The organism is Xanthomonas sp. fls2-241-TYG-148, from assembly GCF_030208815.1.
Taxonomy (GTDB): domain Bacteria; phylum Pseudomonadota; class Gammaproteobacteria; order Xanthomonadales; family Xanthomonadaceae; genus Xanthomonas; species Xanthomonas campestris.
This window is the reverse complement of sequence record NZ_JARVTE010000023.1, coordinates 55,485-113,155: the sequence shown is the minus strand read 5'-3', so window position 1 is coordinate 113,155 and position 57,671 is coordinate 55,485. Positions and strand designations below refer to the sequence as shown.

The following is a 57,671-nucleotide window of genomic DNA, read 5'->3' as shown; positions in this document are numbered from 1 at the left end:
AACTCGGCGCCGCTGTGGGCGCTTCGCGCGCCGCAGTGGATGCCGGCTATGTGCCGAACGAGCTGCAGGTTGGTCAGACCGGCAAGATCATCGCCCCCGAGCTGTACGTGGCGATCGGCATCAGCGGGGCGATCCAGCATCTGACCGGCATCAAGGACGCAGGCACCATCGTGGCCATCAACAAGGATCCGGAGTCGCCGATCTTCGAGATTGCCGATATTGGGTTGGTGGGGGATTTGTTCACCTTGCTGCCGGAGCTGGAAGCGGCTCTTTGAGCAGCGATTGTGCGTCGGAGAAGTACCGATCACTCGGCTTTAAAAACTGATCATGGCCTGTGCCCGATCCATGCGGGCACTCGGCGAAATTCTAGGGGGAATGTTTGCCTGCTTACTTTGAATCACGACCGCCTGCCACACCTTTGTCCTCAGCAACGAGGCCAGAGGTTTCCGTCGTGTCGCCCATTTATGGCTGTAAGGATTGCCTCGAGCATCTTGTAGAGCGTGTCGAGCAGGCGCTTGCTCCGATAGCTTCAAGTTACGAAATCATCTTGGTGGATGATGCAAGTCCCGATGGCGCTTGGTCGCGTATCACTGAGATCGCTCAGCATCGGGAATCAGTCATCGGGGTCCGCCTGAGCAGAAACTTTGGGCAGCACGCCGCGATCACTGCGGGACTTGCCATCTCCAAAGGCTTGAAGGTCGTCGTCATGGACTGCGACCTGCAGGATCGCCCGGAAGAAATACCCAATCTGCTTGCCGCATTGCGCGGCGATACCGAGATTGCTCTGGCTCAACGTGTGCAGCGTCAAGACAAGGCCTTCAAACGCGCAGGTTCATTCGCCTTCTACAAATTTCTGGGATGGTTGACGGGCGCAACATACGACCACACCACGGCGAACTTTGGTGCTTACAGCAGAAAGACTGTCGACGTCATCATTGCAATGCCGGAGCAGGAACGGTTTCTGCCGATGCTGGTTCGCTGGACAGGCTTGAAGACTGCGCAAGTACCGGTCACTCATGAGGCCAGGGATGCAGGCAATAGCGGGTACACATTGCGTCGCCTCCTGAGGCTCGCAGCCAGCATCGCACTCTCTTACTCGGATAAGCCACTTCGCCTGGTGGTTGGGGCGGCCTTGATCTTCGCGCTGCTATCGATCGGAGTCGTGGCTTTCAGCATTTCTCGCTACTGGGTCGGCGACACGCAGGTAGCTGGATTCACAAGCATCATAGCCTCGGTCTGGCTCATTGGAAGTGCAATTCTGGCGAGCGTAGGCGTGTTGGGACTTTACGTAGGACGCATCTTCAGCAGCGCCAAACAGCGTCCTCACTACGTGATTTCTACGATCACGGATCACCAGCCGTGAACGAGCCAGTTGTTTTTTCGGGCATAGAGACGGATCGTTTCGGATTAAGGATCGGGCGTACTCGATTGGAGTCTGATATCGGGATGTCCGATCGCATCGCCCAATCGATCGGCGAACAGATGCTGGATATCACCGTACTACGCGTGCCTGCCGGCGCACACACGACGGTTTCCGCATTGGCAGACAGCGGATTTCAAGTACTCCACGCGGACACGCTCGTGTACTACCGCCTGCCCCTGCCCGTCGACAGCTCGCCCACGCTGGTCGGTATAGGAGCCGAGGTCGTGTTTCGGCTTGCGGATGCCTCCGATGTAGCAGAGCTGCAGCACATTGCACGCGACGGCTTCGGTGGCTACCGCAGCCACTACAACGCCAATCGCAGGCTACCGCCGGATCAGATCCTTGAGGGATACATCCAGTGGGCCTGTGCCTACCTGGCTGCTGGCCAGACAGACCGCTTTACCTGCCTGGCGGTATCCGGAACAGACGCAGCCGGCTTTCTCACGTGTTCAATCGACAGCAAGATCCAGCAGTGCGAGGTTGTCCTCAATGCAGTCCACCCTGCGCATGCGGGCAAGGGAATCTATACCAAAGGGCTGACCTGGATCGCCGCATACGCGTACGAAAGAGGCTGTAAAGAGCTGATAATCAGCACTCAGGTGTGGAACTACCGAGTGCAACAAGTGTGGGCGCGCCTGGGCTTTTCCCTATTCAATGCTTACGACACCTATCACGTGATGCCATCGAAGTCGGCATCAGCGCTATCCCTTACAACACACGGCCTCTCCTGATCTTATGAGCTACGTATTCATTGCCTTGACAATCCTGCTCACGATCTACGGCCAGCTCACTTTAAAATGGCAAGTCGGCTTAAACCCGGACTCTACCATTGCCGGCAGCAACTGGCGTGGCATCATCATGCTATTGCTCAACCCCTGGGTGATCAGCGCTTTTGCAGCAGCATTCGGGGCGTCGCTGTGCTGGATGGCGGCCATCGGACGGATGCCGCTCAGCAAGGCCTACCCCTTCACGTCCCTGAGCTTTCCGATCGTTGCAATTCTCTCCACGTGGGCGTTTCGGGAAACCATGGACTGGCATAAGATCGCCGGGACGATTCTGATCATTGCAGGAGTCATCGTAGTCTCACGATCAGCTGGAGCGTAAAATGGCTCAAAAAACGGATGGTTTGCACGCTATTCTCTCTGCACCGAGTATGTACAACCTACTTCAAACCGCCTTGGGAGCGGAGAAGGCCCGGAAGCACTTTTCCAACGATCACATTCGTGCCAAGCCTGGTGATGTAGTGCTGGATATCGGCTGCGGAACCGGGGAACTGCTCTCTCATCTGCCCCAAGGCATCGACTACCACGGTTTCGACTTGTCGATGTCCTACGTGGAATCGGCGAGGCGAAACCATCCGAATCGGGGCACCTTCGAGTGCATGGATATTGCAGACTATCGTCCGCCAAGCGACGAACCGTCTGCAGACCTCGTACTGGCAATGGGGGTGCTACATCATCTGGATGATGAAGTTGCGTCCAAACTTATTCAAACAGCTTACGAACGCCTCAAACCAGGCGGAAGATTCATATCGATGGATGGGACGTTGATACCTCATCAATCTCCCATCGCACGAAAGCTGGTCTTGAAAGATCGCGGGCAGAACATTCGTACGCCCGACAACTATGCAGGCATAGCGCGCCAGCATTTTTCTCGGATCGAATATCGGATACGCACAGATCTGCTCTATGTTCCTTACACTCACTGCATCCTAGAGTGCGTCCGCTAGGATTACCCGGAGATTTTTTTGATCCCGTTCAACAAACCATTCATGACCGGCGGCGAGCTTGAGAACATTGCAGCCGCTCATCGTGCGGGCCATCTTTCCGGCGATGGTCCGTTTACCAAAAAATGCCATCAGCAGCTGCAGGAAATCTGCGCAGTCCCCAAAGCACTGCTGACACATTCGTGCACTGCTGCACTCGAAATGGCTGCAATCCTGCTGGACCTGAAACCCGGCGATGAGGTGATCCTTCCATCGTTCACGTTTGTATCCACGGTTAACGCGTTCGCGCTACGCGGCGCCGTGCCAGTCTTCGTAGATATCAGACCAGACACCCTCAATCTGGATGAGGCTCAGATCGAATCTGCAATCACTGCGCGGACAAAGGCGATATGCGTGGTCCACTACGCAGGCATGGCATGCGAGATGGATACCATCATGGAGATCGCAGCACGACATGGCCTGCCGGTAGTCGAGGATGCGGCACAGGCCATCTACTCGACCTATCGGGGCCGTCCCTTGGGCGGCATTGGTGACTACGGCTGCCTCAGTTTTCATGAAACCAAGAACGTGATCTCTGGTGAGGGCGGCGCGTTACTTGTCCGTGATCCAGCCAATGCGGAACGTGCCGAGATCATTCGCGAGAAGGGCACTAACCGTAGCCGCTTTCTACGTGGCCAAGTCGACAAGTACACCTGGGTCGACCTCGGATCTTCTTATCTCCCGAGCGAACTGATAGCCGCTTTTCTCGCTGCACAATTGGATAGTGGCCAGGAAATTACCCAGCGCAGGCTTGGAATTTGGGACAGATATCATGCTTGGGCACATAAGCATGAGCAAGCAGGCGTGCTACGCCGTCCAGTTGTCCCGGATAACTGCGATCACAATGCCCACATGTACTACATCCTATTGCCGAATTTGAGCGCCCGCACAAACTTTATTGAAAAGTTGCGAAATCTAGGTGTTGCCTCTGTATTTCATTACGTGCCGCTGCATTCATCACCAAAAGGAAAGGAAATTTCCCGCAGTCATGGTGACCTTGCGGTCACGGAAGACATCAGCAGTAGACTCGTCCGCCTACCGCTCTGGGTTGGCCTTGAGGCCCACATTCAAGAGGTAATGCAGGCGGCGGACGCCGCTTTAGCTTCCATATGATTACAACAATTTAATCTGCGCCAGCACATCGAGCAGGCGGGCAACCAAGTGCCCACCTGCCCTACGTCAGCAGGCTGGATCTGATTTAGCTCTCATCAGCAGACGATAAGGGAGTCAACGTAACCCCTTTATATTCCAAGCTCCCAACTCCATTGGCGTATGTCCGAATTTCCACAATTTCGGCAGAATGCTCTAATGTGAAATCAAGGACGCGACTCTGATCAGCGCTTGCCCTGATCGGCATAATTGCAAGACGCGAAGTTGCGCTATTACTCACAACGTCAACGACGCCCACTTCTACTCCATTAGCGGCATCCACCGTCCTCAAATGAAACTCGGCGCGGTAATGACCTTTGGGCAAGTGAATGTAAGGTCCATACGCGATGAAGCCGGCTTCACCCCTCATACTTATTACCGCCTTTTTCCCTTCATCCCAATGACCCTGGTTATACATTGCTCCGGGGGTGGCACGATAGGTGACCGGGCTCTTAAAATTACGACTCCAGTTTGGCAGCACTGCTGCGACATTCTTTGAATATACGAATGCAGTTAAATTTCCAACTGGAATTTTCCTCTCTTTCTCGCCCATCAATGTACGCATAACATCCCAATTCACCTTTTCCGACTCTGCCTTATCCAGCAGGAGAAAACTGGGCCCCTTCCATGTTTCGGCTTCGTACCATCGATTTGACCCTAGATGACGCATGGGAATTGGCAGACCGTCGATAATGAGAATCTGACGAACTTTCGAATCACCCTCGCTAAGTACCGTATAGACTCCAGAGTTCCAATAGCTGGCGTAACCATACTTCAGCTGATTACTTCTCAGGCCCGCGACGATGTCTGCATGATCATTGGAACGAGCACGGATCGGCATAGCTTCCTTGTTTGGCCGAACCACACCATTGGAAATCAAAACAAGCATTGTCGAAACTATGAATAAACCCTGTAACGGCCTCCCAATCCGCAACGGTGCCGTATATAAAATTACTACACCCAAAATCACAGACGGCGCGAGATATCTAGCCGAAGTAACCGGGTCATTCATGTCTGGAATGGTGGTCGCCACATAAAGAAAAAGGCATCCAAATGCCTGGACGACCGTAAAAAGCACGATGAACCTGACAGAAGCCGAATCATCCCGCACCCTGTGATAGATCACTACGGGCACCAATATGATCAACGCAACACTACATAACAGCCTCAGGGCTTGGTATACGCCAGCCACTGAAACCACCTCTGCCCCAGTATCTGGGATACCGCCAAACATCCCCATCAGGCCCTGGAAAGACTCAACCAAGTTATGAAATCCGCCGTCATAACTAAGCCACCGTGCTGAAGCCACCCCATTATTGTTCTGGACATTCAAGATGACCCACCAGCTAAGTAGCGCACCACATGCCGTACCGAGAATAATCGCAAGGTACACAACAGCTGTTGCACGCATTCGCTGGCGAAAGAGCGCCCCCCCCCAGGAGGATAATAAATGGCACGCGACGGAAAACGCTAGGGGCAGGGTATATGAAATAACGGCTCGTTGGGGATTATTCCAGGTTGCAAGCGTTACCAAACCCAGAAGAAGCAATCCATTCAAGGTCAGCGCATGACCTTCACTGCAAAGCGTTCGCCAAGTCAACAATATCAGCAGTCCGGCCAATAATAGCACCGCGCCATAGGCGACCTGCCCGAAAATATTCTCGGAGAAAGAAAGTGAAACACCGCCGACTATGACGGCGATCGTAGCAATGCGCTGCCACTTGACCGTTGAAAGGAGCGCGGTCAGCTTCCACAAGGCAATCAATATTGTAAGCGAGAAGCACAGACCGGAAACAGCGTGAAGTACAAAGCCGTTCTTGAAAAAAAGAAGTAGCGGCAGTATCAGGACCTGACCAAAAACAATCATCAGGTCTCTATTGGCATAGTTCCACTCAGGAGGAAAAAAGCGGCCAGTTTCAAGCATTTCCTGCGCCAGAAGATTCTTGGTCGACGCGTCAGTGTGGAAAGTGTTTTGATAACCGAAGAACAGGTAACCTATCAAAACTAATAAATTGAAGACCAAAAAGGCCGATGCAGCCCCAGTCAGCAGCCTTTGAGACTTCGGCCTCTGCACGTATGCAGACATGCTCCTACAAAATTTCTCAATTTCCATACTACCCCTCCCTCATATCCTGATCTCCATTGGGCGCTTCGAGCATCCATCGCAGAGTTTCCTTCAGGGGTCTTGCTGCTATCGCGCCAATCACTTTCTTCAGCTTGCCGCCATCACCCACCAAACGGCGGACATCGTTTGGACGAATAAAGCTCGGATTCACCCGAACATCTAAAGAGTGTCCGGATAGACTCTCCAACGTCAGAACCACGTCATTCAAGGATGTCTCGACCCCCGAGCAAACGTTGAGCACGTCGCCATTTCCAACCATTGGCAACAATGCAACATACGTGTCAACCACGTTCCTTACGTCGTTGAAATCACGTATGACGTCCAGATTTCCAAGCTCAATGAAATCTGATCTCCGTTGAAAATGCGAAACAATCTTTGGCAGCAGGTACTTTTCGTCCTGCCCCCTGCCTGTGTAATTGAATGGGCGCACGATGGTCATCGCTAGTTGCCCGCCCCATAACTTAGCCATGTATTCCATCGATAACTTACTGACAGCGTAGTCATTCTGAGGATTGACAGCAAAGCTCTCGTCGACATTACCCTCGACGTTTCCATACACATTGGCACTGCTTGCCAAGACGGTGTGCTTCGGACGATGAGCGAGAGTAGCAAGGGCGCTCAGAAGGTTTCGCGTACCCAATACGTTGATGTTGTAAATTTCATCAACGTCATCGTGCGCAACAAACGCCTTAGCTGCTAGATGCAGAACGTAATGCGGCTGCGCCATAAGCGCAGCCTCGAGTACTTGTTGCTTTTGGGTAAGATCAACGTCGGCATCCAGTCCTTTTCCCCAGCCGACTACCCGATAACCGGCATCCTCAAGTGCGGCACACGCATATCGTCCGGTAAACCCCGATGCACCGGTCACTAAGACCCTGAGTGGAGAACTAGAAAGAAAAGCCACGCTCATTCCTTCGCAAATCCGCTTCGACCATCATCTGACACAGTTCTTCCAACGTCGTCTTGGGAGTCCAACCCAGCACCGCCCGAGCTTTGCTTGCGTCGCCGACCAACAGATCGACTTCCGCCGGGCGATGGAAGCGAGGGTTAATTCGCATCACGACTTTGCCACTGGATTGATCGATGGCAACTTCATGCTCGTCTTCGCCCTCAAACTCGACTTGCATTTCAGCGCCCTTGAAGGCCATTCGAACAAAGTCACGTACGGTCTCAGTGCGGTTAGTAGCAAGCACGAATGTGTCCGGCTGATCCGCTTGCAACATACGCCACATTCCCTCGACGTACTCCTTGGCGAAGCCCCAGTCTCGCTTGGCGTCTAGGTTGCCCAACTCCATATATTCCAGTTTTCCAAGCTTAATCTTGGCGACCGAATCAGTAATCTTACGAGTTACGAACTCGCGGCCGCGCAATGGACTTTCATGATTAAACAAGATGCCACTTGAACCAAATATATTGTAGCTTTCTCTATAATTCACAGTTAGCCAATGTGCGTACAACTTGGCGACGCCGTAAGGGCTACGCGGATAGAAAGGAGTGTCTTCAACCTGCGGAATAGCCTGAACTTTACCAAACATCTCCGACGTGGAGGCCTGATAAAAACGAATCGAAGGATCAATCAGCCGAATAGCTTCCAACAGATGCAATGCACCAACGCCAGTGATCTGCGCTGTAGTTGCAGGCTGATCGAAGCTGACGCCAACAAAACTTTGTGCCGCCAAATTATAGATCTCATTCGGGCGCACTCTACTAACCAGTGCAAACGTGGCGCCTTGATCGGTCAAGTCGTATTCCACTAGATGCAGATTGGCATGAGACGCAACCCCGAGCTCCTCCATGCGCCAAAAATTTACCGAGCTTGTTCTACGAAAGGTGCCATAGACCTCATAACCCTTTTCCAACAGCAACTGCGCCAAGTAGGCACCGTCTTGGCCACTTATACCGGTAACAATCGCTCTTTTCATACAAATAATCCTTAGAGTAAATTTTCTTTGCGTCAGTGGCTCAGACCCACTACACCGCGGAGGAACCGTCAACTCTCCGCGCATTCAAGCCACGAAGTATATTTGAAAGTCGCCGACCAAGCCTCGAATAGCGATGTGCTTCCCGCCATTTGTTAGCTGTCCGAACACTATCGTCGAGCAGGTGGCGATCGTCGATGATCGCGGCAAGACCAGACGCAAGCTCTACTGGAGTGATTCCCGGCAAGCGTACGACCGTGTCGCCGACGTCATCGAAGATGGCGATCGGCGTAACCGCAACCGGCCGCGTCGTCGCCAGACCATAGCGCACCGCCGCGCTTGAGGATTCGCCGGTGCCCTGGTAGGGGAACACGATCAAATCAGCGTCCTGCAACAGCTCGAAAGACTGTGCCTCTGGCAGATAGTCCATGTGAAACTCGACGCGCTCCGTCAGCCCCAGCCGGTCAACCAGCCCGCGCAGCTCCTTCGCCAGCGCCCTCGACTCGCCGACAGGATACTCCGCGTTGACCATCCGCAAGCCAACATCGTGTCCTTGGGACACCAGCAGCGCAATCGCCTCGACCAACTGGGGCAGGCCCTTGTGCGGAAGGCAGAAGCCGTAGGATCCGACATGAAAGCGCTGTGCTCCTCCTTTCTTCGCCAACGTCGGCGGCGCCTCCAGATCGACGATGCCGTGCGGAAAAATAGCGACGTTGTCGACCAGCCCAAGCGCCTTGAGGCGGTTCAGATCGCCTACGGAGTGCACCAGAATGCGATCACAGGCACGCAGAGCAGTGGCCAGCATGGCTAGCTTGCGCTCGGGGACGTGCGCCGGATCCTGCGTTGCATGCATCATTACCACCACCGTACGGCCAGCCTGCTTCTGCGCCAGGAGCAGCCGTGCGAGCGGCTCGAACTCGAAAAAGCCGTATTGGAACTGGAAGACCACGACCTGTGCATTGGTCGCGTTGAGTGAAACTTCAAGCCCAACCAGGCTGTCCGGCGCTGCGGAATCCCAACAACGCCGCACATTGGCCGCGTCGGGCTCAAGGCGGTCAGCAGCATAGGGCGCAAGAATGTGCACGCCGTGCCCAAGGCTTCCAACAAGATGCTCCGAATAACTGGCAATCCCGCACTTGGTCTTCCAAGAACTGACCCATGCCACTACTGGCGCCGTAGGCCGAGGAGGACACGCGGCGACCTTGCGAACCAAGTCTTCGGTACGCGCTGCCACATCACGCCATTGGAACCGCTCCGCAAGCAGCGCTTGCCCCCTTGCGACCTTGGCCATCCGCGACTCCACCGGCAGCTGGTGCAATTCCCGCAGCCGTCCTGCCAAATGGCGACGGCTGGGCTCGGCCCACACAGAATTGAACAGTCCAAAGTGGCTCTGCGCTTTTTGAAACTCGTAGTCCACCAGCCAAGCAGTGTCGTCATTGCAGAAATCTAATTGCCCGCCCCATCCGGTCGTGATGACAGCCAGGCCCGACATCATCGCCTCTGCCATCGGCAAGCCGAATCCCTCCGCCCGGCTTGGGGCGACCAAGACATGCGAAGTTTCGTACAGCCGCTTGAGCCGTGCTTCCGAGAGGTCTTCCTCGATTACGCGCACATCCGGAAAATCGTCCCGCGCACCACGCGCGTCTTCAAGCCAGCGTCGAATTTCGTTATGCGGGTTGGGAAAAGTCTTGATCACCAGGGTGACATCGTCGCGACTGCTGAACGCATCTCCGAACGCCGCCAACAAGACGTCAGCCCCCTTGCGCGGGAAGCACGACGAAACATGCAGAAAGCGAAAAGCCTTGCCCTCACAAGCGTATGACTCGTCGCTCTCCACACGCGTCCAATGGTCCACGCCCGCCTCGCCCACCACGATCGGCACGCTTACCCCGCTATCGACGAGGATCTTATCCACGTGGTCCGACAGCACGCTTATCCCCTGGAGCGCGTCGTTGAACGCGTCAGCCCACTCCCAAGGGAACTCGGATTCTTCCCAAGCGTAGTCGTGGAGCAGATTGAACCGCGAGCGCATGTCCGCCACGCGGGGCGGATACAACAATCTGCTGCTGACATCAGCCTCTGCAGGCGGCAAAGCAGGCTCCCGCGCGTGCATTTGCGCGACATCCGGTCTGGAAGCCAAAAAACGGGCATCCGCTGCGAAGTCGCCAGGCCCCTCAGTCGAATGTAGAGCGACATCGTTACCGCGTTCTCGTAGCGCCAATGCCAATTCACGATTGACCAAAGCCAAGCTGTAACTACTGTCGAACGGTCCCTCGACGCGCCACCGCAATCGGGCGGGAAGATCGCCGTAATAACGATGCGTTTGCAGCGCAGTGACCTGATTCTCCGCAATCGTTGCAGCGACATCGATTAAATCCTGCTGCGGCGGCACCGCTGCACTGCTGCCAAGCGCAGCGATCTCCTTAACCAGCTCCGCCTCACCACGCTCCACCGTCTGTAACGCGACCGGCCACAGCGGTGCATGAACCGACGCTTCGTACCTGGACTCGAACGCCTCCAACGCACGATGCGCACTGACATCCCAAGAAAACTTGCCGGCTTGCACCGCTGCATGCTCTCGGAGGCTCTGCGCAAAACCCCCGTCGGACAAGACGCGTAGCATGCTACTCCTGATCGCTTGCACATCGCATGGGTCGAACAACGCATCGCTGCGACCGATTACCTCGGGCACACTGGTCAAAGACGAACCGATGGTGGCGGTGCCGCAGGCCATAGCCTCAAGCGCCGGCAACCCGAATCCTTCATAAAGTGAGGGAAACACGTACAGCTCGGCTGCTGCATACAGGAGCACCAACTCCTGGTCAGAAACGTAACCTGCAAAAACGATGCGGTCTTCCGAAAGTCCGCAACGCCGCGCAAGCAGCTGTAGCCGCTCCTGTTCAAGCGGAGGAAGCTTACCGGCTATCACTAGTTGGCAAGCCTGCAACTCTTCAGCAGGAAATCCGGCAAACGCCTCAATGAGCCGACCAGCGTTCTTACGGCTATCCATCGCGCCGCTATACATCACATAGCGACTCTTGATCCCGTGACGCGATAAGAGCGCCGCCCGTTCGTCAGCAGACAACACATGAGGACGAAATATTTCGGAGGCAGCTGACGAAATATTGACCACACGCTGCGCATCCAATTCCAGCGACGTGATTGCCTCAGCACGTGCGTGCTCGGAGATCGCAAGCAAAAGATCGGCCTGCTTCAATGAGGCGATCTTGGAGCTGTACCAGTCTCTGACCCATTCGGCGGCAAGGTACTCGGGGTTGTGCAAAGGGATCAGATCGTAGAGCGTCGCAGCTGTCCTGACCCCAGACTGATGACCGATCGACGTCACCACCTGATCCTGAGCCCCTTCAATCATGCTCGATACATGCACCATATCCGGCAGCAGGTCGCGCAAGAATGCTTCACGCACACGTTCCGCAGCCTCGCGTCGCCAAGTGTTGCCACTCTCCTGCCACTGGGTAGGCGCCGGAGTCGTGAAGGAAACTATCCGCGACTGCGGAAGGAGCCCATCGAACACTTGGCGCAACTCGTCAATCCCAGGCATGTGCCCATTCACGGCAAGCCAGAATTCGTGATTATTCCCGTTGCGCACCATCGCCTGAGCCAATGCGGCAGAGTACCGCCCAATCCCCCTAAAGCGACTCTCGCTCTGCACTCCTTGCATGTCGATGACGATACGCATCAGTGCTTCCTCTCCACCATCGCCTGCTCAAGTTGAAGAAGAATCCGGTTGGCACGCGGCGAGAGCTGCGCTCGCTTCAGGGCATTCGCGGGCAGACCGTCGACAGATACAGCTGAAGGCCCCATCTCAACTGCAAGACCTGCACGAACAGCAAAACGCTTCAATCGCAACATTAGTGTGGGTTGCTTTCGCAGAATGGCCGCTAACGGCTTTTTGATCGCAGGGCGGATCAGGGCGAATCGTATCGCGCGCACAAGCAAGCCTCGCGTCCTACGCTTAGATGCATTGACCAGAACCTGGGCGCTTTCGCGCAACCCGACACGCAAAGGCGCGGTCCACCTCCAGCTACGGCTCGATTTAATCAGGGAAATTTCAGATCGCATCTCTTCCGCCGTATGCCACCAGTAGTGCGCCACTCGCTCGCTTTCGCGCAACGCGTCTCGCGCCTCAGCCAGGGCGATGCCCGATGAAGCCACTTCACGCTGCGCGAAGGCCAACTGATCGTTGACGCTGGCGATTTCGTCACCGAGCTCGGTGATCCGGTCACGTGCGGCATCGAGTTCCAACGCGAGCTTCCTGGCTTGCTCACCGCGCTCCCAATCGGCGTACCTGACAAATCCATCGAAGCAATTAGGCGGCACCGCAAAACGGTCGGCAAGATCGGTATGCTCCCGCGCAAGATAGAACCGGTTCAACCCATCGAAATAGACTTCGTCATATTCTGCATCGAGCACCAAGTGGGACCACTCGTGCGACACGTCGGTTTGGGTATTTGGCATCGTTGATTCAATGACAACTACCCATGGCCTGAACTTTGAAAAATCCATTCCACGCAGCACCTCGCCTTCGGCACCCTCCACATCGATCTTCAAAAAATGGATGGTGTTCAGCCCAGCCTGCTCGATGACATCGGTCAAGGTCCTCATCGGCACTGCGGTTTCGGACACCCGCACTCCTTGGGCTGCATACTGTCGCGCCATGGCAGCGTCCATCGTCGACAAGCCGGTGTCGAGCACGCGATAGAATGTCACTTCGCCTGCGCTTGCACCCACTACGACCGGGAGGTTGATGTCTTCAGGACGATCCACGGCTAACAGCGCATGCCACTCTTCCACGGGCTCGATGTTGACTCCGCGCCATCCCCGCTCATAGAACGCTCGTGTGACGGAGTCGTGGATTGGGTGCTGGGCTCCTACGTCGACATAGACTCCGTTCTCCACCTGGGAAAAAGCACGGCGGAGGATAACGTCTTCAAAGTTCTGCGCGTAGCTGATAAACGTGGACATCAGCGCAGCACCTCGATTACAGGAGGAATCCAAGCAACCCCGACAAAGTTGGGGCTGTTTGCATTGATTACCGAAAACGTCAACGCTAGCTCCCGCCATTCGTAGTTGTTGACCAAGTGGGTCTCGGTACTGACCAAGGCAGTGGCGACGGAATAACTGCCAGGACCCAACGCAGCCTTGAAACGCACCTCATACTCGATGAGCTCTCCTGCACGCAGCTGCCCAAGCGGCTGTTCCGTATAGTGCGTATTCGTACCGAAGACTGCTTGGCCAAGGCGATCCTTGATCATGTACCCAAGCACGAGACGCTCAATGTCTGCGTGGACTCTGACGCCTACACGCAGTGATACCTTTTGCCCAACCTCGACGACTTCTATAGGCATTCCGGCATCGTTGAAAAGCGCGATCGAATCGACCGTCGCCTCGCGTGAGCCTGACACCACCTGCTCGCGCCCGGACGCATGCTTATTCACCACCAACGAGGCGTTCTCACGTTCGGCAATCAGAGCGTTGTAATAGTCCATGACGTCTTCCGGGGCTGCATCCAACAGCACCTTTCCCGAATCGAGCAGAATGGCACGGTCACAAATCGCCTGAATCGCGGAGCTGTCATGGGAAACCAGCAGCAACGTGGTGCCGAGGTCGCGGAACTCGCGAATCCGCTTGAACGACTTGTGCTGGAAGTAAGAATCGCCCACCGAAAGCGCTTCGTCCACGATAAGTATGTCCGGACGGAACGCTGTTGCGACGCTGAAAGACACCCGCATTTGCATACCACTCGAGTAAGTGCGCATCGGCTGATCGAAATATTCGCCGATCTCGGCGAATTCTTCGATCGCAGGCATCGCGGCTTCGATTTCAGCATGACCATAGCCCATCAATCCTGCGGAGTGATAAGCATTTTCCCGACCTGTCAGGTCAGCATTGAACCCCATCCCCAGTTCCAGAATTGCCGCAATCTTGCCGGTACAGACAACTGAGCCTTCTGTTGGACGGGTTGTTCCGGTAATCAACTTGAGCAGCGTACTCTTTCCTGCACCGTTATGACCAACGATGCCAACGGTCTCGCCGGATGCAATCGAAAAACTCACACCGCGTAATACCCAGTGCTCCTCCGCTGGCCGCGTCGGCGCACCTAACCACGAAGCGACACGCGCCCACTCACTCCCCCACCGTCGATATGCCTTTCCAATACCATCTACGACCAACATGCCACTCATAAGACGTCCACCATTTCAGGACTTGCCTTTCTAAACATGAGTAAAGCAAAGCTCATCAAGAGCAGAGCAGCAATCACCAACCACCCTAACGCCACCCACTCTGGTGGCTTGCCAAAAACCAGAACATTCTGGTAACTAGTGATCAGCGGATAAAGCGGGTTCAGCTTGAAGAAATGCTGCACTGAAGGCGGCAGGATGTTTACGTTGTAGACCACAGGAGTGAGCCAGAAAAGCGCCTGCAATACGACCGGAACAACTTGCCCTACATCACGCATGAAAACGTTCAGTATCCCCAACACCATGCCAATACCCAGACCCAAGCAAAGGGTTATCAGCATTAACACAGGCAGCCATAGAGCCTGAATATCAGGCACGTGCCCCAGCACGGCGAATACGCCAAATATCGCAACGCCCAGAAGCGCATTATTAACAAGCACGCTCCCTCCCGCAATAAAGGGGAGACAAATTCTGGGAAATGCCATTTTCTTCATCAGGTTACCGCTTTCAATGAAGAGGTTAAGGCATTTTCCGAGTATCTCGGCAAACAACGTCCACCCAAGCGTGCCCGCCATCAGATAAAGAGCGTAGGCATATTTGTTGTCGATGCCTGGCAGCTTTGCCGCCAGTACTTCGGAAAGGATCAGCGCGAAGATCAATACCTGTGCCAGCGGATGGATAATCATCCACAGCCCGCCGAGCTTGCTGCGGATAAATCGCAACCGCAGCTCGTTGCCGATCGAGGAGAATACAAAAAAGCGATAGCGCCAGAGCGCCAGGAGCATGTTTTTCACTTAAGGTGTCCGTTCGTTACAGATGAGCCAGGCAATATCTGCGCGCGGTCAAAAGCTTAAAGCCCGCTCTAAATCCCCCCGCAAATCCCCCAAATCCTCAACCCCCACGCTCAACCGCACCAGCGCATCGCTGATGCCAAGCTGTTCGCGGCGGGCCACGGGAATTGAGGCATGGGTCATGACGGCGGGATGATTGACCAAACTTTCCACGCCGCCCAGCGATTCGGCCAGGGTGAACAGTTCGGTCTTTTCGCAGAAACGCTTGGCTGCGTCGAAGCCGCCCTTGAGGACGATCGAGACGATGCCGCCGAAGCCGGACATCTGCTGCTTGGCGAGTGCGTGCTGCGGGTGCGAGGTCAGGCCGGGATAGATCACTTTTTCGATCGCCGGGTGGGTCTCCAGCCACTGCGCCAGCGCCAGGGCGTTTTCGCAGTGCGCGCGCATGCGCAGCGGCAGGGTCTTGAGCCCGCGCAGGGCCAGGAAGCTGTCGAACGGGCCTTGCACGCCGCCGATCGAGTTCTGCAGGAAGGCCATCTGTTCGGCGAGTTCGGCGTTGTCGCCGACCACGGCGATGCCGCCCACCATGTCCGAGTGGCCATTGAGGTACTTAGTGGCCGAATGCACCACCAGGTCGGCGCCCAGCTCCAGCGGGCGCTGCAGCATCGGCGAGGCGAACGTGTTGTCCACCACCACCAGCAGGCCATGCTTGCGCGCGATCGCCGCAATGGCGGCGATGTCGACCAGCTTGAGCATCGGGTTGGTCGGGGTTTCGATCCAGACCATCTTGGTGGTCGGGCGGATCGCGGCCTCGAACGCGGCCGGGTCGGTCAGGTCGACGAAACTGAAGTCCAGGCCGGCGGTGCGGCGACGCACACGCTCGAACAGGCGGAACGAGCCGCCGTACAGGTCATCGGTCGCCACCACGTGGCTGCCGGCGTCCAGCAATTCCATCACCGTGGAGGTCGCGGCCATGCCGGAAGCGAAGGCAAACCCGCGGGTGCCGCCTTCCAGCACGGCAACACAGCGTTCGTAGGCAAAACGCGTGGGGTTGTGGGTCCGCGAGTACTCAAAGCCCTGATGCTCGCCCGGGCTGGACTGCGCATAGGTGGACGTCGCGTAGATCGGCGGCATCACCGCCCCGGTGCTGGGGTCCGGCGACTGTCCACCATGGATCGCCAGCGTTGCGAGCGACAGCGCGCGCTCGCCATCGTGGCTGTTTGCGGTGCGGTTGGACATGGAGGTTCCCGGAAAAAGTGGCGGATTGTAGCAAGCAGGCCTGAATGGCCGGTGCCGTGCGTCTCATGCGAGCACGCACGGCGGCGGCACGCATTACTGCACGCGGCGGCGCAGGTAGTTGAGCAGGTCGATACGGGTGATCAGGCCCAGGAACTGGTTGCCGTCCATGACGATGGCGACCTGGCCGCGATCGAACACCGGCAGCAGCGCTTCGATCGGCGAGGCCACGTCCAGACGGTCGAGCTTGCTGACCATCGCGGTGGAGATCGGGTCGCGGAACCGTGCTTCGTCGCCATACACATGCAGCAGCACATCGCTCTCGTCGACGATGCCGACCAGCTCGCCATCGTCGATCACGGGCAACTGCGAGACGTCGTACAGCTTCATGCGCTGGTAGGCGGTAGTCAGCAGATCTTTCGGCCCGACCACCACGGTATCGCGCTTGTTGTACGGGCGCAGGATCAGGTCACGCAGGTCGCCGTGCTGCTCGCGCTCCAGGAAGCCGTTGTCCAGCATCCAGTAGTCGTTGTACATCTTCGACAGGTACTTGTTGCCGGTATCGCAGACGAACACCAGCACGCGCTTGGGCGTGGTCTGCTCGCGGCAGTACTTCAGCGCTGCGGCCAGCAACGTACCAGTGGACGAGCCGCCGAGGATGCCCTCCTTGGCCAGCAGCTCGCGCGCGGTGTGGAAGCTTTCCGCATCGCTGATCGAATAGGCCTTCTTGACCCGCGAGAAATCGGAGATATCGGGCAGGAAGTCCTCGCCGATGCCTTCGACCAGCCAGCTGCCGGACTTCTCGCTCACCGTACCCTCTTCGATGTACTGGGTCAGGATCGAGCCCACCGGGTCAGCCAGCACCAGCTCGGTCTGCGGCGAAGCGGTGGCGAAGGCGCGCGACAGACCGGTCATGGTGCCGGAGCTGCCGCAGCCGAACACGATCGCGTCCAGCTGGCCATCCATCTGCGCCAGGATTTCCGGCCCGGTACCGAACTCATGCGCAGCCGGGTTGTCCGGGTTGCCGAACTGGTTGATGAAGTAGGCGCCCGGGGTCTCCGAGGCGATCTTGGCGGCCAAGTCCTGGTAATACTCCGGGTGCCCCTTGGCCACGTCCGAGCGGGTCAGCAACACATCGACGCCCATCGCCTTGAGATTGAAGATCTTCTCGCGGCTCATCTTGTCGGGCACCACCAGGATCAGGCGGTAGCCCTTCTGCTGCGCGACCAGCGCCAGGCCCAGGCCAGTGTTGCCGGCCGTGCCTTCCACCAGGGTGGCGCCCGGCTTCAGGTCGCCGCGCTGCTCGGCCGCTTCGATCATCGACAAGCCGATACGGTCCTTGATCGAGCCGCCCGGATTGGATGCCTCCAGCTTGAGGAACAGTTCGCAGACACCGGTGTCCAGGCGCTGGGCCTTGACGATCGGCGTATTGCCAATCAGTTCGAGTACGGAGGAATGGATCGCCATCGGGATATCGTCGCTGCGCCGCGCGGGCTAGACCGGTCATTATCCGACGAACCGCCGGGGAATGCTCATTCAGACAGGAAGCGATTGAGCGCGCCGATGAACGCGGGTGTAAATCAGGCGCCCTGCCCTGCAATGACCGGCTGCCAGAAAAGGCGACGCGGACGGTGGCAAGCCGACGAGGAGGCCGCCACCGCCCGCGACGGTGAACTTGTTCTTAGCAGTGGGAGAGGATCAGTGCGTGAGTTGGTCGTACATCCGGGTAAGTTTCTCTTTGGCCTGCAATTTCTCGCGTTTCATCTGGCCTAAGGTCACGTCGTCGATCGGGAGCACCCCGAGTTCGGCATCCATGCATTTCTTGTTCAAGAGCTTGTGCCGTTGGTAGAGCTGCTTGAACTCGGGATCGGACTTCATCAATGCGTCGATTTCGGTCTGCGGTTGCCCTTCGAACATGGCGTTACCTCCTTCACTTAAAACAAGAACGCCCCGGCCGGCGAAGGCACGGGGCGCAGCTTGGGGATGGAAGACCAACGCGTTGCAAAGGCCGACACATGGGCGGAACCACCACCAACCATTCCACCGTATTGCGTCGCTGCGTGCCTCTGCGTCACTGGCCCGGCCCTCCGTACTTTTCCAGGCGGCGGAGTTGCTGCCTGGAGGTACGACCCTACGCCGGTCGCGGGGGGCGTTCAAGGCCGAAACGGTTGCTTTTGCCGTTCCCCGCGTCAATCAGTGACCGCGGTTCAACCGGGCGTCATGCGCCGGTTAAAAGACCTTAACTTCAACCACTTGGCCTACGGCAGCACAACGACCTCAGCCGCACGCGACTTGCTGGCGGTGCCCTTCGTGCCACTGACCTGCAAGCGCGCGGCGGCAACGCCACCGGCGACCAGGGCATCGCGAAGCGCTTCGGCACGCTTCTTGGCCGTTGCCGCGTCGCTGTCGTAGCCGACGATGGTGACCCGGCCCTTCTTGCCAATCTGCAGGTACTCGGCCAGGGCTTTGGCCTGCCCGGACCCGGCACCGGCCAGAGCCGTCTTGCCGCCAAAGGCGTCGCTGCCAAGCGAGAACACTTCGCCGCGGCCATCGACCTTGGACGACGGCAGCTTGGCCCCGGCCACCAGTTCGGCCTCTTCGTGGGCGAGTTGCAGGGCCTTTTGCTGGGCCGCGTTGAGCTTGGCGGTCTGCTTGCCGGCCACGCTGGTCAGGGCCAGCTCGGCATCCTGGCGCGCCAGGGTTTCCTGCTCGGCCGCCTGGCGCATGCGCTCGGCTTCCTCGGCCTGGATCTGCGCCTGCACCCGCAGGCGTTCGGCCTCCTGCCGGGCGCGGGAGGCATCGCGACGGCTGGCTTCGATCAGCAAGTCGTTGCGGGTGCCTTCCAGACGGTCCAGCTCGCGCCGGGCCAGTGCGGTGCGGGCAGTGAGCTCGGCAATCTCGACCCGGCGGTCGGCCAGGAACACCAGCTCATCGCGGTCACGGCGCTTGGCTTCGGCCAGGGCCGCCACGGTCTGTTGCGCCTGCAGGCGCTCGTAGCGGGCCAGGTCACTGGTCTGCGGATCGTTCAGCAACACAGCCAGCCGGCGATTGAGCGCATCGGCCTGCGGGTCGTTCTTGGCCGCCATCGCCAGCGACGGCAGCGTGGCCAGGCTCAGCACACCGATATAGAGGAAGGGGCGCAGTTTCATCGGCCGCCCTCCCCGGTGTTGAGGCTGTTCTGCAGTTGCGCCACTTCTTTGCGGCGTTGCTCCAGCTGGGCGCTGACCACCGCCTCTTCGCTGCGCGCCTTGGCCAAGTCGGCATCGGCGGCGGCGCGCAGGGCGAGCTGTGGCACCTGCTTGCGCTGGCGCTTGTCCAGTTGCGCCTGCTGGGCCTGCATCAGTTCCTGGCGGGCCAGATTGACCAGATCAGGGGCGTATTGGTCGGCATCGGCCTGGGTGGCGCGTTGCACGGCCTGTTCGGCGGCAGTGAGCTCCGGCGCCACCTGGGCGGCGGCGGGAGCGGAGAGAACCATGAAACAGGCGATGCCATACAGGGATCGCCGCAAGTATGCGAAGCTAGCCGTCATTAGGGGAGCCGTAGCGAGAAGTCTCGAGCACGGCCATTGTCGGAAGCCTGCGGCGGACTTGCAACGAGACGCTGCTGTTTGTTGGGGAACCATTGCGCATGGATATCGGCTACTTCCTGAAGCTGATGACCGAAAAGAATGCCTCGGACATGTTCTTGACCACCGGCGCGCCGGTATACATCAAGATCGAAGGCAAGCTTTACCCGCTCGGCAATACGGGGTTGCCGCCGGGGATGGTCAAGAAAATCGCTTACTCATTGATGGACGAAGGCCAGGTGCCGCAGTTCGAGCGCGAGCTGGAACTCAACATGGCCATCGCCCTGCCCGACGCCGGGCGCTTCCGTGTGAACGTGTTCAAGCAGCGCGGCGAAGTGGGCATGGTGATCCGTGCCATCCGCAGCCGGATCCCGAGCATCGAGGAGCTCAACCTGCCGCAGGTGCTCAAGGACGTCATCATGACCCCGCGCGGGCTGGTGCTGGTGGTCGGTTCGACCGGCTCCGGCAAGTCGACCTCGCTGGCGTCGATGATCGACCACCGCAACAGCACCACGACCGGGCACATCCTCACCATCGAGGACCCGATCGAGTACCTGCACAAGCACAAGATGTCGATCGTGAACCAGCGCGAGGTGGGCCTGGACACGCACGCCTTCCAGAGCGCACTGAAGAACGCGATGCGCGAAGCGCCGGACGTGATCCTGATCGGCGAAATCCTGGATGCCGAGACCATGGAGGCGGCGATCGCCTTCGCCGAAACCGGCCACCTGTGCCTGGCGACGCTGCATTCCAACAACGCCGACCAGACCATCGAGCGCATTCTAAATTTCTTCCCGGAAAGCGCGCACAAGAACGTGCTGATGAATCTGGCGCTGAATTTGCGTGCGGTGGTCTCCCAGCGCCTGGTCAAGGGCCAGGACGGACGCCGCCGCCCGGCCACCGAGGTGCTGCTCAACACGCCGATGATCCGCGACCTGCTGCGTCGCGGGCAGGTGCACGAGGTCAAGCAGGCGATGGAGGAGTCGCTGGAAGAAGGCATGCAGACCTTCGACCAGTGCCTGTTCCGGATGGTCAAGACCGGCGAGATCGAGCAGGAGGAAGCGCTGCGCGCGGCCGACTCGCGCGACGGCCTAGCGCTGAAATTCCGTCTTTCCGAAGGCGGCTCCGGCGAACACGATCCGTATGCCGATTACGAGTCTGCCTCGGCGCCGAAGATCAGCCATGGGTTTATTTAGAACGACCAACAAAATATAGCGTGCGCCCGCCTGGCGGTGAGCGCAGTGGTTTTGTTGGTCGCATCTTGCTGGGTGCAGCCAGAAGTCCAGAGCAAAAAGCCTGGTCGGTCGAGGGCGCGGTGCCCTCACCGCTCGCGGGACACGCCGTGAATCCTTCCGTGGAGGCTCAGTGGCGGCATCCATGCCGCCACATGGTCCCGCGATCGACGAGGACACCGCACCAGAAAGTCTGCTGGTTGCTTTGGGAATAGTTACGCGCAACGACCATCTTGACTGGTCCTTGCCCGCCCACCGTCGCGGGACCTGACGCGGCATGGATGCCGCGTAAGCGCTTACAAGGACGTACTTGCGGCGTGTCCCGCGATGGTGGGTGGGCAAGGGCCCTGCAGCCAAGCCACAGATCAGCACCCTGCAGTAGACCGGCGTGAGCATCAGCGGCCGCACGCGCGTCGATCGCTCTGCGCGCCCCCGCATTACGGGAGGCTGTCCGAAGGGCAGATGCGGCCGGCAACTCCCCGCGTCTACACTGCCGCGTCAGGCTGCGTTTCCGGCCGTGCCGCATCGAACGCCGGCAGTGCCAGGCAGGCCTGTTCGATCCGCTGCAGCGTCGGATACGGCGCCAACTCCACGGCGAACCGGCGCGCGTTGTAGAGCTGCGGCACCAGCACGCAATCGGCCAGGCCCGGCGTGTCGCCGTGGCAGAACTGTCCAGCCTGTGCGTCCCCAGCCAGGTGGGTTTCCAGCGCTGCCAACCCCTGCTGCATCCAGTGCGCGGTCCAGTGATGGCGCTGCGCTGGCGAGACGTCCCAGGTGTGCTCCAGGAACTGGGTGACACGCAGGTTGTTGAGCGGATGCATATCGCAAGCGATCACCTGCGCCAGCGCCCGCACCCGCGCACGCGCGGCGGGGCTGGCCGGCAACAGCGGCGCGCTGTCCGCAAACGCCTCGTCCAGGTATTCGAGGATGGCCAGGGACTGCGGGATCACCACCTGCCCGTGCCGCAGCGTCGGCACCAGCTCCTGCGGGTTGAGTTGCGCGTAGGCGGCGGCGTGTTGCTCGCCGCCATCGCGCACCAGATGCACAGGATGCGTGACATAGGCCAGCGCCTTCAGCTGCAGCCCGATGCGTACGCGGTAGGCGGCGCTTGAGCGCCAGTACGAAAACAGCTCCAGGGGCGCGCTCATGCCTGCCCCTGCCCTGCCGCGTGCGTGAGCATCGGCATCTGGTTCATGGCAGCGGCTGGCGCTCGACGCGCTGCTCGATCGCCCCGAAGATGCTGTGGCCCTGCGCGTCCATCATCTCGATGCGCACTACATCGCCGAACGCCATAAACGGCGTGCTCGGCTTGCCATCACGCAAGGTCTCCACCACGCGCTGCTCGGCAAAGCAGGAGGCGCCCAGGGATGTGTCCTGGTTGGCGATGGTGCCGGAGCCGACAATGGTGCCGGCCGACAGCGGCCGGGTCTTGGCGGCATGGGCAATCAGCTGGGCAAAGTCGAACTGCATGTCGTGGCCGGCCTCGGGCGCGCCAAACCAGGCGCCGTTGACGTGGGTCACCAGCGGCAAATGCACCTTGTTGTCGCGCCACGCCTCGCCCAGCTCGTCGGGGGTGACGAACACCGGCGACAGCGCCGAGCGCGGCTTGGACTGCACGAAACCGAAGCCCTTGCCGAGCTCGGCCGGGATCAGGTTGCGCAGAGAAACATCGTTGACCAGGCCGATCAGCTGGATATGCGCAGCCGCCTGCTCAGGCGAGGCGCCCATCGGCACATCGTCGGTGATGACCACCAATTCGGCTTCCAGATCGATGCCATGGTCTTCGCTGATCACCTTGATGGCGTCGCGCGGGCCGTAGAACCCGGCACTGGTGGCCTGGTACATCAGCGGGTCGGTGTAGAAGCTCTCGGGCACTTCAGCATTGCGCGCGCGGCGCACCCGCTCCACATGTGGGAGGTAGGCGCTGCCATCGACGAACTCGTAGGCGCGCGGCAGCGGCGCAGCCAGTGCCTGCATGTCCAGCGCAAACACGCCATCGGCGCTGCCATCGTCGAGGGAGTCCGCCAGGGCGTTCAACCGCGGCGCCACGTTGCTCCAGTCCTCCAGCGCGCGCTGCAGCGTCGGCGCGATGCCGGTAGCGCGCACCGCGCTGGTCAGGTCACGCGAGACCACGATCAAGCAGCCGTCGCGGCCGCCTTCCTTCAGGGAACCTAGCTTCATGACCGTCCTGCGGCTGTGGCTGAAGTGCCGATTGTACGACCTGCCGCGCCAGGTGGTTGCAGCTGAAACAACTGACCCGTTCCCCAACCGCGATCACACAGTTTTGTGCAGCGCGCCAATCGGGCGTACACTTGCCGGGTCTGCATGCGGCCGTCCGTTTCCCTTAGGGACCGCCGGCGAGGCCAGGATCGATCGATCCGCTCGCCCGCCCCACCCGACGCCTTTCGTGGTGCCGACAAACCCATCGCTCTTTGATTGGGTTGTTCCACCATCTCGCAGCGCGGTTCACGGGAACGCTCCGAGCCTCACTTTTTTGCATCTGCAATGCGTCTGCGCTCCGGGCTCTGCCTGGTGGCGACGCTTTACTTGGAGCTTCCTGATGTCTTTTGAATCCTTGGGCCTGGCGCCCTTCCTGCTGCGCGCATTGGCCGAGCAGGGCTATGAAACCCCCACCGCCATCCAGCAGCAGGCGATCCCGCTCGTGCTGGCCGGCCATGACCTGCTGGCTGGCGCACAGACCGGTACCGGCAAGACCGCCGCGTTCGGCCTGCCGCTGCTGCAGCACCTGGGCACCACCCCGCAGCCGGTCAACGGCCCGCGCAAGCCGCGCGCGCTGATCCTGACCCCCACCCGCGAACTGGCCACCCAGGTGCATGACAGCCTGCGCGGCTACAGCAAGTACCTGCGCATTCCGAGCGCGGTGATCTACGGCGGCGTGGGCATGGGCAACCAGCTCGATGCGCTGCGTCGTGGCGTGGACCTGCTGATCGCCTGCCCGGGCCGTCTGATCGACCATATCGAGCGCCGCAGCGTGGACCTGTCCGGCATCGAAGTACTGATCCTGGACGAAGCCGACCGCATGCTCGACATGGGCTTCTTGCCGTCGATCAAGCGCATCCTGACCAAGCTGCCGCGCCAGGACCGTCAGACCCTGCTGTTCTCGGCCACGTTCGAAGAGAACATCAAGCAGCTGGCGCTGGAGTTCATGCGCAACCCGATGCAGATCCAGGTCACCCCGAGCAACACCGTGGCCGAGAGCATCACCCACCGCGTGCACCCGGTCGATGGCGCGCGCAAGCGCGACCTGCTGCTGCACCTGCTGGCGCAGGACAGCCGCGAGCAGACCCTGGTCTTCGCACGCACCAAGCACGGCAGCGACAAGCTGGCGCTGTTCCTGGAGAAGTCCGGCATCAAGACCGCGGCGATCCACGGCAACAAGAGCCAGGGCCAGCGCATGCGTGCCCTGAGCGACTTCAAGGCCGGCCGCGTAACCGTGCTGGTAGCCACCGACATCGCCGCGCGCGGTATCGATATCGACCAGCTGCCGAAGGTCATCAACTATGACCTGCCGATGGTGGCCGAGGACTACGTGCACCGCATCGGCCGCACCGGCCGTAACGGTTCGACCGGCGAGGCGATCTCGTTGGTGGCACAGGACGAAGCCAAGCTGCTGCGTCAGATCGTGCGCATGCTGGGCCGCGACGTGGAAATCCGCGACGTGCCGGGCTACGAGCCGCAGACCCCGATCCGCTGGGGCAACAGCGCCCCGGGCCGTGCCGAGCAGCCGGGTGGCGATCGCGCCCCGCGCAAGAGCCACGCCCGTCGCCCGCATGGCGATGCACCGCGTCAGGCGCACGCCCATGCTGGCCCGAAGAAGCCGGGTGGCCAGCGCAGCAGCGGGCCGCGTCAGGCCACTGCCGGCGCCGGTGCCGGCCGTCGCGACGGTGGTCGTGGTGGCAGTGGCCGGCCGGCCAGCCGCGGCGCCTAACGCCCGCGACTGACGGTAACGACAAGGGCCGCCATGCGGCCCTTGTCCTGTCAGCCACACGACGCCGGCGATGTCCGGCCCACCTTCCTCTGCACGCGCTTGCCGATCAACGCCATGGATATCTTCAAAGTATTTACGCTCGAGGCCGCCCACCGGCTGCCCAACGTTCCGCCGGGCCATAAGTGCGCACGGCTGCATGGGCATTCGTTCCGGGTCGAGCTGCATGTCAGCGGCGAACCGGGTGCCGAGACCGGCTGGATCATGGACTTCGGCGACATCAAGGCTGCCTTCCAGCCGATCTACGACCGGCTCGATCACCACTACCTCAACGACATCGAGGGGCTTGAAAACCCCACCAGCGAACGCCTGGCCATCTGGATCTGGCAGCAGCTCAAGCCGGCCTTGCCGCAGTTGAGCGAAATCGTGGTGCACGAGACCTGCACTTCCGGCTGCCGCTATCGCGGTTGATTGGCGCAAATGGTGACCGAAGGCCGCCCTCCGAGGCGGCCTTTCTCGTTTTGAGCGCAACGCAAGCGGCTGATTGGAAACCACTTTTTAGGCCGGTTGGAAAATTTTCAGGAAACATGTTGCATCGCAACAACATCCGCGTATGCTGCAACGCAACAAACGGTCACAGCATTCCCCAAGGGGTTCGCGATGTCGGCGCAGTTCGAAAACAGCTTCACCAGTCAGTTTGCTTCTGCCGCAGCACGTGCCAACCAGTTGGCATTGGACACGCTGGAACAGAACGTCAACGCGACCACCAGCTTCTTCGGTGAGTTTGCGCAGGCGCGCGATGTGGGCGCCTACCAGACGCTCTGGCCGAAAGGGCTGCAACTGGCTCGCGACAACCTGGAACGTCTGGCGTCGGTCAATCAGGAAGTGGTTGGCATGGGGCTGAAGATGTCCAGCGAACTTGGGCAGTTTGCCAAGCAGCAGTTCGAGACCGGCAGCGATCAGACCTGGGCAACAGGCAAGGCCCGGCGCAAGTAACGGCCACCAAAATTCAGCGTCTTTGCATGGGTCCCTCCCCCCATGCAATCCGGCCCGACAGATCCCTCCCTCTGTCGGGCTTTTTTATTGTCTGGTGACCGGCGCAGGCGTCGGCCGGCCCTTTCGATGCGGCCGCGCACAAGGCCGCTGCGCTCACTCCGGCAGGCGGATGTGCTGCGCCAGGCCCTCGGCCTGGGCGTTGGGGCGCCACGGAATGCGCCCCCAGCACGGCATCGCCAGGCGCTGGCCGAGCATGCGGATGTTGTCCTCGATGCGCACCATCTGCGGGTCGATCTCGTTGGCGATCCAGCCGATGCAGCGCAGGCCATCGGCGGCGATGGCCGCGGCGGTCAGGCGCGCATGGTTGATGCAGCCCAGCCGCACGCCCACCACCAGCACCACCGGCAGCTGCAATGCGCGCACCAGATCGGCCTGATCCAGCTGCGCACTCAGCGGCGCCGCCCAACCGCCGACCCCTTCCACCACCACCACCTCGGCCTGCGCGCGCAGCTGCGCAAAGGACTGCTGAAGCGGCACCAGCGATAGGGTCACGCCGACATCGGCGGCAGCCAGTTCCGGAGCCAGCGCCGCAGGCAACGCATATGGATTGAGGGTGGCGTAGTCCGGCTGCGGCTGGCTGGCGGCTTGCAGCGCCAGCGCGTCTTCGTTGTGCCAACCCTGCGGGGTGGCGACGCAGCCACTGGCCACCGGCTTCATGCCCACTGCGGTGTGGCCGCGTGCGCGCACCGCATGCAACAAGGCCGTGCTGGCAACGGTCTTGCCGATGCCGGTATCGGTGCCAGTGACGTAGAAGGCGGGAAACTGCATGCACCTGTTCCTGCGGCCGCGCCGCCATTGCCGGTGAGGCCGCGCAGCATACCGTGCGGGCGTTGGCTGCACGCGCTTGCGTAGCATCTGCCATGCCTTCTGAAACGAACCAATGCATCGCGGGCCGCTTGGCTGGGCGGCACATGCGGCACGCAGCCCGGGATGGTGGTGTGCGCGGCGCGCCCCTTGGAGTCCTGCCGGCCCTGCAGCCCGCACACCTGCTCCGTGGCGTCGCAACGACGCTGCGGATGGCCGCTGCTAGACTTTGCGCATGTTCGCCACCTCTTCGCTGACCGGCAGCAAGCCGGAACAATATGCCCAGCTCACCGCCCAGGCCCAGGCTCTGGTGCACGGCGAGCCGGACCGGATCGCCAATGCCGCCAACCTGGCCGCGCTGATCTTCAATTCATTGCCGTCGCTCAACTGGGCGGGATTCTATTTCTACGACGGCCGCGAGCTGGTGGTCGGGCCCTTCCAGGGGCTGCCCGCCTGCGTGCGCATCCCGTTGGACAAGGGTGTGTGCGGTGCCGCCGCCAGTACCCGGCAGACCCAGCGCATCGCCGATGTGGACGCGTTTCCCGGGCATATCGCCTGTGATTCGGCGTCGCGCTCGGAGCTGGTGATTCCGCTGGTACAAGGCGATACGCTGATCGGCGTGCTCGACCTGGACAGCCCGGAACTGGACCGCTTCGACGCGGACGACCAGCGCGGACTGGAAGCCATCGCGCAGGTTTTCGTCGGCGCGTTGACGTGACCACCGAACGGCTGCGCAACATCGGCCCCAAGAGCGCGGCCTGGCTACGCCAGGTGGGCCTGCGCACCCAGCAGGACCTGCAGGCCGTGGGCGCGGTTGGCGCGTTTGTAAAAGTGCGTCGTGCCGGATTCAAGCCCAGCCTCAATCTGCTGTATTCGCTGGAAGGTGCGCTTGCCGATTGCCATTGGCAGGAAGTGCCGGAAGCGCGCCGGCATGCCTTGCTGGCCGAATACGAAGCCGCCAGCGCACTGCTGCCGGCCGCACGTGGCCGCCCGGTCGGTGGCCCGGTGGAAACCGTGCATTACGCGCGCGCCGACAGCGATGCGTTGGCAGACGATGCCACCGACGTGGCCGGCGACGACGCGCAACCCGCCACGCACGACGAGTAACGCGGCCGCACGCAGCGCATAAGCCTGTGTGACCGGCCACTAGCGCCCCGCTGCGGCCTACAAGGTCGGCGCGAGCGAGGCGCTTAACGTCTGCCCGTGGCTCAGTCCTCGAAGCGCCGCTATGAGGCTGGGACTGAGGGTGTTGCCGAAACCGTCGGCACTGGTCCAGCCGCACGCCGGGCGTGGGCCTCAACCCTCGCGCGCGGACACTCTCGCGATCCGCGCATCTACACATCTGCGATTCATTGCAAACTGCGTCAGTGCGCTGCATGGGTCATGCACCTCGGCAAAGGACGCATCCATTACCGCTGATTTGCCGCGTTACCCATCACTCACCAACGCGCGTGCTCAGTGCAGCATGAGCAGCGCGCGCATGTCGTCGATCACCGCAAGCGCGCCGGCGTGCTCCACATCGAAGCCACGCAGATAGCCATACCGCACCATCACCAACGGCATGCCGGCGGCCTGCGCAGCGGCGGCATCGGTGGCCGAGTCGCCCACCATCAGGCACTGCGCGGGCGCGTGCTGGAACTGCTGCGCCAGATGCAGCAAGGGCGCTGCACTAGGCTTGCGTTGCGGCAACGAATCGCCGCCGAGCACCGTCGCAAACTGCGCCGCAATGCCCAGGTGTTCGAGCAAGGGCTGGATGAAACGCGCCGGCTTGTTGGTGCATAACGCCAGCGCGGCGCCTGCGCTGCGCAACGCAGGCAAGGCCTCGGCAACGCCTGGATACAAGCGCGGATGATGCAGCAGGCTGGCTTCGTAGTGGCGCATCATCACCGGCATTTCGGTGTCCACATCGCGGTCGCTGCCTGCTTCGCGCAACGCGGTGGCCAGCAGTGTGTGCACGCCCTCGCCGATCCAGCTGCGCACGGTGGCTTCGGGAAACTGCTGCAGGCCGAGTTCCTGCAATGTGCCATTGAGGGCCTCGGCAATATCCGATGCGCTGTCCACCAGCGTGCCATCCAGGTCGAAGATCACGAGCGGATACGGAAACATCGCGTCGCCTTTGCGTGGGGGTGCGCGCAGTGTACGAAGCGGCTGATTCAGGACGTGTCAGTGCACTGCTGCAATCAACGCGATGCGTGCGGGTGCGTCCGCGGCATCGGTCGTTGCCGCAGGCCGCGTAAGCGCGTTACTGCTGCGGCACCTCGCCGAACAATTCGCCCTGCACCGCGGCCTGCAGCTCGGGGTCGGCAAAACCGCTCAGGCCCACGCCGACCAGGCGGTAACGTGTCTCCGGCGGCAACTCCACGCGCCGAGTCAGCCCCAGCGCGATATCGACCAGCCCCTGCAACGACGCCGGCGGCTGCTCAGGCGTATACGAGCGGGTGAGGATGCGAAAGTTGGAGGTCTTCAGCTTGAGCACCACCGTGCGGCCGATCCGCTCGGTGCGCCGCGTCGCATGCCAGGTTTTCTCGGCCAGGCGCTGGATGTGCGGGTCCAGCGCATCCAGTGCCAGATCTTCACTGAAGGTGTCCTCGGACGACACCGATTGCACTTCCTGGTCCGGCTCCACCGGCCGCTCATCGATGCCGCGCGCACGCCGGTACAGGCTTTGCCCGAAACTGCCGAAATGCGCCTGCAGTTCTTCCAGTGGCCGCAAGCGCAAATCACTCACGGTGACGATGCCCAACGCCGCCAGCTTGCCGTCCATGACCTTGCCCACCCCGGGAATGCGGTTGACCGGCAGCGGCAGCAGGAAGGCATCCACGCGACTGGGCGCGATCACGAACTGGCCATCGGGCTTGCGCCAGTCCGAGGCGATCTTGGCCAGGAACTTGTTGGGCGCAATGCCTGCCGACGCGGTGAGCTGGGTTTCTTCGCGGATCTGGGTCCGGATGAGCTGCGCGATTTCCGTGGCCAACTGCATGCCGGTCTTGGCTTCGGTGACGTCCAGATACGCTTCGTCCAGCGACAGCGGCTCGACCAGGTCGGTGTGCCGGTGAAAAATCTCGCGCACCTGCCGCGACACCGCCTTGTAGCGTGCGAAATCCGGCGGCACGAAGACCGCATCCGGGCACAAGCGCTCGGCGCGCACGGCTGGCATCGCCGAGCGGATGCCGAAGGTGCGTGCTTCATACGAGGCAGCGCACACCACCGAGCGCGCGCCGCGCCAGGCCACCACCACCGGCTTGCCGCGCAGCGACGGATCATCACGTTGTTCCACGGACGCGTAGAACGCATCCATGTCCACGTGAACGATCTTGCGCATCAAGCCAGATTCCCCAGCACAGTCTTGCTGCGCATGATAAATCAGCCGCGTCTCATGCCTTGCGCCAGTCGTTGGCCTGCAGTTGCTGCAGTGCGCAACTGCTTGAAAACACTACGCATGCGTACGGATAAAACGTTTGATTGAACCGTACGGGCTCATGCACGCTTGCCGCCCTCGCCTTTTGCTCTTGCAGGAAACCGTTCGTGATGACTCGTCAAAATGCGTACTCGCGTGACCAATTGCTGGCCAGCGCGCGCGGGGAATTGTTCGGCCCCAACAGCGGCCGTCTGCCGAACGACCCGATGCTGATGTTCGACCGCATCACCGAGATCAACGACAACGGCGGCAGCCACGGCAAGGGCCTGATCCGCGCCGAGCTCGATATCCGTCCGGACCTGTGGTTCTTCAATTGCCACTTCATCGGCGACCCGGTGATGCCTGGCTGCCTCGGCCTGGATGCGATGTGGCAACTGACCGGCTTCTTTCTCACCTGGATCGGTGCGCCGGGCCGCGGCCGCGCGCTGGGCTGTGGCGAGGTGAAATTCACCGGCCAGGTGCTGCCCACCGCAACGCTGGTGACCTACGAAATCGAGATCAGCCGGGTCATCAACCGCAAGCTGGTGATGGCACAGAGCGATGCGCGCATGTTGGTGGATGGGCGCGAAATCTACGCCGCCAAGGATCTGCGCGTGGGCATGTTCACTTCGACGGAGAATTTCTGATGCGCCGTGTCGTCGTCACCGGAATGGGCATCAATTCGTGCCTGGGCAATGACCTGGACACGGTCTCCAGCGCGCTGCGCGAAAGCCGCTCGGGCATCACCGCATTACCTGACCATGCCGAAGCCGGTCTGCGCAGCCAGGTGGGCGGCGCAGTGGACATCGACCTGGACGGGTTGATCGACCGCAAGCTCAAGCGCTTCATGGGCGATGCCTCGGCCTACGCCTACCTGGCGATGCGCGATGCCATTGCCGATGCCGGCCTGTCGCCCGAGCAGGTCAGCGACCTGCGCACCGGCGTGATTGCCGGCTCCGGCGGCGGCTCCAGCCAGTGGCAGGTGGAAACAGCCGATCTGCTGCGCGCACGCGGCGTGCGCAAGGTAGGCCCGTACATGGTGCCGCGCACGATGTGCTCGGCGGTCTCGGCCTCGCTGGCCACCGCCTTCAAGATCCGCGGCCTGAGCTATTCGTTGTCTGCCGCCTGCGCGACCTCGGCGCATTGCATCGGCGCGGCCGCGGATCTGATCCGGCATGGTGCGCAGGATGTGATGTTTGCCGGCGGCGGCGAAGAACTGCACTGGACCATGAGCGTGATGTTCGATGCGATGGGCGCGTTGTCCACCGGCTTCAACGATCGCCCGGCGGTGGCCTCGCGTCCCTACGATGCGCAACGCGATGGGTTCGTCATCGGCAGCGGTGGCGGCATGCTGGTGCTGGAAGACTACGACCACGCCATCGCGCGCGGCGCCCGCATCCATGCCGAACTGCTGGGCTACGGCGTGACCTCCGATGGCGCGGACATGGTCGCGCCCAGCGGCGAGGGCGCGGTGCGTTGCATGCACATGGCGATGCAGGGGCTGGATCGCCCCATCGATTATCTCAACACGCACGGCACCTCCACCCCGCTGGGCGATGTCACCGAGCTGGGCGCGGTGCGCGAGGTGTTCGGCGACAACGTGCCACCACTGTCGTCGACCAAGGCGTTGTCCGGTCATTCGCTGGGTGCGGCAAGCGTGCACGAGGCGATCTACAGCCTGCTGATGCTGCGCGATGGCTTCATGGCCGGCTCGGCGCATATCGACGAACTCGATCCGCGTGCGGAAGGCTTCCCGATCCTGCGCGCTACACGCGAGGCGACGTTGAACATAGTGATGTCCAACAGCTTCGGTTTCGGCGGCACCAACGGCGCGCTGGTGTTCGGCCGGGTGTAATGGCTCGCGGCCACCGCCGCGATCATGCTGCGGTGGCCTGAATGCGGTGATGAGGAAGACGGTGGCGCGCCAATGACGCAGTGGCGGGCATGGCCCTGCCTGCAATTGGCCGATGCCGTGGGCCAGGCGCCGCAAACGCAGGCGTGCGTAATTGGGCGCTCCCACGCGCCGACCGCACACATCGGGAAGAGGCACGCCAGACCTCCTTCGACGAGCGAGCGGCTAGCGCTCGTTCTGGTCGCGACGATTGCGTTCCCGAACCGCTTGATCCTAGTCGATGCTCGACTGCGAGATACAACGCTGCAGGCCACCATCCTGGCTGGGCGAGCTTTCACATCGGCTCCTGACCGATTGGTCGTAGTCGCTGCGTGCTTGGGAAACACAACTCTGCACGGCACTGTCCTGGCTTCCCGAGCGCTCGCACCTTTTTATCTGGTCGTCCCGTCTGTCGGCATTTATCCGATTCAGCGCGGCGCGATCGATTTCGGCCCTGTCCCGCTGGACGCGCTCGTTCTCTGAACGCGTGTATTCCTTGAGGCGCTTGGCGATGGTGGGCGGGCCAACCTGCGGATTGTTACTGGGCGCCATCATGTCCAGGCTCGGGAAATCGCCGGGCGCATGGTCGCGCCAGAGCGCCCGTTCGCTTTCGACGGTCCATTCTCGGCCTTGATAATGCGCGTCCCAATACGCATCAAGCGCGAACGTGACCTTCGGTACCGCCTTTGCCACGGGGCCCCGACCGGACACGATTGCCTGCGCCGGCATCCAGCCGCGCGCATCGGGTCCGCGCACGTCGCACCACCTGCCATTCTGCAGGCAGCCATACACAGTGACCGGGTTGCCGGCATGGGCCTCACCCACCAGTCGGTATTCATCGCCCGGGCCGGCGCGCAAACGGACCAGCTTCTCGACATGTCCTGCGTGCTGCGCCACCACCGGTGTGGCGACCGCGATCAGCACCATCAAGCTCCATGACAAAGGTGGCCGCATTGCACTCTCCTTGATGTGCCCAACCACGAAGCAATCGATCACTTTGGAACGTCCAACACAACCTAGCGCGCAGTCGTCAGACGGGTGTGAACGGCGCGCTCAGAACCGAAGCGTGCGCGTGGTAAATGCCGCACCGAGCATTGGCTGCGCCCGCCAGCGTGCGCAGCCGCTTTGTCGGCTGCTGTTAGTGACCACACGACTGCGCTTATCGCCCAGACCGCCACATTGCGGTGCGAACGCAGCGCCGACCGACAACGGCAGCAGGTTTAGCCCGCCATGCCGTTGTGCCGCAGCAGCGCGTCGATCTTGGGTGCGCGTCCACGGAACGCGCGGAAGTTATCCGCTGCGCTGCGGCTGCCACCACGCGCCAGCACTTCATGCCGGAACCGCGCGCCGGTGTCGGCCACCTGCTCGGGCGCTTCTTCGAACGCCGCGTAGGCATCGGCGCTGAGCACCTCGGCCCACTTGTAGCTGTAATACCCGGCCGCGTAGCCGCCCGCGAAAATGTGGCTGAACTGATGCGGGAAGCGATTCCACGTCGGCGGGCGATTCACCGCCACTTCGTCGCGCACGCGCTCGATCAACTCCAGCACACTGTCCTGGGCCGGATCGAAACTGCTGTGCAATTGCATGTCGAACAACGCGAATTCCAGCTGACGCACGGTGAACATGCCGCTCTGGAAATTGCGCGCGGCCAGCAGCCGGTCGAACAGATTGCGCGGCAGCGGCTCGCCGGTTTGCACGTGCGCGGTCATCGCCTGCACACGCTTCCATTCCCAGCAGAAGTTCTCCATGAACTGGCTGGGCAGCTCCACCGCATCCCATTCCACGCCATTGATGCCGGCCACGCCGAGCTCGCCGATACGGGTGAGCAACTGATGTAGGCCGTGGCCCATTTCATGGAACAGCGTGGTGACTTCGCCATGCCGGAACGTGGCCGGCGCATCGCCGCTGCCACGGCCGAAATTGCACACCAGATACACCAGCGGCGTCTGCACACCCTGACTGGTCTCGCGGCGATTGCGGCAGTCGTCCATCCATGCACCACCGCGCTTGCCCTCGCGCGCGTACAGATCCAGATAGAACTGCCCCACCAGTGCGCCCTGTGCATCTTCCAGCCGATAGAAGCGCACGTCCGGGTGCCAGACCGGCGCGCTATCGGGTTTGACAGTCAGGCCGTACAGGCTATGGATCACATCGAACAGGCCAGCCAGCACCTTGGGCTCGGTGAAGTACTGCTTCACTTCCTGCTCGGAGAAGCTGTAGCGCGCCTGCTTGAGCTTTTCGCCGGCATACGCCAGGTCCCAGGCTTCCAGCTGTTCCAGGCCGAGTTCGTCGCGCGCAAAGGCTTCCAGCTCGGCACGATCCTGTTGTGCATACGGCTTGGCGCGCACGGCCAGATCGCGCAGAAATCCCATCACCTCGTCCGGGCTTTGCGCCATCTTGGTGGCGATGGAATAGTCGGCGTAGCTGGCAAAGCCCAGCAGCTGTGCCAGCTCGGCGCGCAGGGCCAGGATGCGCTGGATGGTGGCGCTGTTGTCCAGCGCGGCATCGCCGAATTCGGAGGCGCGCTCGGCATTGGCGCGGTACAACAGCGCGCGCAGTTCGCGGCTGTCGGCATCGCTCTGCACCGGCAGGTAGCACGGCATCTGCAAGGTGAACTTCCAGCCGGCAACTCCGTCCTTTTCCGCCGCCGCGCGCGCGGCGGCAACCACTTCGGACGGCAGGCCCGACAACTGGGTCTCGTCCTGCGTCACGTGTGCCCACGCGTCGGTGGCGTCGAGCACGTTCTGCGAAAACCTGGCGGCCAGGCCGGACAGCTCTTCCTGGATCTGTGCAAAGCGCGCCTTGGAGGCGTCATCCAGTTCGGCGCCACCCAGGCGGAAATCGCGCAGCGCGTTGTCGAGTACCTTGCGCCGGGCCTCGTCGTAGTGCGCAGCTTCCGGGGAGGCGGCCAGCGCCTTGTATTGCGCGTACAGGGCCAGGTTCTGCGCCAGTGCACTGCCGAAGCGGCTGACCTTGGGCAGATTGCTGTTGTAGGCCTCGCGCAGCTCGGCGGTATTCATCACCGCCTGCAGGTGGCCAACCTGGCCCCAGGCGCGCCACAGGCGCTCGGTGGCGTCATCCAGCGGCACCACGAAGCTGTCCCAGCTGACCGGGCTGACCTGTTCGGCCGCCTTCACCGCTGCCTCGGCATCGGCCAGCAGCTGATCGATCGCCGGGCCCACATGGTCGGGGCGGATCGCATCGAAGGACGGCAGTCCGGAAAAGTCGAGCAGCGGGTTAGTCATGGGAGCTCCGGCAATTGGGTGAATCAGGGGGCATCGGAGGGCGCACAGGACCGCGCGTGGCCTCGTCAGGATGCGGCTGTTGGGTCGGTCACTATGTGTGCGTGAAGCACCGCCGATCCCGACACCGAGCGGCGCACGCCTGGTGGCGCGCAGCGCGTGCGAGAGCCGCACCTAGCAGATGGCGATCATTCCAGCGCAGCACAAGGCAGGGCGGGCAATGCGGCGCCGGCCACGGCCGCGGCAATGGCCGCGTCGCTGGCGTCCACGTCGATCTCGCGCGCCACATACCAGACCGGGTCGTAATAGCTGTGCGCATAGCGCTCGCCGGCATCGCACAGGATGGTGACGATGGAGCCCTGCCGGCCCTCGTCACGCATGCGCTGGGCCGCCTGCAGCACGCCGACGAAGTTGGTGCCGGTGGAGCCGCCGACGCGCTTGCCCAGCGTGGCGCTTACATGCCGCATGGCCGCCAGGCTCAGGGCGTCGGGCACCTTGATCATCACATCCACGCAGCTGGCGATGAAGCTGGACTCCACCCGCGGGCGGCCGATGCCTTCGATGCGCGAGCCGCCGGTGATGGCCAGTTCCTTGGGGCACTGCCCGGCCACGGCGCGGCAATAGCCGTCGAAGAACACCGACACTTCCGGGTCCGCGCACAGAATGCGGGTGTCGTGGCGCCGGTAGCGCACATAGCGGCCCAGCGTGGCGCTGGTGCCGCCGGTGCCGGGGCTGCAGACAATCCACTCCGGAATGGGATGCGGTTCTTCGGAAAGCTGCTTGAAGATCGACTCGGCGATGTTGTTGTTGGCGCGCCAGTCGGTAGCGCGCTCGGCGTAGGTGAACTGGTCCATGAAGTGCCCGCCGGTCTCGCGCGCCAGCTGGTGCGAGGCGCTGTCCAGGTCGCAGGCACGTTCGACCAGATGGCAGCGCCCGCCCTGGAATGCGATGGCGGCGATCTTCTCCGGCGAGGTCGAGGCCGGCATCACCGCGATGAAGGGCACCCCCAGCAGGCGCGCGAAATAAGCCTCGGACACTGCGGTGGAGCCGCTGGAGGCCTCGATCACCGGCCGGCCTTCGCGCAACCAGCCGTTGGCCAGCGCGTAAAGGAACAGCGAGCGCGCCAGCCGGTGCTTGAGGCTGCCGGTGGGGTGGCTGGACTCGTCCTTGAAGTACAGGTCGATGCCCGGATACCCCGGCAGGTCCATCGGAATCAGGTGGGTATCGGCCGAGCGGTTGAAATCGGCTTCGATCTTCTGGATGGCGGCGGCCACCCACTGGCGCTGCGACATGGCAAGGCTGTGCTGCGAGAGAAGCGTTGATTCTACCGCCGCCGCGCATGTGCCATGGGCGGCGGGTCATCCGGGCGGCCACGGCGCCGATGGTATGCTCGACGCACCTGCCCGCTCGCTCGATTTACCCGTGCCGCATTGCCTGCTTCGCCTGCTGCTGTGCCTGTGCCTGGTTGCCAATACGGCCACCGGCGCGTGGGCGTCGGTGGGCATGGCGATGCCGGCCATGGGCTCGGCCGCGATGGGGCCGGCGGCGATGGCCGCGACAGCGCGTGGCATGCACGCGGCCGCGCCGGACGCACTGCCGTGTCATGAAGACATGGCCTCGCCCGCTGCGATGCCGCAGCCTGACCCGGATCACGCGGCGCATGCGGGCAAAGGCGACTGCTGCAAATTGGGCAGCTGCGACTGCCTGCAGCACTGCAGCCTGGCCCTGCTGACACTGCCGGCGGTGCCTGCGGCGCTGGCCGGCCGCCCCGCAATGCCGGGCGCCTTGGCCGAGGGGCGCGCCAACCCGGTGCCCGAGCAACCGGTCCGACCTCCCATCGCCTGAGCCTCGACGGCAGCAGCCGTCGTCGCCCCTGCGCGCGTGCGCAGGGCCCATTGCGATGCGCGTGGCCTGCACCCTGTGGGCCGCGCCTGGAGGCTTCATGTCATTCGATCCCTTGTCCAACGGCGGGCTGGCCCGCCGCCGCTTCGTGCACGGCCTGGCGCTGGGCGGCGTTGCCGCGGCCACCGGCCTGTGGCGCAGCGAGGCACGCGCCACCCCTACTTACGCCACGCCCGCCGTCCTGCGTGGCAGCGCCGCGGCGCTGCAGATCGGCCGCATGCCGGTCAACCTCACCGGCCGCGCGCGCAGCGCCATCACCGTCAACCAGTCGCTGCCGGCCCCCACGCTGCGCTGGCGCGAGGGCGACATGGTGAGCGTGCGCGTACGCAACGCGCTGGCCGACCAGCCTACGTCGGTGCATTGGCACGGCCTGTTGCTGCCGGCCAATATGGATGGCGTGCCGGGCATGAGCTTTGACGGCATCGCGCCGGGCCAGGAGTATCACTACCGCTTCGCGCTGCGCCAGTCCGGCACCTACTGGTATCACAGCCATTCGATGTTCCAGGAGCAGGCCGGGCTGTACGGGGCGATCGTGATCGACCCGCTGGCACCGCCGCCCTATCGGTTTGATCGCGAGCACGTGGTGCTGCTGTCGGACTGGACCGATCTGGACCCGGCCGCGCTGTTCCGCCGGCTCAAGCAGATGCCCAGCCACGACAACTACGCCCAGCGCACCGTGGGCGACTTCGTGCGTGATGCGCGCGAAGACGGGCTGCGCGCCACGTTGGCCGACCGCGGCATATGGGGGCGCATGCGCATGACCCCGACCGACCTGTCCGACGTCAACGCCAACACCTATACCTACCTGCTCAACGGCGTGGCGCCGGCCGGTAACTGGACCGGACTATTCAAGCCTGGCGAAAAGGTGCTGCTGCGTTTCATCAATGGTTCGTCGATGACGTATTTCGATCTCCGCATCCCCGGGCTGCGCATGACCGTGGTCGCCGCCGACGGCCAATATGTGCATCCGGTCAGCGTGGACGAGTTGCGCATTGCCGCTGCCGAAACCTTCGATGTCCTCGTCGAACCCATCGGCCAGGATGCCTTTACGCTGTTCGCGCAGGACATGGGCCGCACTGGCTTCGCATGCGGCACGCTGGCGGTGCGCCACGGCTTGCAGGCGCCGGTTCCGGCACAGGATCCGCGCGCCATCCTCACCATGCAGGACATGGGGCACGGCGATGGGATGGCGCATGGCGCAATGCATGACATGCCGGCACAGCACGGCGCATCGCCGGCGGATGTACATGCGGGCCACACCGTGCAGCACGATCCATCTGCGCACGCCATGCAACCGCACGGCCACGCCAGCGCGCCCTCGCGCGCGCCACACCACCCCGCCAGCGAAGACCACAACCCGCTGATCGACATGCGCAGCAATGCCAGTGCATCGCGGCTGGACGACCCTGGCGTTGGCCTGCGCAACAACGGCCGCCGCGTGCTCTGTTACGGCGATCTACACAGCCTGTTCGACGACCCGGACGGCCGCGCACCGGGCCGCGAAATCGAGTTACACCTGACCGGCCACATGGAAAAGTTCGCCTGGTCCTTCGACGGCGTCGCCTTCGCCTCGGCCGAGCCTTTGCGGCTGCAGTACGGCGAGCGGCTGCGTATCGTGCTGGTCAACGACACCATGATGCAGCACCCCATCCACCTGCACGGCATGTGGAGCGATCTGGAAGATGCCGATGGCAACTTCCAGGTGCGCAAGCACACCATCGACATGCCGCCCGGCACACGCCGCAGCTACCGCGTACGCGCCGATGCGCTGGGCCGCTGGGCCTACCACTGCCATCTGCTCTACCACATGGAAGCGGGCATGATGCGCGAAGTGCGGGTGGAGGCATGAACGCCATGCAGACCCGTCATTTGTTATTGGTCGCCGTCATCGCCAGCGCGACCGCAACTGCGCAAGACCATGCGCATCACCAGATGCATGCTGCGACAGCGGTGCAGGTGGACAGTGCGCAGGCGGTGGAGATGCCTGCGCCCACGCGTGTGGATGATGTGGATGAAGCTGCGGTGGGAGCTGCTGCATCCGCGCCCACTTCAGTCTCTGGTGCTGCTTCGGCGTCTGCTTCGACGTCGGCATCAGCGTCTTCTCTGCAGGCGGCCACGCAGGCCGCGCCACCAGTGGAAATGGATCACGCGCACATGCAGCACACAGAGCAGGCCGCGCATGTGCACGACATGCAGCATTCCGATGACGCGGCGGCAGTGCATGCACACGCCGCAGCGCCTGCAACCGATGCCGCTTCGACAGTGGACTCGGCACATCAAACGCAACCGCACGTGCACGGTGCCGGCGGCACACAGCCACACGCCACGCCAGCTACGCAGACGCAGACAATGGACAACGCCGGCAGGCAGCACCACGCCATGCACGACATGCCGCACGCCGATCCAGCCGACTCGGCACACACAATGCAAGAGCACGCCCACAGTGCCGGCGGCACGCCGCCACACGCCGCGCCAGCGACGCAGGCGATGGACCACGCCAGCGTGCAGCATCACGACATGCACGACATGTTGCACGCTGATCCAGCATCCACTGCACAGCAAGCAGCACATCAACACACCGCGCCGGCCGTAACTACCTCGCCACGCGAGCCGATCCCTACTCCCACCGCAGACGACATTGCCGTGGCGTTCGCACCACTGCGCAGTCATGCCATGCATGGAGCAGGCATCAATCACTACGTGTTGCTCGACCGACTGGAAGCCTCCGACAACCACAACGGCAGCGGCCAGGACTGGGAAGCGCGCGCCTGGCTCGGCGGTGACATCGACCGGCTGTGGTTGCGCAGCGAAGGCGAGCGCCGGCGCGGCCAGACCCACGACGCTTCGTTGGAAGCCTTCTACGGCCATGCCATCTCGCCGTGGTGGGATGTCCTGCTGGGCGCGCGCCAGGATCTCGCGCCCGGCCAGCGGCAGAGCTGGGCCGCCATCGGTGTGCAGGGGCTGGCCCCGTACAAGTTCGAAACCGAAGCCACGCTCTATCTGGGCAGCGGCGGCCGCGCGGCGTTTCGGCTGGAAGCCGAGTACGACGTGCTGCTCACCAATCGCTTGATCCTGCAGCCGCGCGTGGAAGCCGACGTCGCACTTACCGACGATGACCGGCGCGGCATCGGCAGCGGGCTGGAAGAGGTCGAAGCGGGCCTGCGGCTGCGCTACGAGATCACCCGCAAATTCGCGCCGTATATCGGCTGGGTGCACAGCCGCCGTTTCGGCGATAGCGCACAACGTGCCGACGGTGATGACACTCCCGCCCGGGAATCGCACTTCGTCGCCGGCGTGCGGGTGTGGTTCTAGCCGGCGCTGCGGAGGGGCCGGCATGTCTGGCCCCCAAAACATTGGCAGGGCAGTCATGGGCGGCCGCTTCAGTCGGTCGCCCTTGTGCCCAGCCTCTGCTTTGGCTTTGGCTTTGGCTTTGGCTTTGGCTTTGGCTTTGGCTTTGGCTTTGGCTTGGGCTTTGGCTCTGGCCTTTGCCCTGCGCTCGCTGTGGTTTTGGCGGTGGCGGTGCCCGTAGGTATGAGTGTGGGTGTGTAGCTTCGACTTCGGATCCGGCTTTGGGCCGCACGTGACTGTGGCATAGGCCGCTACCTGCCGATGCCCTTAGCTTCTGCCGAAAATCCAGCGCGCTGCTGGCAATGAAAACAGACATCCCCGCCACTGCCTGCCCGGTACCATGCCAGTCACTGCAGCACCGCTGCCCTCCCCCCATCCTTCTCAGGAGAGCCCCATGCCCTTGACCGACCTGCAACACGTCCCCGGCGCCACGGCCGCACCAGCGGACACCCAGGGATTCGTGTTCAACCACACCATGCTGCGCGTCAAGGACGCCCCGCGTTCGCTGGACTTCTACACCCGCGTACTCGGCTTCCGCCTGCTCGATGCCCGCGACTTCCCCGAAGCAAAATTCAGCCTGTATTTCCTCGCGCTGCTGGCCGAAGGCACGGCAGTGCCCGACGATGACGCCGCACGCCGTCTGTGGATGGCCGGCATCCCCGGCGTGCTCGAGCTCACCCACAACCACGGCACCGAAACCCAGGACGGTGCGGTCTACCACGACGGCAACAGCGACCCACGCGGCTTCGGCCACATCTGCATCTCGGTGCCGGATATCCACGCCGCCTGCGCACGCTTCGACAGCCTCGGCGTGCCGTATCAAAAACGCCTGGAAGACGGCCGCATGAAGCACCTGGCCTTCATCAAGGACCCGGACGGCTATTGGGTGGAGATCATCTCGAACACGCCGCTGGCGTAAGCGCGCAGGCGTTTTGCCGGCGGTTGTCCTGTCGCTGGCAGTGATCGGTTGCAGACATGCCACACCGCACGGTTGCAGACGTTGAAACAAGGGGCAGGAAAAGCCCTGTCCAGCCGCCGCGCCGGGCATGGTTCGGTGGCTGGACAGGCAGCCGGGCTGGAGTAGACTTTCCGCGCCCTCCGCAATGGATGCACCCCAATGCTCGTCAGGAAGATCCCGCTGATCCTCGCGCTAGCAACGATCGCCGCATGCAAGCCGGCGCCACCGGATGCCGCGGCTTCAAAGGCGACTCCCCCCGCAGCCAGTACCGCCACAAAGCCTTCAGATAAGGATGCTTCTCCCATGCAGGACGCAACCCAGGGATCCACCCAGCAACTACAGCCGCCCCGTCCGGACAGCGTGCTGTACTTCATCAGCAACGTGGATGGCGACGGCGCCCTTTCCTACGAGGTGGCCAACGGCAGCTGGATTAATTACTGGTACGGCTTTCAGTTCGAACTTGGCGGTACACGTTATTACACCGGCTTCGCATGGGAAACGCCCGAGCTCTTCGGTGCAGAGCGCGAGAACCACTATCCCGCGCCGGGCACCAAGGTGACCTTGGCACACGCCACCTTCGTCACCAGCGAACCGGGTAGCAAGTCGCCATGGAAGCTTCTTGGCGCAGAGCCCTATATCGGCGAATTCGGTGGAATGGAACAGGGCAACACCGTCGACACGACACGTAAGCCACAGACACTTGTCACCGACGACGGCCGACTAGTCCTGACCGTGCCGACGTGGAGCCTGCAGTCGGGCGTACGGATCCTTTCCTACGAGGCACTCGTGTTCAACCCGAAGGAAACCGATGACGTCAACGACAAGCATTGGACGTATATCGGCAATATCCCGGCCGGGGAGGACAACAGTGCAAATTGCGGCGAGGATGCGCCTGGGAAGATTCCTTGCGTCAAGAACAGCAGCACGCTTGCGTTTGTCCAGCAACAAGGCCTGCCAGCACTACGGGTAACTGTTTCGGCTGACCCGCCGACGAGCGGGGGTGACGAAACGGTTGAATACCGCTACGATGCGGCCCAGAAATCGTATTTGCCGGCCCCTTAATACAGAACCAAAGGAATTGGTTCGGGCGGCGTACCGCTGCAGCCACGTGGCTGCAGCACTCAATCAAGGACCTTGAGCGATGCCGACGAACTACTCACGAGCCCAAGTGCTCGACATCATCGAACGCGAAGCAACCGAGCGGAATATTCCGCTTGACGACTTCATGCGCTTTGCCCACGTAGAGACTGGCGGCAACTTCGACGAGTTGGCCAGTCGCGGAGCCGCTGGTGCGAAGGGGCTCTTTCAGTTCACTCCTCGGACCGCCGAGCAATACGGCATCGCTGGACGTGAGTTGGACGCAGTGGTCAATACAGATGCAGCAGCGCGGCTATATCTGGATAACCGGACGAGCCTGGTTGACCGGCATGAACGCGATGGCCGGCCTTACCTATCAGGCAAACCGGCGCCTGATGGCCTGGACATGTACATGGCCCATCAGCAAGGCGCTGCAGGTTACCGCTCTCTTCAGACTGCGATCGCCACAGGATCTTTCGGGCTTGAAAGCACTCGCGCCAACATCCTCAACAATGTCGGCGAAAAAGAACTGAAGTCTTTGACGGGCGTCGATGCGGCGACGTTCCAGCGCATGTCCGACAAGGACATGGCACAGACGTTCGTGCAGTACTGGGATACGAAGATGGACCGTATCCGCATCCCTGAAAAAGGTATTGAGCCCGTTTCGGCCACGCAGCAGGCGCCGTCGCAAGCTGCGCCATCGCAGCCCGCACCTGCACAGCCGGAGAAAGCTGCAGCGCAAGGCATCGCGCTCCATGCCGCCTATGACCTCACCAACAAATACGACCACGTCAAGTACGGCCTGGGAGCAAAGGATCCGGACAAAGGCAAGGTCGATTGTTCTGGCTGGGTGGTCGAGATGCAGAACGCGACCATGGGTGAAATCAACGAGGGCGCCGGCAAGGTCATCTTCACCAAAGACGAAAAGTTCAGCCCTGGTTTCGATAGTGCATCAGAACTGCTGCGCAAGGCCGAACAACGCTCTGGGGTCCTGATCCAAGGCAAAGACGTCACTGCCCATAACCTCAAAGACGGCATGATCATTGGCGAGGACAATGGCCCCCAGAGTTGGGACAAGGGGCGCTACAAGGGCATCGACCACATCACCATGGTGGTGCGCGACCCCAAGGATGGCGAACTCAAGATCAGCCAGTCGCGTGGTAGTGAAGGCGTCGAGCTCAGCTCGCTGGATACCTATCTCGAACGCAAGCACGCCAAGGGCGTCAAGCTCTATGCCAGCGACCCGCTATTCGAGGCGCGCGAGTTGCTGCAGGACCGCAGTCAGAGCAAGCAGCAGTCTCACGACGGCAACACGCATAAACCGGCGCATGCGCAAACGGCTGCAGAAACATCCGGCTTGCTGCGCGAGAGGGCGCATGGCGCTGAGGTTCTGAAGTTGCAACAGACCTTGCAGCAGTTGGGATACAAGGACGCAAAGGGCAATGAGCTCAACGCCGACGGCGCCTACGGCCAGCGAACAGGTGAGGCGGTCAAGGCGTTTCAGCGTGCACACGCACTGCAGGAAGATGGCGTCGTTGGCGGCGATACGCTCAAGGCGCTGAAGCAGGCCGAGAAAACGCCATTGCTGTCGGAAAAAACCAACCCCGATAATCCGTTGTACAACCAGGCCGTGAGCAAGCTGGAACAGTTGGGTCCGACCGCATTCACCGACCGTCGCGCATTGGAAAATGCGGCGGGCTCATTGGCGTTCGAAGCCAAGGTCAGCGGCCTGCAGCGCATCGACGCGGTGATGCAGAGCAAGGACGGCAGTGGACTGTTCGCGGTACAGGGTCAGCCAAGCGACCCGGCGCACCAGCGGATCTACACGGATAAGGCAGCCGCTGCAGAGCGCCCATTAGAACAAAGCAGCAACGCGGTTCGCCAGGAAGCACAATCCCTGCAAACTCTGCAGGTACAGGACCAGCAAGAACAACAGCGTACTCAGTCACGCGCGGGTGTTTAATAGCTCTGTTCTTGATTGTGCAAAACAGAATGGGCGTGGGCCGAATAGGCTTACGCCCATTTTGCTAAGAGCGGCTAACAAAACGTAGCGAGCAGTCGTCAGGTGGGTGCGGACGGCGCGGAGGAACCGGAGTGTACGTGGCTACATGAGGATTCCGAGCACCGGCCGCGCCCGCCTGACGGCTGCGCAGTCGTTTTGATAGCTGCTCTAAGTGGCGCAACTACAAAGCCCTGCGCTCTAGTCGGTGGTGTGGAAGCGCCTAGATGAACCGCGCGACCGCTCGCCGAGCCAGCCACGCCCTGTAGCCTGCCTATGGCGTGTTCTGCGGTGGATACGCACGATTCCGATTACTACGTTGGCTAGTTCGACGCCGCAACCGTCGCGGTGTCCGGAAACCATTGCGGCAGGCGTTCGGCGAACTTGGCCGCGCACTCGTCGGCGTAGGCTTGCGCGGTCTGTTTGACCAAGGCGTAGTTGTCGGCCTCCCACTCCTCCAATGAGGCGGTGCGTGGGGTCGGTTGGCAGCTCAGGTTCACCGGGCTGGCCTTGCGCTTGAGCAAGCCGCTGCGTTCGCCACCGATGCTCACGGCATAACGCAGTTCATAAGGCGACTTTTCGTCGCCCAGGCTCTGATAGACCAGCAGCCAATCGGACATCACGACCCGCAGCGGGAATGGTTCGACCGGAACGGCCGCCGGATGCCCGGTGAAATAACTCTTCAGATGCGTGTTGACGGCATCGCGCTGCAGAATATAGCCCGGGTTGCCGATGTCCTTGATCTTTTCGCCCTTGAGCTGATCCTTGCTGAAGGTTGACGCCGCAACGCCGCGCGCGAACAGGCTGGTGGCAATCTGTAAACCCACCAGTGCGCCGGTATGCCCACGCCGCACCACGCGCAACATTTCGTCGCCGTTGGGTTGGCCGTTGGAACCTACGCTCAGCTGCGCATGCAACGGCAGTTGCAGGGCCCAGTCTGCCGAGGGCGCCAAGGCCATCTCGGTATCGGACAGCGCGGCGCCAGCCGTCTGGCCTTCTGCCGCAGCCACCACCAACGTACCGGCGGTGGCCGCCGCGGCGTAGGCGGTTGCCTGCGAAAAATCGCCCGCCGCAAACGCGGGCACCACTGCGGTGGCATCTGCATTGCGCGCAGGCGTACAGAACGTGCCGGCGGCGCGCATCTGCGCTTCATGGAAGGTGATGCCGTTGATCTGATGCACGTCGGCCGACTGCCCATACTGCTCGACCAGCTTGGCGATCACCGCATCGGTGACCGGTTGCTGCGCACACACCTTGGCGGCGGCCAGACGCGACCAGGCGAACTGCAACGCCGGATCCCAACCCATGGCATCTTCGCCGGTGAACCCATGGTCGTAGTGATACGCGTAGATGGCCGGGTCGATCTCCTGCAGCGTCATCCCACCCTGACCGGCATAGCCTGGCGGAATGTCCTGCGCCACGGCGGTACCAGCAAGCGCACACAGCAGTGCGGCAATCAACACCTTCATGAGAGTCCTTTCCACGGGAATGAGGGCCGCACTGCGCGCCCCCACGCAGTGCGGCAAGACAGCACCGCACATCTGTGCGGCGGTCGATGGCACAGGATTGATCCGTTGAAGACAACGTGACGTCGCCCGGCGGATCAAGTCTGCAGGGATAGTGTGGGCCGGCGCGGGGCGTTTGGCAGTCAGGGCCGTCCCCACGCCGCTGTCGGGACGTCCCCTGGCGGGCGTGATGGATCAGGCGTGCAGAATGCCGTGTGCACCTTCCTGCCAGGCACGTGGCGACCGCAACGCGGCCAGTGTGCGTACCAGCTCGCGATAGCTGTCGGCCAGTTGCGCGAACAGACTGGCATCGCTGCAGCGCGTGTCGGCCACCTCCGCATAGGCGCCACGCCCCAGCTCGATGAAGTAGTCCACGTTCAAGCGCCGCCGCTGCGCCACGCCGGGAAACAGGCCGGCAATCAGCAGACAGCCGTCGCCGACATCGCGTAATGCGTCCGCACGCACGCTGCCCGATTGCGACTGCGCATGCAGCCAAGCCAGCGCCTGAGTGCGCGACACCAGGTGCGCATCACGCTGGAAGCGCAGCAAGACAAACACCAGATAGTGCTCGCGCCATTCGTCCAGCGGCTGTGCGATGCGCTGCCCTGCCTCACGTACCAGCGCCTGCCACAGTTCGGCCGGCGCGCCCTGCTTGAAAGACTCGTGCATGTGTCCTCCTGCGTGGTGTCACCCTCGCAAGGAGCTTATGCATAACCTGGGCCACTGCGCTGGCAATGCCTGTGGTCGAGCGCTAAGCAGTGAACAGAGAGTCGCTGCGCGCCTTGCTGCTCCAGGTGCAGACGCAGCAATATCCCCGCGCACCGGCAGCGTGGTTGACAGGCGAGAGCGCCGCTGTATCCCAGGCATGCACATGCGCGTGCATGTGTTGGCTTGCAGTACATGCGCGCGATCACCATACGTTCCAGGTCGACCGCATCGAAGTGCATCAACCGCATCACGGTGACCGCATCGCACCACTGCATGCGGCTGCGCCCTGCAGTGGGATGCCCGCTGTCCGCACCGAAGCACACACCAAGGCACACGCGCCGACAAAGAGTGACCTGGTTCCCGCAGCGAGACGTTGCCGCCAAGCGAGCCCGACTGTGTGATACCTGTTCGCATTCAAACGCGTGCGCATCGCTAGGATGGCCGCTGCCCGGCGACCCCCACGCCACTGGACATCATGGTTCTGCGCTTGCAGAAGCGATATGTGCGTACATGACGCTCTGCGCTTGCCGTCCTCTATCGTCGGCCGCCGAACTGCCGAAGCGAGATCACTGCGCACGGGTCTGAAGCGCTCCCGCACTTACCGGAACCACTGCGCTTCCCTATCAGGAATCCTCCAACATGGGTGTAAAAATAGCTGTATTTTCGGTCGTCCTGGCCTCGACGCTGTGTGTGCCTAGCAGCGATGGTCACGCTGCTGCGCAGTCTGGCAGCACACCGGCAGGTCAAATCAGAGCTGCCGCAATCACTCTTGCGTCTGCGGCGTATCCCGGTCAAGCAGAAGTGCCTGCCGGCACTGCGGTGACGTTCTGGGCATCGCAACCGGTCGATCGCAATGAGACGGTGGTGGTCAGCGGCGGCAACATTCGCCCTACCGCCACGGTGCGCCTCACCCGGCTCGAGGATGGTGCGGCAGGCAGTCCATTGGAGAAGGCAGACAGCGCCAATAACGGCTGGAGCAGCGTGACACCGACGCAAGCCACCGAACAATCGCTCAAGTTTCAGCTGCCCGATCGCACACGCGGTGTCTACGCGTATCAGATTGTCACCGGCAATGGCGCAGGAGCGACGACGCTGGTGAATGCACCGGATATCTGGTTTGTGCAAGGCAACGTTGGCGGCGGTGCATCGCCGCGCGGCAGGCTCACTGTGTTCGGTACCGCGTTGGGCAGGATGTCGGAATCGAGCCAGCCGGTCAGGCTTGCACTGGTCAGAAACGGCGCCGTGCAGCGGATACTGACCGCCGACGCATCGAATCCAAAAGAAGGCATGTACGCGCAAAGTTTTGCCATTCCCGCCGACATGCCTGAAGGCGACTATGAGCTGTATTTGCACAACGGCTCCGGTGGCCCAAGTGCATGGAGCCGCTATGAAAATTTCGGCGTTGGCGCAGATCGAACCGCCCCACGGCGCACCATCACAACGGTCAGCATTGCCTATCCGACCAACTGGCCGAACACGCAATGCAGGGTGATGCCGCCAGCCGGCAATGGAGCATCGGATGATGCCAGCTTTGCCACCGCATTCGCCTGTGCGGCCAACGGAGGTGTGGTATCCATTCCCGCCGGCAGATACACCTTGTCACAGCAATATGCGCAGGGATTCAATCAAAAGATCCCAAACCACGTGATCATCGCTGGCGCAGGCAAAGACGCCACCGTGCTGTCCTTCCCAACGGCCAATAACACCACGTTATTCAGGGGCAATGGCATCTTTTACACGCCGCCACGCCAACCCAAATGTGGTCAGCAGATCAACTGGGCCACGAACCTGTTTGGCGTACGTGACCTGGCCATCGAAGCACCGACGATGACCGAAGGTTACGGCATCGTGTTCGAGCATATGCCGCTGACGGACCTACGCTCGGTGCCATTCGTCCGCGATATCCGGCTCACACTCGGCAGGCAAGCCGATCGCACGGCCAACGGGCCACTGACGACCGGCATCCAGGCAAGTAATGTCTCCAACCTGCAGATCAGCGGAAACGACATCACGGCCAGCAAGCCGATCACCATGGATAAGCACGTGTACGGCGCCACCGTGCAAAACAACACCCTGCGATGGCACGAGCTGGCACTGACCTTCAATCACGATGTGCAGAACGCACTCATTACGCACAACCAGCACATCTCCGCCGGTGCGCCTTACCACAAGACGCCGTCCGAGCTCGGCTTCGCCGCGCCTGGTCGTGACGTGTACTACGCAGACAATGCCAGCCAGTATCCGCAGGATGCACAGCAAAGCTGGCAGCTGACGATGGACGAAGGCATTGGCAACTATCTTGGCAAGGTCGCAGCCAGTTCGGGGACAACACTGACGTTGGCCAGCAACCCAAAAGACGTCCCGTATCTATGCGATCCCGATGGCAACTCGGTGATGATCGTCTCAGGCAAGGGGGCTGGTCAGATGCGTTACCTGATGGGCAATGCATCGCCGCTGGGCAACCGCGTGAACCTGGACCGCGCATGGGACATCCCACCCGATCAGAGCTCCATCGTCACCATCGTGACCACGAACGGGCGGATGTTGTTCGTCAATAACGACCATGGTGGCGCCGGCCCGATCACCAACTTCTTCCCGTCCGCCGATGTCATCCACGCACACAACCGACTGCATCGCTTTGGTGCCAGCATCGTGCAACCCAGTGGGTTCTACACCGATGCCAGCTCACTGCTGACAGGCTGGCACTCGCAGATGCTCAATAATGAAGTCACTGCAGATGCGGTTGCCAATCCGTCCTCTATCGTTGGCCAGACGGCGACATTCAACCTGCAGGGAATGAACCTCATGATCAGCGAAGGCAATCGGGAAAATGCCTGGTACACCGATGCAGTCATCAGCACCGGCATCATTCGCAATAATCACTTCGCTGCCGGCGCGACCGGAAGCGTGGGCTTATGGGATCGATTGAAGAACTCGCTGATCGAGAACAACACCACGCCGGAAGTCCGCATCCAGAACGGAAACGTGAAGGATGCGTTGGTCCGCGGAAATCGCACCGCGAGAGGGCAACCGGCGCCGGTGATCATGAATGAACCTCGCCCGGAAAACGGCAATCTGGTCCTGCCGTAGCCAACGCCGCGACCGAAACGCTGTACCCACCGGGTCGCAGCGTCTCGGCTTTACTGCACAGCCATCGCAAGAGGCGCGTTGCGCTGACATCGCCGATGGGGTTAACACCCTCCGGCCAACAGTCGCCGGCTGGATTCCCAGTGCTGGCTCCAACTTCTCGCAGCCAGCACTGCGATTCGGCCAAGCGCGCTTACTCTACCGTCACCGATTTGGCCAGATTCCGTGGCTTGTCCACATCGGTGCCGCGTGCCAGGGCGGTGTGATAGGCCAGCAACTGCACCGGGATGGTGTGGATCACCGGCGACAACACGCCGGCGTGGCGCGGTGTGCGGATCACGTGCACACCGTCGGACTCGCTGAAATGGCTGTCCTGATCGGCGAACACGAACAGTTCGCCCCCCCGCGCGCGCACTTCCTGCATGTTGGATTTGACCTTTTCCAGCAGGCGGTCATTCGGTGCAATCACCACCACCGGCATGGTGGCATCCACCAACGCCAGCGGGCCGTGCTTCAACTCGCCAGCCGGATACGCTTCGGCGTGGATATAGGAGATTTCCTTGAGCTTGAGCGCGCCTTCCAGGGCGATCGGGTAATGCAGGCCGCGGCCGAGGAACAGCGCATTCTCCTTCGGCGAAAAGCGCTCGGCCCAGGCCATGATCTGCGGCTCCAGGTTCAAGGCGTGCTGCACGCTACCGGGCAAGAAGCGCAGCTGCTCCAGGTAATCGGCTTCTTCGCTGTCGCTGATACGGCCCTGCAGCTTGCCCAGCACCATGGTCAGCTGGAACAACACTGCCAGCTGGGTGGTGAATGCCTTGGTCGAAGCGACGCCGATCTCGGCACCGGCGCGCGTGTAGCAGACCAGCTCGCTGGCGCGCGGGATGGCGCTCTCCGGCACGTTACAGATCGACAAGGTGTGCAGATGCCCGAGCGACTTGGCGTATTTGAGCGCTTCCATCGTGTCCAACGTTTCGCCGGACTGCGAGATGGTGACGATCAGATGCTTCGGGTTGGCATAGGCAGTGCGGTAGCGGTATTCGCTGGCAATCTCTACGCTGCACGGCAAGCCGGCGATCGCTTCGATCCAGTAGCGCGCCGTCAGGCCAGCGTAGTAGCTGGTGCCGCAGGCCAGGATCTGCACGCCTTCGATGTCGCGCAGTACCGCATCGGCAGTGGGCCCGAACAACGATGCGGGGAAGCCTTTGGCATCGATCGCCGCTTCGATGGTGTCGGCCAGCGCACGCGGCTGCTCGTGGATTTCCTTCTGCATGAAGTGGCGGAACGGGCCCAGCTCCAGCGAGGCCAACGAGACATCGGACAGGTGCAGCGGGCGCTCCACCGCCGCGTCGCTCGCATCGAACACGCGCACGCTATCGCGGCGGAGTTCGGCTGTGTCGCCCTCTTCGAGAAAAATCACCTGCCGGGTGGCCTGCACAATCGCCGAGACATCGGAGGCAACGAAGTTTTCGCCCTCGCCCACGCCGATCAGCAATGGGCAGCCCATGCGCGCGCAGACAAAGCGCTCCGGCTCGGCCTGGCTCATCACCGCCAGCGCGTAGGCGCCGGTGAGTTCCTTCACCGTGCGCTGCAGCGCGCTGAGCAGATCGCCCGCATCGGCAAGATGGTGATGGATCAGATGCGCAATGACTTCGGTGTCGGTCTGCGACTCGAAGGTGTAGCCGAGCGCGCGCAACTTTTCGCGCTGCTCCTCGTGGTTTTCGATGATGCCGTTGTGCACCAGCGCCACGCCGGCACTGATGTGCGGATGCGCATTGGCTTCGGTGACGCCGCCATGGGTGGCCCAGCGGGTATGGCCGATGCCCAGGGTCGCGCCAAACTGCTCGGCCTGTGCCGCCTGGGCCATTTCTGCCACCCGGCCGGTGCGGCGCACGCGGCGTACCTGCGTGCCGTCCAGCACCGCGATGCCGGAGGAATCATAGCCCCGGTACTCCAGACGCTTGAGCCCTTCGATGAGGACCGGAACCACGTCGCGCCCGGCGATGGCGCCGACAATGCCGCACATAGGACAACCTCTGGAGTGAAGCCGCGCATTTTAGCGTGTCCGCCGATGTCCGCTGCATGACCTCGACCGGACAGGCTGTCCGCGCCAGTGTCCGCGGACACTGCGGACACTGCGCTCCCTCCGAACAAATCAATACACATCAATAGCTTACGGATTGGCACGTGTCCTGCTTCAGGACACCCACGCCACCGAGCAAGCCGATCATGATCCGCGACACCTCCGCACAGGACCAGGTACTCCGCACCTCCTCCCAGACCGCGCCATGGCGCCGTTGGCTGTGGCCGGGCATTGCCGCGCTGGCAGTCCTCGCCGGCATTGGCTGGGCGGTGAACGCCTGGAGCGCCGGCAGCCGCTCGTTCGACTCCGCCCGCGTGCGCATCGCCACCGTGAGCCAGGGCGATCTGGTGCGCGACATCGCCGCCGACGGCCGCGTGATCGCCGCCAACAGCCCGGTGCTGTACGCCATCTCCGCCGGCACGGTGACGCTGAGCGTGGTGGCTGGCGATGTGGTCAAGCAGGGCCAGGAACTCGCGCGCATCGACAGCCCCGAGCTGCGCAGCAAGCTGGCGCAGGAACAGGCCACCCTGGCCGGCCTGGAGGCCGAGTCCAGCCGCGCCGCCCTGGATGCCACGCTCGCCCGGGCCAGCGCCAGCAAGCTCACCGACCAGGCCAAGATCGACAAACAGGCCGCTGTGCGCGACCTGGAGCGTTACCAGCGCGGCTACGATGGCGGCGCGGTGCCGCAGGTGGAACTGGCCAAGGCACAGGACACCTTGAAGAAGACCGACATCGACCTGCAACACGCGCAGCGCGATGCCGCCTTGAAGGGCCAGGGCGCGGACCTGGATTCGCGCAACAAGCGGCTGCTGGCCGACCGCCAGCGCGCGGTGGTGGCCGAAGTACAACGCCAGGTCGATGCGCTCACCCTGCTGTCGCCGTTCGATGGCCAGGTTGGCCAGGTGCAGGCGGTGCAGCACACCCAGGTGGCCGCCAATGCGCCCATCCTGGGCGTGGTGGATCTGTCCAAGTTCGAAGTCGAGATCAAGGTGCCGGAAAGCTTCGCGCGTGAGTTGGCGATCGGCATGCCGGCCCAGCTCACCAGCGGCAGCGGCGAACCCTTCGCCGGCGCCATTTCGGCGGTCTCGCCGGAAGTGGTCAATGGTGAAGTCACCGCGCGCATCCGTTTTACCGACAAGCAACCGCCCGGCCTGCGTCAGAGCCAGCGCATGAGCGCGCGGGTGGTGATCGACACGCGCCGCAATGTGCTCAAGGTCGAGCGCGGCCCCTTCGTCGAACAATCCGGTGGCAGCTACGCCTATGTGATGGAAGGCAACACTGCCGCGCGCCGCCCGGTGAAGCTGGGCGTCAGCAGCCTGGGCGAAGTGCAGGTGCTCTCCGGCCTGCAGGCAGGCGACCGCGTGGTGGTTTCCGGCGCCGACAACTTCGGCGACGCCCCGCGCGTCACCGTGCATTGACTCGCACTCTCCTCTTTCTCTTCGCACAAGGATTTCGGCAATGCTCAAGATGCAATCGGTCTCCAAGGTCTTCCGCACCGAACAGGTGGAAACACATGCGCTGCGCTCGCTCGACCTGCATGTGCGCGAAGGCGAATTCGTCGCCGTTACCGGGCCATCGGGTTCGGGCAAGACCACCTTCCTCAACCTGGCCGGGCTGCTGGAAACCTTCACCAGCGGGCAGTACCTGCTCGACGGCGAGGATGTGAGCCATCTCTCCGACGACGCGCGCTCGCGTCTGCGCAACCAGAAGATCGGCTTCATCTTTCAGGGCTTCAACCTGATTCCCGACCTCAACCTGTTCGATAACGTCGATGTGCCGCTGCGCTATCGCGGCATGGCCGCCGCCGAGCGCAAGCAGCGCATCGAAGAAGCGCTGACCAAGGTCGGCCTGGGCTCGCGCCTGCGCCACTACCCCACCGAACTCTCCGGCGGCCAGCAGCAGCGCGCGGCGATCGCGCGCGCACTGGCCGGCAGCCCGCGCCTGCTGCTCGCCGACGAACCCACCGGCAACCTCGACTCGCAGATGGCACGCGGGGTGATGGAGCTACTGGAGGAAATCAACAGCCAGGGCACCACCATCGTGATGGTCACCCACGACCCGGAACTGGCTGCACGCGCGCAGCGCAACGTACACATCGTCGATGGCCAGGCCACGGATCTGGAACGCAATCCCAGCCTGATGCGTGCGCCCGCCGCCGCATCCACCCTGGCCGACTGAGGAGCAGAGCATGTTCGGCTATTACTTCAATCTTGCAGTGCGCAGCTTCCGCCGCAACAAGGTGCTCACCGCACTGATGGTGCTCGCAATCGCGCTGGGCATCGGCGCCAGCATGACCACGTTGACGGTGTTCTACGTACTCTCGGGCGATCCGATCCCGCAGAAGAGCAATCGTTTGTTCAATGTCTTGGTCGATCCGATGCCCAAGGCGAGCTTTCAACCAGGTGACGAACCCGATGACCAGGTGACACGCTTCGATGCGGAAACCCTGCTACGCGAGAAGCGCGCAAAGCACCAGGCCATGATGACCGGTGGACGTGTGGCGATCGAACCGCCCAAGAACGGAATGACGGCATTCAAGACAGAGGCACGCTACACATCGGCCGATTTTTTCCCCATGTTTGCCACGCCGTTCCTGTATGGCCAGGGCTGGTCCGCCGGCAGCGACCAGGGACACGAACGTGTCGCGGTGATCAGCAAGAAACTCAACGACAAGCTGTTCGATGGGGGCAACAGCGTCGGCCGCGAATTGCGCGTGGATAAGAACACCTTCCGCATCGCCGGTGTGCTTGCCACATGGACACCGAATCCGCGCTTCTACGACCTCACGGAAAGCTACGGCGCTGACGAACAGGTCTATGTGCCATTCTCCACCGCCATCGACCTGAAGATGAGTCGCTATGGCGGTATGAACTGCTTCGGCAAGAGTGACAACAAGGACCAGACAGCACTGAATGCGTCCTGCACCTGGATCCAGTACTGGGTGGAACTGGACAGCCCGGCACAGGCTGACGATTACAAGGCGTATCTCAACAATTATTCCGACCAGCAACGTGCTGCCGGGCGTTTCGAGCGTCCAAACAACGTCCGCCTTCGCAATGTGATGGCGTGGCTCGACTATAAGCAGGTGGTCCCCAGCGATGTGCGCCTGCAGCTGTGGCTGGCGCTGGGTTTCCTGCTGGTCTGCCTGCTCAATACCGTGGGCCTGCTGCTGGCTAAATTCCTGCGTCGTAGCGGAGAGATTGGCGTGCGTCGCGCCCTGGGTGCGTCACGCGGCGCCATCTTCGCGCAGTGCTTGGTAGAGGCAGGGACAATCGGCCTGACCGGGGGCATCGCTGGGCTGGGGCTGGCATGGCTAGGCTTGTGGGCAGTACGTCAGCAACCTGTCGAATACGCCGCACTGGCACATCTGGACCTGAAGATGTTGCTGATGACCTTCATGCTGGCGCTGATTGCCAGCCTGCTGGCGGGGCTCTTGCCGTCCTGGCGCGCCATCCAGGTCGCACCGGCGCTGCAGCTCAAATCGTCCTGACCACCACGCCTGTCGCACGCGACGGGCACGGCATCTCATTGAAGGTTACCGTCCATGGACATCCGCCCCATCATTTCCACATTGCGCCGCCACAAGACCGCCTCGGCACTCATCGTGCTAGAGATTGCGCTGGCCTGCGCCATTATCTGCAATGCCTTGTTCCTGATCGGCAACCGCGTTGAAAAATTAGACCGTCCCAGCGGTATTGCCGAATCGGAACTGATCAGCATCCATCTAGGTGGGATCGGCACGCAGGTCAATGCCGAGGTGCGTACACGCGAGGACCTAGCGGCACTACGGGCGATCCCGGGGGTGCGCAGCGTCATCATGACCAATCAGATCCCATTCGTTAACTACTCCTGGAACAGCAGCCTGGCGCTGACGCCCGACCAGGAACGCTCAACGCTCAACGCGGCGCAATACATGGTCAGTGAAGGTGCTGTCAGCACGCTAGGACTCCAGCTCACCTCCGGACGCGACTTCACGTCGAACGAGTACATGCCCGAAGAAACCGCACAGGAAGTGGCAGGGACGAGAGGCATCGCGATGATTGCCACGCAAGACACAGCCGACAAACTTTTCCCCGATCACAGTGCGTTGGGAAAAACCGTCTATGCAGGTGAGACACCGCTCAGGATCGTCGGCATCGTGCAGACATTGGCACGCCCCAATCCCGCCAACGGGATGGATCAGATCGAGTACTCGATGCTGCTTCCACTGCGCATTCCTTACACCGACGGCCAGTACATCATCCGTGTGACCGATGCATCGAGGCGGCAGGAAATTCTGCAAGCCGCGGTGGCAGCGCTGATGAAGGTGGACAATAGTCGCCTGGTGCTGAAGCAGGAAACCTACTCGCAGATCCGCGACGATTACTTCCGGAATGACCGCGCAATGATCTGGCTGCTTGGAGCAGTCTGCATCGCGCTACTGATCGTCACCGCGCTCGGCATCGTCGGCCTGGCCAGCTTCTGGGTGCAGCAACGGACCAAGCAGATCGGCATCCGCCGTGCGCTGGGTGCCACGCGCGGGCAGATCCTGCGCTATTTCCAGGTCGAGAATTTCCTGCTCGCCTCGATCGGCATCGTGCTTGGCATGCTCATGGCGTACTCGATCAATCTGTGGCTGATGGCCCGCTACGAGCTGCCACGCCTGCCGTTGATCTATTTGCCGATCGGGGCAGCGACCCTGTGGGCACTTGGCCAGATCGCGGTGTTCTGGCCGGCACGCCGCGCGGCTGCGGTACCCCCGGCCGTCGCCACGCGCAGCGCCTGAGGCATTCCATGGGCCGTTGCCTCAAGCAGATCCGCAGGTGTGGCCGGAACCCCTCGCTGCAGGCGTTCCAGCCACAGATCCCTGCGACTGCATTTCTCAATTCGATGGATAGGATCCCTATGCGCCCTCTCGCCTGTTCCGTTCTCGCAGTCAGCGCGCTCGCAATAGGGACCGCGGCAGGTGCGCTGCATGCCGGCAGCGGCACGCCGATGCGCGCCGCCACGCAGACTGCTGGCGACCAACACGATCATCAGGTGTTGCGCGTCGATAACCACCAACTGCGCTGGCAACACAACGCACAGACGCTGGTCCTGACCAGCGCCGCCGCTGGCCTGCTGGTCGCCGATGCCAGCAACACGCTGCCGCTGCAACTGCGCAAGGGCGACCGTCTGCGTTCGGCCAATGGCCAGGGCATCGCTAGCGTGGCGGATCTACTGCGCGCCTTGCGCGCCGCAGCAGGCACACCGGTGACCGTGGAGGTGGTACGTGCGCAGGCAC

General features: G+C 62.0%; 49 protein-coding genes and 2 other RNA genes (2 of these 51 cut by a window edge). 26 read left to right on the top strand and 25 right to left on the bottom strand.

Features of this window, described 5'->3' with window-relative positions; all coding sequences use genetic code 11:
• From QRM60_RS20055 to rffA, 6 genes are all read left to right on the top strand, one after another.
• Positions 1-275, top strand: the 3' end of a protein-coding gene (locus QRM60_RS20055; RefSeq protein ID WP_285446902.1) for an electron transfer flavoprotein subunit alpha/FixB family protein. Its footprint begins 667 nt before the window's first position; the window shows 275 of its 942 coding nt (coding positions 668-942); its start codon lies off the left edge, out of view; its stop codon occupies positions 273-275.
• A gap of 176 nt (positions 276-451) precedes the next feature.
• Positions 452-1,363, top strand: a complete 912-nt coding sequence (locus tag QRM60_RS20050) for a glycosyltransferase family 2 protein (protein WP_115539598.1) — start codon at positions 452-454, stop codon at positions 1,361-1,363.
• Between the two features lie 83 nt (positions 1,364-1,446).
• Positions 1,447-2,154 (top strand): GNAT family N-acetyltransferase, encoded by a 708-nt coding sequence (locus QRM60_RS20045; protein ID WP_153065416.1) that lies wholly within the window; start codon positions 1,447-1,449, stop codon positions 2,152-2,154.
• 4 nt (positions 2,155-2,158) lie between these two features.
• Positions 2,159-2,527, top strand: coding sequence for an EamA family transporter (locus QRM60_RS20040; protein WP_115555341.1), 369 nt, complete (start codon positions 2,159-2,161; stop codon positions 2,525-2,527).
• Between the two features lies 1 nt (position 2,528).
• Positions 2,529-3,152, top strand: coding sequence for a class I SAM-dependent methyltransferase (locus QRM60_RS20035; RefSeq protein WP_285446901.1), 624 nt, complete (start codon positions 2,529-2,531; stop codon positions 3,150-3,152).
• Positions 3,153-3,170: 18 nt separating this feature from the next.
• Positions 3,171-4,301 (top strand): dTDP-4-amino-4,6-dideoxygalactose transaminase, encoded by a 1,131-nt coding sequence (gene rffA, locus QRM60_RS20030; RefSeq protein ID WP_115555339.1) that lies wholly within the window; start codon positions 3,171-3,173, stop codon positions 4,299-4,301.
• Positions 4,302-4,386: 85 nt separating this feature from the next.
• Here rffA and QRM60_RS20025 read toward each other — a convergent pair whose 3' ends face one another.
• From QRM60_RS20025 to QRM60_RS19970, 12 genes are all read right to left on the bottom strand, one after another.
• Positions 4,387-6,450 (bottom strand): hypothetical protein, encoded by a 2,064-nt coding sequence (locus QRM60_RS20025; RefSeq protein WP_153065415.1) that lies wholly within the window; start codon positions 6,448-6,450, stop codon positions 4,387-4,389.
• 1 nt (position 6,451) lies between these two features.
• On the bottom strand, positions 6,452-7,372 hold the full coding sequence (locus QRM60_RS20020) for an NAD-dependent epimerase/dehydratase family protein (protein ID WP_115539592.1): 921 nt from the start codon (positions 7,370-7,372) through the stop codon (positions 6,452-6,454).
• Positions 7,350-8,384 carry a GDP-mannose 4,6-dehydratase gene (gene gmd, locus QRM60_RS20015; protein WP_115539591.1) on the bottom strand — a complete coding sequence of 345 codons (1,035 nt, stop codon included), beginning with the start codon at positions 8,382-8,384 and terminating at the stop codon, positions 7,350-7,352. Before gmd ends, QRM60_RS20020 begins: the two co-directional genes overlap by 23 nt.
• 49 nt (positions 8,385-8,433) lie before the next feature.
• Positions 8,434-12,081, bottom strand: a complete 3,648-nt coding sequence (locus tag QRM60_RS20010; protein ID WP_285446900.1) for a glycosyltransferase — start codon at positions 12,079-12,081, stop codon at positions 8,434-8,436.
• A complete protein-coding gene (locus tag QRM60_RS20005) occupies positions 12,081-13,367 on the bottom strand; it encodes an FkbM family methyltransferase (RefSeq protein ID WP_161962573.1) in 1,287 nt (428 codons plus the stop codon). The genes QRM60_RS20010 and QRM60_RS20005 overlap by 1 nt, the downstream gene beginning before the upstream one ends.
• Complete coding sequence (locus QRM60_RS20000; RefSeq protein ID WP_115539588.1) at positions 13,367-14,587, bottom strand: ABC transporter ATP-binding protein; 1,221 nt, start codon at positions 14,585-14,587, stop codon at positions 13,367-13,369. Before QRM60_RS20000 ends, QRM60_RS20005 begins: the two co-directional genes overlap by 1 nt.
• The gene (locus QRM60_RS19995) at positions 14,584-15,378 is read right to left on the bottom strand and encodes an ABC transporter permease (RefSeq protein ID WP_193552077.1); all 795 of its coding nucleotides are present in this window, start codon (positions 15,376-15,378) and stop codon (positions 14,584-14,586) included. The genes QRM60_RS20000 and QRM60_RS19995 overlap by 4 nt, the downstream gene beginning before the upstream one ends.
• A 48-nt stretch (positions 15,379-15,426) precedes the next feature.
• The gene (locus tag QRM60_RS19990; RefSeq protein ID WP_285446899.1) at positions 15,427-16,614 is read right to left on the bottom strand and encodes a cystathionine gamma-synthase; all 1,188 of its coding nucleotides are present in this window, start codon (positions 16,612-16,614) and stop codon (positions 15,427-15,429) included.
• A 93-nt stretch (positions 16,615-16,707) separates the two neighbouring features.
• Positions 16,708-18,078, bottom strand: a complete 1,371-nt coding sequence (locus QRM60_RS19985; RefSeq protein WP_285446898.1) for a pyridoxal-phosphate dependent enzyme — start codon at positions 18,076-18,078, stop codon at positions 16,708-16,710.
• A gap of 231 nt (positions 18,079-18,309) precedes the next feature.
• Positions 18,310-18,528: a YdcH family protein gene (locus QRM60_RS19980; protein WP_019237985.1), complete on the bottom strand. Its 219-nt coding sequence runs from the start codon at positions 18,526-18,528 to the stop codon at positions 18,310-18,312.
• Between the two features lie 341 nt (positions 18,529-18,869).
• Complete coding sequence (locus QRM60_RS19975; protein WP_115555334.1) at positions 18,870-19,760, bottom strand: hypothetical protein; 891 nt, start codon at positions 19,758-19,760, stop codon at positions 18,870-18,872.
• A complete protein-coding gene (locus QRM60_RS19970; protein ID WP_040941833.1) occupies positions 19,757-20,140 on the bottom strand; it encodes a DUF4398 domain-containing protein in 384 nt (127 codons plus the stop codon). The genes QRM60_RS19975 and QRM60_RS19970 overlap by 4 nt, the downstream gene beginning before the upstream one ends.
• Before the next feature lie 98 nt (positions 20,141-20,238).
• On the opposite strand from QRM60_RS19970, the gene QRM60_RS19965 reads away from it, so the two are divergent.
• Complete coding sequence (locus QRM60_RS19965) at positions 20,239-21,372, top strand: PilT/PilU family type 4a pilus ATPase (protein ID WP_103701383.1); 1,134 nt, start codon at positions 20,239-20,241, stop codon at positions 21,370-21,372.
• A 521-nt stretch (positions 21,373-21,893) separates the two neighbouring features.
• Here QRM60_RS19965 and maiA read toward each other — a convergent pair.
• Positions 21,894-22,556: a maleylacetoacetate isomerase gene (gene maiA / locus QRM60_RS19960; RefSeq protein ID WP_285446897.1), complete on the bottom strand. Its 663-nt coding sequence runs from the start codon at positions 22,554-22,556 to the stop codon at positions 21,894-21,896.
• 43 nt (positions 22,557-22,599) lie between these two features.
• On the bottom strand, positions 22,600-23,589 hold the full coding sequence (locus tag QRM60_RS19955; protein ID WP_050911715.1) for a fumarylacetoacetate hydrolase family protein: 990 nt from the start codon (positions 23,587-23,589) through the stop codon (positions 22,600-22,602).
• A gap of 379 nt (positions 23,590-23,968) precedes the next feature.
• Here QRM60_RS19955 and QRM60_RS19950 point away from each other — a divergent pair, with 379 nt between their 5' ends.
• The 3 genes from QRM60_RS19950 to QRM60_RS19940 all read left to right on the top strand — a co-directional run bounded on the left by QRM60_RS19950 (position 23,969) and on the right by QRM60_RS19940 (position 26,350).
• On the top strand, positions 23,969-25,357 hold the full coding sequence (locus QRM60_RS19950) for a DEAD/DEAH box helicase (protein WP_011035834.1): 1,389 nt from the start codon (positions 23,969-23,971) through the stop codon (positions 25,355-25,357).
• 114 nt (positions 25,358-25,471) lie between these two features.
• Complete coding sequence (gene queD, locus QRM60_RS19945; protein ID WP_008576903.1) at positions 25,472-25,825, top strand: 6-carboxytetrahydropterin synthase QueD; 354 nt, start codon at positions 25,472-25,474, stop codon at positions 25,823-25,825.
• A 189-nt stretch (positions 25,826-26,014) separates the two neighbouring features.
• Positions 26,015-26,350, top strand: a complete 336-nt coding sequence (locus QRM60_RS19940) for a phasin family protein (protein ID WP_014506541.1) — start codon at positions 26,015-26,017, stop codon at positions 26,348-26,350.
• Positions 26,351-26,503: 153 nt separating this feature from the next.
• Here QRM60_RS19940 and bioD read toward each other — a convergent pair whose 3' ends face one another.
• Positions 26,504-27,178 (bottom strand): dethiobiotin synthase, encoded by a 675-nt coding sequence (bioD, locus tag QRM60_RS19935; RefSeq protein ID WP_014506540.1) that lies wholly within the window; start codon positions 27,176-27,178, stop codon positions 26,504-26,506.
• Positions 27,179-27,449: 271 nt separating this feature from the next.
• On the opposite strand from bioD, the gene QRM60_RS19930 reads away from it, so the two are divergent.
• Together QRM60_RS19930 and QRM60_RS19925 are read left to right on the top strand one after the other, a co-directional pair.
• A complete protein-coding gene (locus QRM60_RS19930) occupies positions 27,450-27,932 on the top strand; it encodes a GAF domain-containing protein (RefSeq protein ID WP_014506539.1) in 483 nt (160 codons plus the stop codon).
• The gene (locus QRM60_RS19925; protein WP_011035830.1) at positions 27,929-28,321 is read left to right on the top strand and encodes a TfoX/Sxy family protein; all 393 of its coding nucleotides are present in this window, start codon (positions 27,929-27,931) and stop codon (positions 28,319-28,321) included. Before QRM60_RS19930 ends, QRM60_RS19925 begins: the two co-directional genes overlap by 4 nt.
• Positions 28,322-28,669: 348 nt before the next feature.
• Here the strand turns inward: QRM60_RS19925 and QRM60_RS19920 are convergent, their stop codons facing one another.
• A complete protein-coding gene (locus QRM60_RS19920; RefSeq protein ID WP_115555328.1) occupies positions 28,670-29,320 on the bottom strand; it encodes a phosphoglycolate phosphatase in 651 nt (216 codons plus the stop codon).
• A 136-nt stretch (positions 29,321-29,456) separates the two neighbouring features.
• The gene (dinB, locus tag QRM60_RS19915; RefSeq protein WP_042596505.1) at positions 29,457-30,536 is read right to left on the bottom strand and encodes a DNA polymerase IV; all 1,080 of its coding nucleotides are present in this window, start codon (positions 30,534-30,536) and stop codon (positions 29,457-29,459) included.
• A 206-nt stretch (positions 30,537-30,742) separates the two neighbouring features.
• Here dinB and fabA point away from each other — a divergent pair, with 206 nt between their 5' ends.
• Positions 30,743-31,258: a 3-hydroxyacyl-[acyl-carrier-protein] dehydratase FabA gene (gene fabA, locus QRM60_RS19910; protein ID WP_011035827.1), complete on the top strand. Its 516-nt coding sequence runs from the start codon at positions 30,743-30,745 to the stop codon at positions 31,256-31,258.
• Positions 31,258-32,466 carry a beta-ketoacyl-ACP synthase I gene (gene fabB / locus QRM60_RS19905; RefSeq protein ID WP_285446896.1) on the top strand — a complete coding sequence of 403 codons (1,209 nt, stop codon included), beginning with the start codon at positions 31,258-31,260 and terminating at the stop codon, positions 32,464-32,466. The genes fabA and fabB overlap by 1 nt, the downstream gene beginning before the upstream one ends.
• Positions 32,467-32,736: 270 nt before the next feature.
• Here the strand turns inward: fabB and QRM60_RS19900 are convergent, their stop codons facing one another.
• The 4 genes from QRM60_RS19900 to QRM60_RS19885 form a co-directional block, all read right to left on the bottom strand.
• A complete protein-coding gene (locus QRM60_RS19900; RefSeq protein ID WP_115555326.1) occupies positions 32,737-33,429 on the bottom strand; it encodes an SH3 domain-containing protein in 693 nt (230 codons plus the stop codon).
• Positions 33,430-33,506: 77 nt separating this feature from the next.
• Positions 33,507-33,583, bottom strand: a non-coding RNA gene (locus QRM60_RS19895) — sX9 sRNA.
• Between the two features lie 139 nt (positions 33,584-33,722).
• Positions 33,723-35,747 carry a M3 family metallopeptidase gene (locus QRM60_RS19890; RefSeq protein ID WP_285446895.1) on the bottom strand — a complete coding sequence of 675 codons (2,025 nt, stop codon included), beginning with the start codon at positions 35,745-35,747 and terminating at the stop codon, positions 33,723-33,725.
• Between the two features lie 185 nt (positions 35,748-35,932).
• Positions 35,933-37,036, bottom strand: coding sequence for a PLP-dependent cysteine synthase family protein (locus QRM60_RS19885; RefSeq protein ID WP_285446894.1), 1,104 nt, complete (start codon positions 37,034-37,036; stop codon positions 35,933-35,935).
• Between the two features lie 130 nt (positions 37,037-37,166).
• Between QRM60_RS19885 and QRM60_RS19880 the strand changes: the two genes are divergently transcribed.
• From QRM60_RS19880 to QRM60_RS19855, 6 genes are all read left to right on the top strand, one after another.
• Entirely contained in the window at positions 37,167-37,589 is a 423-nt protein-coding gene (locus QRM60_RS19880; RefSeq protein ID WP_115531211.1) for a CopL family metal-binding regulatory protein, read from the top strand.
• A 97-nt stretch (positions 37,590-37,686) separates the two neighbouring features.
• Positions 37,687-39,495, top strand: a complete 1,809-nt coding sequence (locus QRM60_RS19875; RefSeq protein ID WP_285446893.1) for a copper resistance system multicopper oxidase — start codon at positions 37,687-37,689, stop codon at positions 39,493-39,495.
• 290 nt (positions 39,496-39,785) lie between these two features.
• Positions 39,786-40,958, top strand: coding sequence for a copper resistance protein B (locus QRM60_RS19870; RefSeq protein WP_285446892.1), 1,173 nt, complete (start codon positions 39,786-39,788; stop codon positions 40,956-40,958).
• Between the two features lie 430 nt (positions 40,959-41,388).
• Positions 41,389-41,913, top strand: coding sequence for a lactoylglutathione lyase (gene gloA / locus QRM60_RS19865; RefSeq protein ID WP_115000028.1), 525 nt, complete (start codon positions 41,389-41,391; stop codon positions 41,911-41,913).
• A 342-nt stretch (positions 41,914-42,255) separates the two neighbouring features.
• Positions 42,256-43,014 (top strand): hypothetical protein, encoded by a 759-nt coding sequence (locus QRM60_RS19860; protein WP_011035819.1) that lies wholly within the window; start codon positions 42,256-42,258, stop codon positions 43,012-43,014.
• A 106-nt stretch (positions 43,015-43,120) separates the two neighbouring features.
• On the top strand, positions 43,121-44,992 hold the full coding sequence (locus tag QRM60_RS19855) for a peptidoglycan-binding protein (protein WP_285446891.1): 1,872 nt from the start codon (positions 43,121-43,123) through the stop codon (positions 44,990-44,992).
• Between the two features lie 72 nt (positions 44,993-45,064).
• On the opposite strand, the gene QRM60_RS19850 is transcribed toward QRM60_RS19855, so the two are convergent.
• From QRM60_RS19850 to QRM60_RS19840, 3 genes are all read right to left on the bottom strand, one after another.
• A non-coding RNA gene (locus QRM60_RS19850) (sX9 sRNA) lies at positions 45,065-45,139 on the bottom strand.
• Between the two features lie 212 nt (positions 45,140-45,351).
• Positions 45,352-46,497 (bottom strand): hypothetical protein, encoded by a 1,146-nt coding sequence (locus tag QRM60_RS19845; RefSeq protein ID WP_285446890.1) that lies wholly within the window; start codon positions 46,495-46,497, stop codon positions 45,352-45,354.
• A gap of 231 nt (positions 46,498-46,728) precedes the next feature.
• Positions 46,729-47,202: a hypothetical protein gene (locus QRM60_RS19840; protein ID WP_115003867.1), complete on the bottom strand. Its 474-nt coding sequence runs from the start codon at positions 47,200-47,202 to the stop codon at positions 46,729-46,731.
• Between the two features lie 678 nt (positions 47,203-47,880).
• Here QRM60_RS19840 and QRM60_RS19835 point away from each other — a divergent pair.
• Complete coding sequence (locus tag QRM60_RS19835) at positions 47,881-50,331, top strand: hypothetical protein (protein ID WP_285446889.1); 2,451 nt, start codon at positions 47,881-47,883, stop codon at positions 50,329-50,331.
• 190 nt (positions 50,332-50,521) lie between these two features.
• On the opposite strand, the gene glmS is transcribed toward QRM60_RS19835, so the two are convergent.
• Complete coding sequence (gene glmS / locus QRM60_RS19830; protein WP_285446888.1) at positions 50,522-52,351, bottom strand: glutamine--fructose-6-phosphate transaminase (isomerizing); 1,830 nt, start codon at positions 52,349-52,351, stop codon at positions 50,522-50,524.
• Between the two features lie 203 nt (positions 52,352-52,554).
• On the opposite strand from glmS, the gene QRM60_RS19825 reads away from it, so the two are divergent.
• From QRM60_RS19825 to QRM60_RS19805, 5 genes are all read left to right on the top strand, one after another.
• Complete coding sequence (locus QRM60_RS19825; RefSeq protein ID WP_285446906.1) at positions 52,555-53,826, top strand: efflux RND transporter periplasmic adaptor subunit; 1,272 nt, start codon at positions 52,555-52,557, stop codon at positions 53,824-53,826.
• Positions 53,827-53,866: 40 nt separating this feature from the next.
• Positions 53,867-54,586: an ABC transporter ATP-binding protein gene (locus QRM60_RS19820; RefSeq protein WP_057673335.1), complete on the top strand. Its 720-nt coding sequence runs from the start codon at positions 53,867-53,869 to the stop codon at positions 54,584-54,586.
• Between the two features lie 10 nt (positions 54,587-54,596).
• On the top strand, positions 54,597-55,898 hold the full coding sequence (locus QRM60_RS19815) for an ABC transporter permease (protein ID WP_285446887.1): 1,302 nt from the start codon (positions 54,597-54,599) through the stop codon (positions 55,896-55,898).
• Positions 55,899-55,952: 54 nt separating this feature from the next.
• Positions 55,953-57,173, top strand: coding sequence for an FtsX-like permease family protein (locus QRM60_RS19810; protein WP_285446886.1), 1,221 nt, complete (start codon positions 55,953-55,955; stop codon positions 57,171-57,173).
• Between the two features lie 254 nt (positions 57,174-57,427).
• Positions 57,428-57,671, top strand: partial view of a PDZ domain-containing protein gene (locus QRM60_RS19805; RefSeq protein ID WP_029217161.1) — the 5' portion only. 92 nt of this gene lie beyond the right edge of the window; the window shows 244 of its 336 coding nt (coding positions 1-244); it begins with the start codon at positions 57,428-57,430; its stop codon lies off the right edge, out of view.

What these genes read in the sequence shown, in the direction of transcription:
- QRM60_RS20045 (WP_153065416.1), top strand. Translation starts at nt 1,447, where the DNA reads ATGTCCGATCGCATCGCCCAATCGATCGGCGAACAGATGCTGGATATC.
- QRM60_RS20040 (WP_115555341.1), top strand. Translation starts at nt 2,159, where the DNA reads ATGAGCTACGTATTCATTGCCTTGACAATCCTGCTCACGATCTACGGC.
- QRM60_RS20035 (WP_285446901.1), top strand. Translation starts at nt 2,529, where the DNA reads ATGGCTCAAAAAACGGATGGTTTGCACGCTATTCTCTCTGCACCGAGT.
- QRM60_RS20025 (WP_153065415.1), bottom strand. Translation starts at nt 6,450, where the DNA reads ATGGAAATTGAGAAATTTTGTAGGAGCATGTCTGCATACGTGCAGAGG.
- QRM60_RS20020 (WP_115539592.1), bottom strand. Translation starts at nt 7,372, where the DNA reads ATGAGCGTGGCTTTTCTTTCTAGTTCTCCACTCAGGGTCTTAGTGACC.
- gmd (WP_115539591.1), bottom strand. Translation starts at nt 8,384, where the DNA reads ATGAAAAGAGCGATTGTTACCGGTATAAGTGGCCAAGACGGTGCCTAC.
- QRM60_RS20010 (WP_285446900.1), bottom strand. Translation starts at nt 12,081, where the DNA reads ATGCGTATCGTCATCGACATGCAAGGAGTGCAGAGCGAGAGTCGCTTT.
- QRM60_RS20005 (WP_161962573.1), bottom strand. Translation starts at nt 13,367, where the DNA reads ATGTCCACGTTTATCAGCTACGCGCAGAACTTTGAAGACGTTATCCTC.
- QRM60_RS20000 (WP_115539588.1), bottom strand. Translation starts at nt 14,587, where the DNA reads ATGAGTGGCATGTTGGTCGTAGATGGTATTGGAAAGGCATATCGACGG.
- QRM60_RS19990 (WP_285446899.1), bottom strand. Translation starts at nt 16,614, where the DNA reads ATGTCCAACCGCACCGCAAACAGCCACGATGGCGAGCGCGCGCTGTCG.
- QRM60_RS19985 (WP_285446898.1), bottom strand. Translation starts at nt 18,078, where the DNA reads ATGGCGATCCATTCCTCCGTACTCGAACTGATTGGCAATACGCCGATC.
- QRM60_RS19980 (WP_019237985.1), bottom strand. Translation starts at nt 18,528, where the DNA reads ATGTTCGAAGGGCAACCGCAGACCGAAATCGACGCATTGATGAAGTCC.
- QRM60_RS19975 (WP_115555334.1), bottom strand. Translation starts at nt 19,760, where the DNA reads ATGAAACTGCGCCCCTTCCTCTATATCGGTGTGCTGAGCCTGGCCACG.
- QRM60_RS19970 (WP_040941833.1), bottom strand. Translation starts at nt 20,140, where the DNA reads ATGACGGCTAGCTTCGCATACTTGCGGCGATCCCTGTATGGCATCGCC.
- QRM60_RS19965 (WP_103701383.1), top strand. Translation starts at nt 20,239, where the DNA reads ATGGATATCGGCTACTTCCTGAAGCTGATGACCGAAAAGAATGCCTCG.
- maiA (WP_285446897.1), bottom strand. Translation starts at nt 22,556, where the DNA reads ATGAGCGCGCCCCTGGAGCTGTTTTCGTACTGGCGCTCAAGCGCCGCC.
- QRM60_RS19955 (WP_050911715.1), bottom strand. Translation starts at nt 23,589, where the DNA reads ATGAAGCTAGGTTCCCTGAAGGAAGGCGGCCGCGACGGCTGCTTGATC.
- QRM60_RS19950 (WP_011035834.1), top strand. Translation starts at nt 23,969, where the DNA reads ATGTCTTTTGAATCCTTGGGCCTGGCGCCCTTCCTGCTGCGCGCATTG.
- queD (WP_008576903.1), top strand. Translation starts at nt 25,472, where the DNA reads ATGGATATCTTCAAAGTATTTACGCTCGAGGCCGCCCACCGGCTGCCC.
- QRM60_RS19940 (WP_014506541.1), top strand. Translation starts at nt 26,015, where the DNA reads ATGTCGGCGCAGTTCGAAAACAGCTTCACCAGTCAGTTTGCTTCTGCC.
- bioD (WP_014506540.1), bottom strand. Translation starts at nt 27,178, where the DNA reads ATGCAGTTTCCCGCCTTCTACGTCACTGGCACCGATACCGGCATCGGC.
- QRM60_RS19930 (WP_014506539.1), top strand. Translation starts at nt 27,450, where the DNA reads ATGTTCGCCACCTCTTCGCTGACCGGCAGCAAGCCGGAACAATATGCC.
- QRM60_RS19920 (WP_115555328.1), bottom strand. Translation starts at nt 29,320, where the DNA reads ATGTTTCCGTATCCGCTCGTGATCTTCGACCTGGATGGCACGCTGGTG.
- dinB (WP_042596505.1), bottom strand. Translation starts at nt 30,536, where the DNA reads ATGCGCAAGATCGTTCACGTGGACATGGATGCGTTCTACGCGTCCGTG.
- fabA (WP_011035827.1), top strand. Translation starts at nt 30,743, where the DNA reads ATGACTCGTCAAAATGCGTACTCGCGTGACCAATTGCTGGCCAGCGCG.
- fabB (WP_285446896.1), top strand. Translation starts at nt 31,258, where the DNA reads ATGCGCCGTGTCGTCGTCACCGGAATGGGCATCAATTCGTGCCTGGGC.
- QRM60_RS19900 (WP_115555326.1), bottom strand. Translation starts at nt 33,429, where the DNA reads ATGGTGCTGATCGCGGTCGCCACACCGGTGGTGGCGCAGCACGCAGGA.
- QRM60_RS19890 (WP_285446895.1), bottom strand. Translation starts at nt 35,747, where the DNA reads ATGACTAACCCGCTGCTCGACTTTTCCGGACTGCCGTCCTTCGATGCG.
- QRM60_RS19885 (WP_285446894.1), bottom strand. Translation starts at nt 37,036, where the DNA reads ATGTCGCAGCGCCAGTGGGTGGCCGCCGCCATCCAGAAGATCGAAGCC.
- QRM60_RS19875 (WP_285446893.1), top strand. Translation starts at nt 37,687, where the DNA reads ATGTCATTCGATCCCTTGTCCAACGGCGGGCTGGCCCGCCGCCGCTTC.
- QRM60_RS19870 (WP_285446892.1), top strand. Translation starts at nt 39,786, where the DNA reads ATGGATCACGCGCACATGCAGCACACAGAGCAGGCCGCGCATGTGCAC.
- gloA (WP_115000028.1), top strand. Translation starts at nt 41,389, where the DNA reads ATGCCCTTGACCGACCTGCAACACGTCCCCGGCGCCACGGCCGCACCA.
- QRM60_RS19860 (WP_011035819.1), top strand. Translation starts at nt 42,256, where the DNA reads ATGCAGGACGCAACCCAGGGATCCACCCAGCAACTACAGCCGCCCCGT.
- QRM60_RS19845 (WP_285446890.1), bottom strand. Translation starts at nt 46,497, where the DNA reads ATGAAGGTGTTGATTGCCGCACTGCTGTGTGCGCTTGCTGGTACCGCC.
- QRM60_RS19840 (WP_115003867.1), bottom strand. Translation starts at nt 47,202, where the DNA reads ATGCACGAGTCTTTCAAGCAGGGCGCGCCGGCCGAACTGTGGCAGGCG.
- QRM60_RS19835 (WP_285446889.1), top strand. Translation starts at nt 47,881, where the DNA reads ATGGGTGTAAAAATAGCTGTATTTTCGGTCGTCCTGGCCTCGACGCTG.
- glmS (WP_285446888.1), bottom strand. Translation starts at nt 52,351, where the DNA reads ATGTGCGGCATTGTCGGCGCCATCGCCGGGCGCGACGTGGTTCCGGTC.
- QRM60_RS19825 (WP_285446906.1), top strand. Translation starts at nt 52,555, where the DNA reads ATGATCCGCGACACCTCCGCACAGGACCAGGTACTCCGCACCTCCTCC.
- QRM60_RS19820 (WP_057673335.1), top strand. Translation starts at nt 53,867, where the DNA reads ATGCTCAAGATGCAATCGGTCTCCAAGGTCTTCCGCACCGAACAGGTG.
- QRM60_RS19815 (WP_285446887.1), top strand. Translation starts at nt 54,597, where the DNA reads ATGTTCGGCTATTACTTCAATCTTGCAGTGCGCAGCTTCCGCCGCAAC.
- QRM60_RS19810 (WP_285446886.1), top strand. Translation starts at nt 55,953, where the DNA reads ATGGACATCCGCCCCATCATTTCCACATTGCGCCGCCACAAGACCGCC.